36 protein-coding genes are annotated in these 40,433 nt (G+C 58.9%); 22 read left to right on the forward strand and 14 right to left on the reverse strand.

What is annotated here, in order from left to right; all coding sequences use genetic code 11:
* Nucleotides 1–39: 39 nt before the first annotated feature.
* Nucleotides 40–2,412, reverse strand: a complete 2,373-nt coding sequence (locus VHB22_RS08235) for a L,D-transpeptidase family protein (protein ID WP_325456476.1) — start codon at nt 2,410–2,412, stop codon at nt 40–42.
* A 280-nt stretch (nt 2,413–2,692) separates the two neighbouring features.
* Between VHB22_RS08235 and VHB22_RS08240 the strand changes: the two genes are divergently transcribed.
* From VHB22_RS08240 to VHB22_RS08260, 5 genes are all read left to right on the forward strand, one after another.
* Entirely contained in the window at nt 2,693–3,340 is a 648-nt protein-coding gene (locus VHB22_RS08240; protein WP_325456477.1) for a thiamine phosphate synthase, read from the forward strand.
* 206 nt (nt 3,341–3,546) lie between these two features.
* On the forward strand, nt 3,547–4,419 hold the full coding sequence (locus VHB22_RS08245) for an SEL1-like repeat protein (protein ID WP_325456478.1): 873 nt from the start codon (nt 3,547–3,549) through the stop codon (nt 4,417–4,419).
* A 105-nt stretch (nt 4,420–4,524) separates the two neighbouring features.
* Nucleotides 4,525–5,319, forward strand: a complete 795-nt coding sequence (locus tag VHB22_RS08250; RefSeq protein WP_325456479.1) for an inositol monophosphatase family protein — start codon at nt 4,525–4,527, stop codon at nt 5,317–5,319.
* Between the two features lie 114 nt (nt 5,320–5,433).
* A complete protein-coding gene (locus tag VHB22_RS08255) occupies nt 5,434–6,498 on the forward strand; it encodes a flagellar motor protein MotA (RefSeq protein WP_325456480.1) in 1,065 nt (354 codons plus the stop codon).
* 3 nt (nt 6,499–6,501) lie between these two features.
* The gene (locus VHB22_RS08260; protein ID WP_325456481.1) at nt 6,502–7,530 is read left to right on the forward strand and encodes a peptidoglycan -binding protein; all 1,029 of its coding nucleotides are present in this window, start codon (nt 6,502–6,504) and stop codon (nt 7,528–7,530) included.
* Between the two features lie 403 nt (nt 7,531–7,933).
* On the opposite strand, the gene VHB22_RS08265 is transcribed toward VHB22_RS08260, so the two are convergent.
* Nucleotides 7,934–9,751, reverse strand: coding sequence for an ABC transporter transmembrane domain-containing protein (locus VHB22_RS08265; RefSeq protein WP_325456482.1), 1,818 nt, complete (start codon nt 9,749–9,751; stop codon nt 7,934–7,936).
* 268 nt (nt 9,752–10,019) lie between these two features.
* On the opposite strand from VHB22_RS08265, the gene rpmE reads away from it, so the two are divergent.
* A complete protein-coding gene (gene rpmE / locus VHB22_RS08270; protein ID WP_013216411.1) occupies nt 10,020–10,244 on the forward strand; it encodes a 50S ribosomal protein L31 in 225 nt (74 codons plus the stop codon).
* A gap of 88 nt (nt 10,245–10,332) precedes the next feature.
* On the opposite strand, the gene VHB22_RS08275 is transcribed toward rpmE, so the two are convergent.
* Together VHB22_RS08275 and VHB22_RS08280 are read right to left on the reverse strand one after the other, a co-directional pair.
* Complete coding sequence (locus VHB22_RS08275; RefSeq protein WP_325456483.1) at nt 10,333–10,884, reverse strand: DUF1465 family protein; 552 nt, start codon at nt 10,882–10,884, stop codon at nt 10,333–10,335.
* A gap of 375 nt (nt 10,885–11,259) precedes the next feature.
* Nucleotides 11,260–11,610, reverse strand: coding sequence for a DUF1192 domain-containing protein (locus VHB22_RS08280; RefSeq protein ID WP_325456484.1), 351 nt, complete (start codon nt 11,608–11,610; stop codon nt 11,260–11,262).
* Here VHB22_RS08280 and VHB22_RS08285 point away from each other — a divergent pair.
* Nucleotides 11,609–12,604: an NAD(P)H-quinone oxidoreductase gene (locus VHB22_RS08285; protein ID WP_325456485.1), complete on the forward strand. Its 996-nt coding sequence runs from the start codon at nt 11,609–11,611 to the stop codon at nt 12,602–12,604. The two genes, VHB22_RS08280 and VHB22_RS08285, sit on opposite strands and share 2 nt — an antisense overlap.
* A 404-nt stretch (nt 12,605–13,008) precedes the next feature.
* On the opposite strand, the gene VHB22_RS08290 is transcribed toward VHB22_RS08285, so the two are convergent.
* Together VHB22_RS08290 and VHB22_RS08295 are read right to left on the reverse strand one after the other, a co-directional pair.
* On the reverse strand, nt 13,009–13,863 hold the full coding sequence (locus VHB22_RS08290) for a TIGR01459 family HAD-type hydrolase (RefSeq protein ID WP_325456486.1): 855 nt from the start codon (nt 13,861–13,863) through the stop codon (nt 13,009–13,011).
* Nucleotides 13,864–13,989: 126 nt separating this feature from the next.
* On the reverse strand, nt 13,990–16,014 hold the full coding sequence (locus VHB22_RS08295) for an EAL domain-containing protein (protein ID WP_325456487.1): 2,025 nt from the start codon (nt 16,012–16,014) through the stop codon (nt 13,990–13,992).
* A gap of 341 nt (nt 16,015–16,355) precedes the next feature.
* On the opposite strand from VHB22_RS08295, the gene VHB22_RS08300 reads away from it, so the two are divergent.
* From VHB22_RS08300 to VHB22_RS08330, 7 genes are all read left to right on the forward strand, one after another.
* Nucleotides 16,356–17,102, forward strand: a complete 747-nt coding sequence (locus tag VHB22_RS08300; RefSeq protein ID WP_325456488.1) for an SDR family oxidoreductase — start codon at nt 16,356–16,358, stop codon at nt 17,100–17,102.
* A gap of 71 nt (nt 17,103–17,173) precedes the next feature.
* Nucleotides 17,174–18,109, forward strand: a complete 936-nt coding sequence (locus VHB22_RS08305; protein WP_325456489.1) for a LysR family transcriptional regulator — start codon at nt 17,174–17,176, stop codon at nt 18,107–18,109.
* Between the two features lie 179 nt (nt 18,110–18,288).
* On the forward strand, nt 18,289–18,819 hold the full coding sequence (locus tag VHB22_RS08310) for a formate dehydrogenase subunit gamma (RefSeq protein WP_325456490.1): 531 nt from the start codon (nt 18,289–18,291) through the stop codon (nt 18,817–18,819).
* Entirely contained in the window at nt 18,816–20,381 is a 1,566-nt protein-coding gene (locus VHB22_RS08315) for an NADH-quinone oxidoreductase subunit NuoF (RefSeq protein WP_325456491.1), read from the forward strand. Before VHB22_RS08310 ends, VHB22_RS08315 begins: the two co-directional genes overlap by 4 nt.
* Nucleotides 20,382–20,437: 56 nt before the next feature.
* The gene (fdhF, locus tag VHB22_RS08320) at nt 20,438–23,335 is read left to right on the forward strand and encodes a formate dehydrogenase subunit alpha (protein ID WP_325456519.1); all 2,898 of its coding nucleotides are present in this window, start codon (nt 20,438–20,440) and stop codon (nt 23,333–23,335) included.
* Between the two features lie 30 nt (nt 23,336–23,365).
* Nucleotides 23,366–24,175, forward strand: coding sequence for a formate dehydrogenase accessory sulfurtransferase FdhD (gene fdhD, locus VHB22_RS08325; protein WP_325456492.1), 810 nt, complete (start codon nt 23,366–23,368; stop codon nt 24,173–24,175).
* 40 nt (nt 24,176–24,215) lie between these two features.
* Nucleotides 24,216–24,491 carry a formate dehydrogenase subunit delta gene (locus VHB22_RS08330; RefSeq protein WP_325456493.1) on the forward strand — a complete coding sequence of 92 codons (276 nt, stop codon included), beginning with the start codon at nt 24,216–24,218 and terminating at the stop codon, nt 24,489–24,491.
* A 90-nt stretch (nt 24,492–24,581) separates the two neighbouring features.
* Here the strand turns inward: VHB22_RS08330 and VHB22_RS08335 are convergent, their stop codons facing one another.
* Nucleotides 24,582–26,669 carry an elongation factor G gene (locus VHB22_RS08335; RefSeq protein ID WP_325456494.1) on the reverse strand — a complete coding sequence of 696 codons (2,088 nt, stop codon included), beginning with the start codon at nt 26,667–26,669 and terminating at the stop codon, nt 24,582–24,584.
* A gap of 362 nt (nt 26,670–27,031) precedes the next feature.
* Here VHB22_RS08335 and VHB22_RS08340 point away from each other — a divergent pair, with 362 nt between their 5' ends.
* Nucleotides 27,032–27,280: a hypothetical protein gene (locus VHB22_RS08340; protein WP_325456495.1), complete on the forward strand. Its 249-nt coding sequence runs from the start codon at nt 27,032–27,034 to the stop codon at nt 27,278–27,280.
* 73 nt (nt 27,281–27,353) lie between these two features.
* On the opposite strand, the gene VHB22_RS08345 is transcribed toward VHB22_RS08340, so the two are convergent.
* Nucleotides 27,354–28,556: a pyridoxal phosphate-dependent aminotransferase gene (locus VHB22_RS08345; RefSeq protein WP_325456496.1), complete on the reverse strand. Its 1,203-nt coding sequence runs from the start codon at nt 28,554–28,556 to the stop codon at nt 27,354–27,356.
* An 861-nt stretch (nt 28,557–29,417) separates the two neighbouring features.
* Here VHB22_RS08345 and VHB22_RS08350 point away from each other — a divergent pair.
* Nucleotides 29,418–29,903: a hypothetical protein gene (locus VHB22_RS08350; RefSeq protein ID WP_325456497.1), complete on the forward strand. Its 486-nt coding sequence runs from the start codon at nt 29,418–29,420 to the stop codon at nt 29,901–29,903.
* Between the two features lie 207 nt (nt 29,904–30,110).
* On the opposite strand, the gene VHB22_RS08355 is transcribed toward VHB22_RS08350, so the two are convergent.
* Together VHB22_RS08355 and VHB22_RS08360 are read right to left on the reverse strand one after the other, a co-directional pair.
* The gene (locus VHB22_RS08355) at nt 30,111–30,842 is read right to left on the reverse strand and encodes an SDR family NAD(P)-dependent oxidoreductase (protein ID WP_325456498.1); all 732 of its coding nucleotides are present in this window, start codon (nt 30,840–30,842) and stop codon (nt 30,111–30,113) included.
* 108 nt (nt 30,843–30,950) lie between these two features.
* Complete coding sequence (locus VHB22_RS08360; RefSeq protein ID WP_325456499.1) at nt 30,951–31,181, reverse strand: PsiF family protein; 231 nt, start codon at nt 31,179–31,181, stop codon at nt 30,951–30,953.
* Between the two features lie 289 nt (nt 31,182–31,470).
* On the opposite strand from VHB22_RS08360, the gene uvrB reads away from it, so the two are divergent.
* Together uvrB and VHB22_RS08370 are read left to right on the forward strand one after the other, a co-directional pair.
* Nucleotides 31,471–34,377 carry an excinuclease ABC subunit UvrB gene (gene uvrB / locus VHB22_RS08365; RefSeq protein ID WP_325456500.1) on the forward strand — a complete coding sequence of 969 codons (2,907 nt, stop codon included), beginning with the start codon at nt 31,471–31,473 and terminating at the stop codon, nt 34,375–34,377.
* Between the two features lie 142 nt (nt 34,378–34,519).
* Entirely contained in the window at nt 34,520–35,098 is a 579-nt protein-coding gene (locus VHB22_RS08370; RefSeq protein WP_325456501.1) for a type 1 glutamine amidotransferase domain-containing protein, read from the forward strand.
* 75 nt (nt 35,099–35,173) lie between these two features.
* On the opposite strand, the gene VHB22_RS08375 is transcribed toward VHB22_RS08370, so the two are convergent.
* Both VHB22_RS08375 and VHB22_RS08380 read right to left on the reverse strand, forming a co-directional pair.
* A complete protein-coding gene (locus VHB22_RS08375) occupies nt 35,174–35,587 on the reverse strand; it encodes a hypothetical protein (RefSeq protein ID WP_325456502.1) in 414 nt (137 codons plus the stop codon).
* 114 nt (nt 35,588–35,701) lie between these two features.
* Nucleotides 35,702–36,010 carry a hypothetical protein gene (locus VHB22_RS08380; RefSeq protein ID WP_325456503.1) on the reverse strand — a complete coding sequence of 103 codons (309 nt, stop codon included), beginning with the start codon at nt 36,008–36,010 and terminating at the stop codon, nt 35,702–35,704.
* A 235-nt stretch (nt 36,011–36,245) separates the two neighbouring features.
* Here VHB22_RS08380 and VHB22_RS08385 point away from each other — a divergent pair, with 235 nt between their 5' ends.
* Entirely contained in the window at nt 36,246–36,830 is a 585-nt protein-coding gene (locus VHB22_RS08385) for a histidine phosphatase family protein (RefSeq protein WP_325456504.1), read from the forward strand.
* Between the two features lie 21 nt (nt 36,831–36,851).
* Here VHB22_RS08385 and VHB22_RS08390 read toward each other — a convergent pair whose 3' ends face one another.
* On the reverse strand, nt 36,852–37,355 hold the full coding sequence (locus VHB22_RS08390; protein WP_325456505.1) for a hypothetical protein: 504 nt from the start codon (nt 37,353–37,355) through the stop codon (nt 36,852–36,854).
* A 506-nt stretch (nt 37,356–37,861) separates the two neighbouring features.
* Between VHB22_RS08390 and VHB22_RS08395 the strand changes: the two genes are divergently transcribed.
* Together VHB22_RS08395 and VHB22_RS08400 are read left to right on the forward strand one after the other, a co-directional pair.
* Entirely contained in the window at nt 37,862–38,365 is a 504-nt protein-coding gene (locus tag VHB22_RS08395) for a hypothetical protein (RefSeq protein ID WP_325456506.1), read from the forward strand.
* 46 nt (nt 38,366–38,411) lie between these two features.
* The gene (locus VHB22_RS08400) at nt 38,412–38,783 is read left to right on the forward strand and encodes a hypothetical protein (RefSeq protein ID WP_325456507.1); all 372 of its coding nucleotides are present in this window, start codon (nt 38,412–38,414) and stop codon (nt 38,781–38,783) included.
* A gap of 19 nt (nt 38,784–38,802) precedes the next feature.
* Here the strand turns inward: VHB22_RS08400 and VHB22_RS08405 are convergent, their stop codons facing one another.
* The gene (locus VHB22_RS08405) at nt 38,803–39,465 is read right to left on the reverse strand and encodes an MBL fold metallo-hydrolase (RefSeq protein WP_325456508.1); all 663 of its coding nucleotides are present in this window, start codon (nt 39,463–39,465) and stop codon (nt 38,803–38,805) included.
* A 208-nt stretch (nt 39,466–39,673) separates the two neighbouring features.
* Between VHB22_RS08405 and VHB22_RS08410 the strand changes: the two genes are divergently transcribed.
* Nucleotides 39,674–40,433 (forward strand): outer membrane protein (locus VHB22_RS08410; RefSeq protein ID WP_325456509.1); only part of this gene is annotated, 760 nt, incomplete at its 3' end.

The following is a 40,433-nucleotide window of genomic DNA, read 5'->3' on the forward strand; positions in this document are numbered from 1 at the left end:
TCCTCTCTTCTTCGGAACGAGAGCCTTTAACGAGAGCCTTTAATTCAGGAAGATGCTCGACAGGGCGTCCTGCAGCGTGCTCGGCGGGGACTTGTACTTGGCTCTGCTCGCTGTTGCCCGCGCGCTGCGGTTCCTGCGAATGGCCGGGCCATCGTCGTTCAAATCGTCCGATCCGGCATCGCTGACATAGTCGCCCGACGCGCCCGGTTGATCGGCTTCTGTCGGATCGATGGCTTCCGGCGCATTGTAGCGCACCGGGTGTCCCCGAAGCGCCGACATCACGCGATTGTCGTTGCCGTAAAGATCCGCAAATGTCGCGAGGTGCCCGTCGTCTTCCACTCGCGCAGTGAAGTAGACGAGATAGACCGGCACCTGCTTGCTCAAGGTGACGCTGGCCCCGCTATTCCAAAGCTCGCCGACTTTCTCCGGCGAATATCCTTTGTCTTCCTGCAGTATGACTTCCGCAGTTTTACGCGGCTCTTCAACACGCATGCATCCGTGACTCAAAGCGCGGTTCGTTCGTGAGAACGCGCCCTTCTCCGGTGTGTCATGCATGTAGACATCATGCTTGTTGGGAAAGCGGAATTTCACGAGGCCGAGCGGATTGTCGGCTCCGGGCGGCTGCGTGAAGCTGTACCGGCTGATGTCTGCCGTATTCCAGTTGACGGAATTCGGATCGATCTGATGACCGTTGTAGTAGACTTGAAGCTTATAGGCTTTGATGACGCGAGCGCCGCCGCTACCGCCGCTACCGCCGCCGAAGAGCTGGTCGAAGAAATCGAAACCGGAATTCGACGCTTGCCGCAGGCGGGGCGCGAGTTCTTTGGCTTTAATACCATCCGGCATCCCCCAGCTCGGGTGGAAGATGACATATTGCATGCTAGCCTTCAGAACGGGCGTCGGCCATGCCGGCATGCCAACGACGATTTTCTGGCGGAGGACACGATGGTTGTCCTTATAGATCTCGCTGACGAACTCGGGAATATTGTTCATCACGTAGAATGAACCGAGATTTTCAGGCAGCCAACGCCAGCGCTCCATATTCGCAATCAACCGGTCGATGTTGCGATTGTTGTCGATCTTTGGAGGTTTGCCCGCGCTATTAAGCGCGGCGCGCACGCGACTGCCGACGATGCCGTCGGGTCGTAAGCCATTGTTGCGCTGGTAATCGCGCACGGCGCTAACGAGCGTATCGTCGTAGACTTGCTCGTCGGCGGGATCGCTGGCAGGAACCTTCAATCGCTGGCGCAGCAGGGCGACCTGGGAGTTTTTAGCACCTGGGCGAATGAGCCTACCTGCGGGAATTTTCACAAGCTCCGCGGGGTCGATCTTTTCTTCTTCCTCGACCTTTGCTTCAGCTTTGCCGCGTGCCTTTAAAAGCGCCTGACGCAGCCGTTCGAAACCTTCATGATGCGGGTTCATCCCGCGCAGGAAAGCACCGGGATGCGCCGCCTCGGCAAGCTCGCGCATGACGACCTTCGGGTCTTTCACCGGCGGCTTCATGTCGAGAATATTGCTCAAGGCTACGGGATCGAGGCGGCCACCGCGCGCGAAGCGTGCATATTTGAGAGCCGAGAGCGTGAGTTGTGCTTCGGCAGCGCCTTCGGCTTCACTGCCTTGTCCGAGCTTCGGAATGATGAAGTCGGACGATTCGAGTCCCCAGTCGTCGGCGTTCTGTAGCTCGGAAATGACGGCCTTGGCCTTCTCATTGAAAGCCCCGTGCTGAATCCAAAGCGGTTCCTTGTGAGCATTATAGAAGTCGGCGGCGGCGGCAACGTCCGACGCAAGATTGTCTTTGCCGATAAGACCTTTGTCGGCAAGTTTCTTGCGCGCGCCCTCGACGATGGGGCTCACGGGGATCGGCGCGGATGCCTCAGCTGTTGCAGCGGGCGGGGGCGCCGGAGTTTCGGGCTTGGCGTCAGGTTGAGCGGCACTCTCAGTTGCGGCAGGTGGCGTTGCAGCTGGCGGCGCAATCGCGGCCGTCGAAGGCGTGGTAGCGGGAGGCGACTCTGCCGCTGGAGTTGCAGCCGCCGCTGACGCCGGCGAGTCGGAAGGTGAAGGTTCAGATGTCTTCTCTGTAGCTGCTTTTTCAGCCGTTGCCTTGTCGGTTGCGTCCTTGTCAGCCGTTGCCTTATCCGATGTTTGCTTGTCGCTCGCTGCCTTGTCTGCAGCCGCTTTATCCTGCGCTTCCTTATCGGCGTTGACGCTGTCGGTCGTTGCCTTGTCCGAATCAGCTGCGGAAGGGGTCGGAGCCGTCGCCGCCGAATCGTTTGAGGGCGGGAAATAGGTTGTCGTTGCGCCGCTGGAAGAGGTTTCAGCGCTGACTTCGGCGGCAAGAGCGATGCCTCCCCCGGCCGAGCAGGCAGTCAAAACGCCGATACTGAGAACGCGGAGAGCGGAGAGCTTTTTCATTCCCAAATGGCTCCGTAAGGCGAGAAGCGCGCCGACGTCAGTAATCCCTCTGACCGTTGGTGAGCCCTCATGGTGGCGGAAAAACGCCGAAAATCGTGGGCCGAAGCAAAACATGGCCCGTTCACTCAGCGTGGTAAACCGTTGCCGAGAAAAAATCCGGCGAAAAAACAGCGCTGTGTCCCGGAAAGCCCTATGTGAGTGTAACGTGAGGCCATCTGCAGCAAGAGCGTTCTTGTTTCTGCCGCAATCGGCTTCGAAGAGCGGTTAGCGAGACGGAGATATGCGCGTGCCAAGCGGGACCAATCTCTATTTGGAATTCGCGATTGCCGGGGGAACGCCGGACTCTTGGCGGATGGTTCTGGCGGCAGCACTCGAATCTGCGCCGGTCGCCAGCATGCTGATTCGCGAAGACAAAAATATGCGGAACGACGTTGCCGTGCGCGACCTGATCACATTAGCGCAGCAGAGAGGTATTGCTGCCCTTTTACTCGGCGATGCTGCGCGCGCCTGCGATCTCGGAGCCGACGGCGTTCACATTCCATGGAGCGACGAGGTCGTGAAGGAATTCAAGACCGCGCGAGGCAATGCGAGCCTGATCGTCGGCGCCGACGCTGGACGAACACGTCACGATGCAATGGAAATCGGCGAAGGGGGGGCCGATTACGTTGCATTCGGCATCCCTGCGCATGTCGGGGATCGCGCGCGTGCGATGGGGCGGCAACTCGACCTCGTTTCCTGGTGGAGCGAACTTTTCGAGGTTCCCTGCGTGGCGCTCGACGTTTCCGACGCCGATTACGCTCACCGTCTCGCGGTAGCGGGCGCCGATTTTATTGGTGTCACGGCCAAAGGCGACGAAAATCCGAGCGATGCCGCGCAACGGATTCGTATCTTTTCGGAAGCTCTATCGGTGCATGAGGGCGTGAAGTGAGGCGCGTTCCGCTTAAGTTGCTTGCGCTTCCTATCGTCCTCGCACTTTCGGTGGGGGCTTTCTCCTCGGCAGAGGCTGCGGAAAGCAGCTCGTGGTTTTCCCGAGAGACATCGGTACCCAAATCTACTCCCTCTCAATCAACTCCCGCCCCCGCTCCGCGACCGACGCCGCCAAACGCTACGTCATCGTCCGGGGTACAAAAGTCGATGCCGACCATGGTTCCGGCGACCGGCGACAATGCCGCCTATCTGGCGTTCGACCAGGGTGAATACCTGACGGCATTAAAGCTCGCAGGGGAAGCGGCCAAGAAAGGTGAGCCGCAGGCTTATACACTGATGGGCCGCATTTACGGCGAAGGGCTCGGCGTCCCGAAAGACGACAGCAAGGCCTATGCGAACTATGCCAAGGCTGCCGAGCTGGGCGACATACAGGGAACGTTCTCGGCCGGTTTGGCTTTGGCGGAAGGGCGCGGCGTTAAAAAAGACCGCAAGCTTGCGGCGGAATTGTTCGAAAAGGCCGCACTCACCGGACACGCGGAAGCCAATTACAACCTTGGCATTCTGTTCCTCAAAGGCGACGGCAAACCGCAAAACCCCATACGCGCGTTTCAGCATATCCAATATGCCGCGCAGAAAGGTTTGGCGCAGGCGCAATACGATCTTGCCGAACTCTATCAGACTGGAACGGGGACCAACCCTGACGCGCTCGAAGCGGCGAAATGGCTGTCGCGCGCCGCTGAACAGGGGCTTCCCACCGCCCAATATGATTACGCTGTGCGTTTGCTGCAGGGGTTTGGACTGACCAAGGACGAAGTGAAAATTCCGATGCTGATGCGGGAGGCGGCGGATAAGGGCATTCCCGGCGCGCAAAATCGGATGGCGTATCTTTATCTCGACGGGATCAAAGTCAAAAAAGACCCTGTCGAAGCCGCGAAATGGCGCCTGATCGCAAAAAAGCACGGTTTCAAGGACAAAACGCTCGATGACATGGTTGCCAAACTGCCGAAAGCCGAGCGTCTGAAAGCCGAAACAGAAGCTTCCGCGTGGGCGGATCGAATCCGGGTCGGAGAGGCGCCCTAGCGACCGCGTGGCGCCTTAAGTCGCCGTGCCATCCTTGCTAGTTGTCCCCAGAGCGGCTAGAGCCCGCTGCTCGGCACATCCCGTTTCGTCCGGACTCCCAACCTCATGGCCAACGTCTCACCCACCCTTAATGTCATGATCGCGGCCGCCCGCAAGGCCGGACGCAGTCTCGTTCGGGATTTCGGCGAGGTCGAACAGTTGCAGGTTTCGATCAAGGGGCCTGCAAACTTCGTCTCCGCAGCCGATCACAGGGCTGAAGAGATCATCTTTCGCGAACTTTCAAAAGCCCGTCCCGGTTACGGATTCTTGATGGAAGAGCGTGGGGAAGTTGCAGGTGCCGACAAGACACACCGCTGGATCGTCGACCCGCTCGACGGCACGACAAACTTTCTTCATTCCAATCCGCTGTTCGCCATTTCGATCGGATTGGAACGCGAAGGCCAATTGATTGCAGGCGTCATTTATAACCCGGCGAGCGACGAGCTTTTCACGGCGGAGAAGGGCAAGGGCGCATATATGAACGACCGCCGCCTGCGCGTCGCGGCGCGCAAGACGCTCGCAGACGCTCTGGTGACGACCGGAATTCCACACCGCGGACGTGCCAATCATCCTCGTTTCCTGAAGGAAATGGGAACCCTGATGCAGGAAGTTGCGGGCATCCGCCGCTCGGGGTCGGCCGCGCTCGATCTGGCATTCGTTGCTGCCGGCCGCTTCGACGCATACTGGGAGCACGGGCTGAAGCCATGGGATCTCGCGGCAGGCATCGTCCTCGTGCGAGAGGCGGGCGGCTCTGTCAGCGATCTCAAGGGCCAGGATAAATTCATGGAGAACGGCGATATTCTAGCCGCCAACACGACCCTTCACAGGGCCTTCGGGGCAATCCTCTTCGATAAGCCGTGACGAGTTCCGCTTCCCTTCGAAAGCGCGCTTCAGCATGATGTTGCCCGTTTTCGATGGGAGAGGCATGCGCTAAGGTCACGATCTTAGAGCGCGGGGACGTTCCGGAGACTATCAATGGCCAAGATTCGCCCGGGCGATGCCGCGGCACTCGCACCGGTTTCTCGCCGCCTGACACCACCGGGTGTCTTTTTGCTGCGTATGACCATATTTCTGACGCTCGTCGCCTTCTTGGCAGCGATCCTCTTCGATCAGCTGAAGCGCTCGTTTTTGAACAATCCTGGTCTTAATGGGCTGATCGTCGGCACGCTTCTGCTCGGCATTATCTATGCCTATCGCCAGGTCATGCGCCTCTATCCCGAAATCCGCTGGGTCAACGCCTTCCGCATTGCCGATCCCGGACTTTCCATCAGTGCGAAGCCGGTGCTGCTCGCGCCGATGGCGACGATGCTGCGGGACCGGACCGGAACGATTTCGCTCTCGACGGCGGCAATGCGTTCTTTCATGGATTCCATCGGCTCGCGTTTGGATGAAGCGCGCGACACCGGCCGCTATTTGGTCGGACTGCTCGTTTTTCTCGGCCTGCTCGGCACGTTTTGGGGCTTGCTTGAAACCATTCAGTCGGTCGGGCATGCCATCGATACGCTCGACACGAAAGCGTCGGACAACGTTCAGCTCTTCAGCGATTTGAAGGCTGGCCTCGCGGCTCCGCTGAAAGGTATGGGCACGGCGTTTTCGTCGTCGCTGCTCGGTCTTTCGGGGTCCCTTATTCTCGGCTTTCTTGAACTGCAGGCGAGCCACGCCCACAACCGCTTCTATAACGAGCTTGAGGAATGGCTATCCGGCATCACCGAACTGACACCGGGCGGGCTCTCAACGTCATCAAGCGATTACGTGAACCGCCAGCTTCTCGGCGCGGTCACGGACATGCAGCGCGCGCTTGAGGATTTCACCGCACGTCTCGGCGAACAACCGGTCGTGCCCCCTCGGATGCTGACGCAGCAGTCGGAAAAATCGCAGGAAGAGGTCCGCGATCTTGCCCGCGGCGTCAATCAGCTCGTTACGCAGATGCGCTCGGAACAGAAGGTCGTTCGCGAATGGGTGGACGAACAGGCGCAACAGCAGGCGGAAGTAGCCACGATGCTAAAGAGCCTTGCCGACGCAATGAAGCGCGGAGGCTGAGGGATGGCGCGCGGACGATCCCGTCGCGGTGGCGAATACGGCGAATTCTGGCCCGCTTATGTCGACGTGCTTTCGACCCTGCTGCTTGTCGTTACGCTGCTCATGTCGATTTTCATGATCGCGCAATACTTTTCCGCGGAGGAAGTGTCGGGAAAGGATTCCGCGCTCAAACGGCTGACACGGCAGATCAGCGAGCTGACGTCGATGCTATCTCTTGAGAAGAGCAAGTCGCAGTCTTCCCAGGACGAGTTGGCGGCGCTTCAGGCTTCTCTTGCGAGCCTTAAAGCGGAAAACGAAAAACTTTCCGGTGCGGGGCTCGGGGCGGACGAACGCGCGAAAACAGCGGAGGGGAAAGTTGCCAGTCTCAGCGCCGAGTTGGCGTCGCAAAAGAACATTTCCAGCGAGGCGCTGTCCAAGGTCGATCTTTTAAATCAGCAACTGATTGCTTTGCGCCGGCAGATCGCTGCGCTCAACGATGCGCTCGATGCCTCCGAAAAGAAGGGCGTCGAGAGCGAAAAGACGATCAAGGATCTCGGCGCCCGCCTTAACGCGGCGCTGGCACAACAAGTGCAAGAGCTGAAGCGATACCGTTCCGATTTCTTCGGCCGACTGCGCGAGCTTTTGAAGAACCGGAAAGACATTCGAGTCGTTGGCGACCGCTTCCTGTTCGAGTCGGAAGTTCTGTTTCCGTCGGGGTCTGCGACGTTGACGCCGGAGGGCATGGCGGCGATGGATCAGATCGCGGAAGCGATCCTCGAACTTCAAAAGGAAATTCCGAAAGACATCGACTGGGCGTTGCAGATCAACGGACACACGGACGCGCGTCCGATCTCGAATCCGCAATTTCCGTCAAACTGGGAGCTGTCGACGGCACGCGCCTCCGCGGTCGTGAAATATCTCGTGTCGAAAGGCGTGCCGCCCGACCGACTAGTAGCGGCCGGCTATGGAGAGTTCCAGCCGGTCGATCCTGGCCACACGGAAGAAGCCTACCAGAAGAACCGGCGCATCGAGTTGAAGCTCACCAATCGGTAGCGTGAGGTAGACTGCGATTTTGAGTGGAGGCCGGGGCTCGGAGCGGCTAACGCAGACCCAGGATCGATTCGATGCCGTACAACAGCGCTCCGCCATTGTACGAAACATCATACGCCATGACGGCGAAGACTATGACGATGGCAGTCAGGCCTTTCATGGCACGATAGATCAGCACACGGACATTAACGCCCGGTTAAGACGTTGGCTGACGCATCGGCTCCTGCCGTGGGAAGGCATAGTCTCCGAGCATTTGATTTAACCGTCATCCTGGCGAAGGCCGGGATCCTCCAGCCAAGTCTCGACAAGTCGTTGTTTAGCCGACAGGCCTGGACATCGACCTGCGTCGGGGCGACGAAAGTGGTGACGGAATCCGCGTGATGACGACAGGTGGACGACGTCGAACTTATTCCGCGGCTTCCCGGCCGAACTGAAGCTCGGCAAGACGCGCGTAGATGCCGCCACGGCGGACCAGCTCGGCGTGCGTGCCGGACTCGACGATCCGACCTTTTTCCATGACAAGGATCCGGTCGGCCTTTTGCACGGTCGCGAGGCGATGCGCGATGACGAGCGTCGTGCGACCCGAGACGAGACCATCGAGCGCGCGCTGAACGGCGCCCTCACTTTCGGCATCCAGCGCGCTTGTTGCCTCGTCGAGCAACAGGATCGGTGCGTTCTTGAGAATGGCGCGAGCGATCGCTATGCGCTGACGCTGACCACCCGATAAGGATGTCCCACGTTCTCCAAGCTTACAATTATACTGGTTCGGCAGAGCGCGGATGAACTCGTCGGCCTGGGCAGCAATCGCAGCTTCACGGATTTCCGACATCGTCGCTCCAGGCGTGCCGTAACGAATGTTCTCCGCAATCGTGTCGGCGAACAGCGCCACGTCCTGAGGCACAATCGCGAGGTGGCGGCGCAATTCCGAGAGGTCGGCATCGGCGACGTTGACGCCATCGACCCGAATGACGCCTGATTTCGGATCGTAGAAGCGCAGGAGCAAGTTGAAAATCGTCGTCTTGCCTGCTCCCGAGGGTCCGACAAGCGCGATCGTTTCTCCGGAGCTGACGCGAAACGATACATCGTGGAGCGACTGCTCGTCGGTGCGCGTGGGATAGGAAAAAGAGACGTTCTCAAAGGCGACTGTGCCGAGAGGCGGCTTTGGCAGCGGAACCGGATTTTCTGGCGAGCGGATATCGGGGATCGTTGCCATCATCTCTGTGAGGCGTTCAGCAGCGCCGGCGGCTTGCGTGATCTCGCCCCAGACTTCGGACAACTCCGCAAGTGCTCCGGCCGCAAACAGCGCATAGAGCACGAACTGGCCGAGGTGGCCGCCCGTCATTTTGCCCACGATGACAGCGGAGGCCCCGTACCAGAGAACCGCCGTGATGCTCGCAACCGTCAGGAAGATTGCAATGCCCGTCAATGCCGCGCGGGCGCGCATCCGTTGTCTGGCCGCATCGAAAGCTTTTTCGACGGCGCGGCCGAAGCGCTCCGAAACCGTTGCCTCATTAACGTAGGCTTGCATCGTGCGATGCGCCGCGAGGTTCTCGGCGGCGTAGGCTGAGGCGTCGCCAAGTGTATCCTGCGCGGTTCGCGACAAGCGACGGACGATGCGGCCGAAGCCGACAAGCGGCAGCACGATGACGGGAATTGCGATAAAGACGAGAAGCGACAACTTGGCGCTCGTGACAAACATCATGATCAGCGCGCCGATGAGCATGATGAAATTGCGGGCGGCCTGGCTCAACGAGGAGCCCGTAACGGCTTTGATCTGCGTCGTGTCGGCCGTCAACCGGCTCATCATCTCGCCGGAATGGTTGCGATCGAAATATGCGGGTCCAAGCTTTGCAAGCTGCGCGAAGACCTTCGTTCTAAGGTCGGCGACGACGCGCTCGCCGATCCAATTCACGAAGTAGTAGCGGGCAGGGCTGGCGATCGCGATCAACAAGCCGATGCCAATCAGCGTCAGAAAGTAATTGTTGATCAGGGCGGCGTCGTTCGCACCGAAGCCTTTGTCGATCATGCGGCGGACGGCCAACGGCACCGAAAGCATGGCCAGCGCAGAAACCACGAGGGCTATAATCGCCCCCCATAGCGCCCCTTTGTGCGCCATGATCAAAGGTTTCAACGCCAGCAAAGGTCTGAGGGAAACCCGCTGCCGCGCACCATCCTCCGTTGGCGTTTCCCGCCCGCGGCTTTCACGTCTGCTTCTTCTGCTCATCGGCTTTTCTGATCCAACGCTCGGGGAAACAAAGGTGTTTCGACCCTTAAAGCCGGTCGGGACCATGCCTGAGCCTAAGCCCTGGCTCAAGAGACAATGGGACGCTGCCGCGCGCCTCCGTGATCGTACGGAGTGCGACTTTCCGGCCTTGTGCCCCGCACTCTTTCCGGGTACACAACCGGCCAATTCAGTCCCTTTGCAACCTAAAGGGCCGGAGCTTCACATGAGCTTCGCCGCCAGCAACGTATTTTCCAGACGGACTTAAGCCATGAAGAAAGACGCCGATCTGCACCCCGATTATCATCAGATCAAAGTCGTGATGACCGATGGGTCGGAATTCACCACCTATTCGACGTACGGCAAGGAGGGTGACACGCTGACCCTCGACATCGATCCGAATACGCATCCGGCTTGGACCGGCGGCGATCAGAAGTTGATGGACCGCGGCGGACGCCTGTCTCGTTTCAAGAAGAAGTTCGAAGGCATGTTCTGATCACGGCAACGGGTCGACATTATATTTCAGAAATAAAGAAGGCCCGGTCGAAAACCGGGCCTTTTCATTTGATCCTTTGTTTGCGCCGTCAGCTCAGCTTACTCGCAAATGCGCGCTCAAGGAGGCCAACCTGCTGGGCGACCGGATTGGGTGCGGGGCCGGAAAGCGCATCCGCTTCCTGGAGCTTCGTCATGGCACGGTCGAGCTGTGAAATGCGATCGTGCAGCGCGAAGCTTTCTTCAATCAGGCCCCGGAGCCCGTTCGGCAAATCGGAATAGCCCTTCACATGCGAGGGACGTCCGAATGCTTGAAGCTTTACGCGGCGACGCTTTTTCTGCGCCTCCTCCTCGGTGATTTCCCCCTCCCGTAGCGCGCGGCGGATCAAGAGCCAGGACGCAAGATCGAGCAGCCGCGTCGTCAAACGCATGCTTTCGGTTGCATAGAGGACCCCAGCGGTACCGCTCAGAGTCTTGGCCTCCTTGCGGCCCGGACCATCCAGATAGCTCGCTGTGCGCTCAACGAGCGCCATACCTTCTCGGAAGATGTGGTCGAACTGTTCGGAGGACTGAAACCGCTCTCCGAAAGAGACCGTTGTGGCGCCGCCAGAATGCGCGCCGTCGACGCTGAATACGTTACTCATGACCCTCAACGATACAAACGCTTTACCCGTCCGCTGTTGCTATCACGAACCGACAGTATGGCACCATAGTTAATAAGAACGCCCAAAACGGGGCACTTTCTTTGCGTCTGTGGACAATGCAAAAAAAGAGCCGCCCACAAGAGAGCGGCTCGAAAGTCAACAGAGAGGCGTCAAACAAGCGGCAGAGGGGCCGCTTCAATCCAGATGGCCCGGATCAACTGCGACTTTGCCGCGATATGCTTAAAGTCGGGTTAAGCGCAGAGCCGCTGCGGCGACGTCGATCTTTACATATTGCGAACGCTGGTGATCCCGCCGCAACACGCCGCGTTATTTAATGCCATCGGTGGCATTTGATCGACTCGATTAGGTCATCGTTTACGATTTGAAGAGCGAGCGCGCGGCTTCTTCGTGCTTTCTTTTTTTGTCGAGTTCGACGCGCACCCGTTCGATTTCGGATTCGAGATCGTTGACGCGTTTTTCAAGTTCGGCGACGGAAAGCGTAGAGAGGTTTTCGCCGATCATCACACCGCTCGGCTTCTTTGCCGGCATCAAGTCATCGAGATCCACGGCGTCCTCCATGAAAAAAGACGTAGCTCGGGTTTTGTAATCAACCTTCGGCGCGCGGTCGAGGTCCGATGAGGTTTCGTGCCGCGTCAACACGGGTTGCCCGTTTCGCCACGAGTGTGCATTGCTCAAGAAATTCGATGATTTGAGAGACATCCGCATGAACCTTCCTGCCAGCATGAAAGCCATTGTGATCGAAGGAAAAGGCGGGCCGGACGTTTTGCGGCTTCGCCAGCTTCCCGTTCCGACTCCTGGCGCGGAGGACGTGCTGATCAAGGTTGCAGCAGCAGGCGTCAATCGTCCTGACGTATTGCAGCGCCAGGGCAATTATCCGCCGCCGAAAGGTCATTCCGAGCTTCCGGGTCTTGAGGTTGCAGGCGTGATCGCATCGGTTGGAGCGGACGTGCAGGGATTGTCAGCAGGTGACGAGGTCCTGGCTCTCGTCGCCGGCGGCGGGTACGCGGAATATTGTGTCGCTCCGGCAATTTGCTGCATCCGGAAACCTCAATCGCTTTCGTTTGTCGAAGCAGCGGCGATCCCCGAGACGTTCTTTACCGTTTGGCACAATGTCTTCGAGCGCGGCGCATTGAAGGCAGGCGAAAAATTTCTCGTGCACGGCGGGACGAGCGGTATCGGCGTGACTGCCATTCAACTTGCGAAAGAGTTCGGCGCCAAGGTCTTCACGACGGCGGGATCGGACGAGAAGTGCGCCGCCGCGCGCCAGCTCGGGGCTGACGTTGCGATCAATTACAAGACCACGGACTTCGCGGAAGTGGTGAAAAGAGAAACGGACGGGCGAGGCGTCGACGTCATTCTCGACATGGTCGGCGGCGATTATATCGAGAAGAATATCCGATCGCTTGGTGATGACGGACGGCTCGTGAATATCGCGTTCCAACAGGGATCGAAAGCGACCGTCGACTTCATGCGCGTGATGCTGAAGCGGCTGACGATCACGGGGTCGACGTTGCGCATTCGCTCGAACGACGTGAAGGGACATATAGCGCGCGCGATCGAAAGCCAGGTCATGCCGCTCGTCGTATCGGCAAAAATCAAAGTACCGATCGATGGCACGTATGCGCTCGCGGACGCTGCCGACGCCCATGCGCGCATGGAATCGAGCGCGCATGTCGGCAAAATCGTGCTGATGGTTTAATTCGGCGAGGGGATTCTTCCGGGCTTTCTTCACCCGTCACCCCGACGCAGGTCGGGGGTCCAGGCCTGTCGGCTAAACAACGACTGGTCGAGGCTTGGCTGGATCCCGGCCTTCGCCGGGATGACGGTTGTGTGGACAGCATGCGCCGGCACGAAAATAAAGATGTCATCCTCGGGCTCGTCCCGAGGATCCATTGCGCATCGACTTGGTGGCCCGATGGATCCTCGGCATGAAGCCGAGGATGACATTCGTGAGTTGCGAGGCGCGTTGTTTTCACGTCGTCATCCCCGCGAAGGGGGAATCCGTCCAGGCTCAGGCTCATCGCAAATTTCAAGCTTGGACCGATCCCGGCCACCGCCGGGGATGACGGGAAATTAGCAGATGAACGCGTTCATGACGTAGGACTACCAAACGAAAGCATTCATCACTGCGGTGGGCGGCGATGATGCTTTTGCGAAAAGGCGGGCAGCAGCGTTGCCGATAACCTCGCCGTCGCCAACATAGACGCCGCTGGCGATGAAAACAGAGCGAATGCCGAAATCGCCCGCACCAGCGATGTCGGTCGCGACGCCGTCGCCAATCGCCAGTATGCGCTCTTTCGCAACCGTCCCGCCGCGCAGTTTGCAGCCGCTATCAAGTGCGAGATCGTAAATCGGTCTGAACGGTTTCCCGGCATAGCTCACCTCGCCGCCCAGCGCTTCATAAGCGCGCGCGATGGCTCCGGCGCAATAGACGATGCGGCTGCCACGCTCGACCTTTTCATCGGGATTGACGCAAACCATCGGAACGTCGCGCGCTATCAGCTTTGCAAGCAGGCTCGCGTAATCGGCGGGCGTTTCGGTTTCGTCGTCATAAAGGCCAGTGCAGACAGCAACTGCCGCATCGTCGGCGGTTGCGCCGGGTACAGCGCGCAGCCCTTTGAAGACAGGAAGATCGCGCTCCGGACCGATGTGCAGAATAGGTTGTCCTGCCCAAGTCTCAATGAGGCTGCGCGAGACGTCTCCGGAGCTTACGATACCGTCATAAGCCGATTGCGCGACGCCAATGCCAGCAAGCTGACGATCGACGCTTTCGCAGGGACGTGGAGAATTGGTCACGAGGAGAACCGTGCCGCCCTGCTTTCGAAACGTTTCGCAAGCGGCGACCGACGACGCAAATGGCGTCACGCCGTTGTGCATCACGCCCCAGATGTCGACAAACCAGAGGTCCGCCGTCGCAGCGAGAGGCGCGATGGATTGCAGTACGGGGATTGCATTCATCGAATATTCGGAGCTCTGTTCGACACGCCGCAGTCGAGCCCGGTGCGGCGCCCGCCCTATAGCTCCCGAAGTTGGCTCTGTCACCAAAACCCGAGGTGACACGGTGTCGTGACACTCTCCGCGCGCCTATGCGGCTGCGGAGTGGTTCGCTGCCGTATCGAGCATGACCTGACGCGCCGCGCCAAACAGCGGCCCCTGCCCCAGATCGACACCGGCTTCAAGTAACCGCTTCTGGGTTTTTGCATCCGTTATGCCATTGCCAATGATCGCCAGGTTAGCAAGCCGCGCACGTTGATGGATTTCCTCGGCGGGCACGAACCGGTCCGGTACGGAGAAGCCGTCGAATAGCATTTGCGGCTCCAAACGCAGGAAACGGAAGCCCGCAACTGCAAGCGCTGCAAAGTCCGTCCGCATATGCTCGATCTTGTCGAGCGCAAAGCGGAAGCCGAACGCGTGCATGTCACGCAGGGCCTGCCACACACCGGGTGTGAAGTCGTCGATCGCACGCTGCGTCAGTGTTACGACGAGCTGCGACGCAATCTTCGGCCGCGCCTCATAGACCTGCGCGATCGCTTCGAGGAAGGGGCGGCTCGATAACGAACTTCCCAGGACGCCCGTCAACAACGTGCCGTCCTTGTCACGGGCCTCCATCCGCAACGAGAGAGCCGCCGCGCGATGAAGGCGCTCGATGTCGAAGCTTGCGCCATGCTCGCGGCCGACAAGCGTGAAGTCTTCTTCGCGCGCGTCGATGCGGCTGCCATCGGCGGACTTTAATGTGACGGTCATCTCGTAATGACCGACGGTGTGCTCGGCCAGCGTGACGATCGGCGCCAAGAAAACGTCCATCGCACGACTTTCTATTGCGCGGACAATCTCTTTACCGCGCGGAGGCAGTGTTCCCGGTGAAGCGGAACCGAGCGAAAGATCGAGAGTCGGTAATTCCGGGAACGGCAAGTCCAAGCGGGGCCCTGCATCCTGCGATTTTTGGACGTTTTGATCCGATCCAGCGATGCGTTCGGCGGTGGCCGGAATGACAAGCTCGCCGAGGTCCGGCAACTTCGGTTCCGACGCTTTAAGATCCGGCTTAAGATCCGGCGCTTTTTTCTCAGAGGCCATCGAGGTCGGCAGCTTCGGAATGAAATCGCCAAGATTGGGGCGCTCGCGCATGGTGCTGGCGGCCGCCTTCAAGGCGCCGATTGAATGCTCGATGGCATCGGTGGTGGGTGTCGAGCGCATGTCCGCACGAACCGGTTTCGCGGAGCGCGACGCCTCGACGAAATTCACTTCGTCCGCGAGTTCCCTGATCTTGCGCTGCACGAGTTCGAGATCGCCCTCGACCGTCGTCGCGGCGGGCCGTTCGGCAGCTGGCATGGTTGCGGCAAGTTGAGAGTCGGCACGCGGGCGGAACGACCATTGATCGCGGACCACCTCCGATCGTTGTTGAGGTCTTTCTTCGCGGGACCCAGCAGGAGCACCATGTGCTGTGCCAGCACCGTTCGGCGGCAAGCGCATGGCGCTAAGATCCATCGAAGCTGCGGCGCTGGAGTCCGCCTCATTGTATTTTTCGGCTTTCGGCGCCGCAGGGCGTGAGGGCGCGGCTGCGCCCCTGACGGGCGTGCCCATTAACGTATCTGCGTTGGCGGCCGCAGCTCGCGGTGCCGGTCCGATGGGATTTGCCGGCGCGCCGCGTGTGGCTGGCGCCTCGGTGGGCGCACCAGACTTGGTCCCGGAAAGCGTATCCGGCTGGCGTATCTCAGAACCTGCTTTCATGCCGCCGGTTGCAGGCGCCATCTGCATGCCACGCGACGGCGCCACTCGCGGTTTGGCGTTTTGAACGCGCGCGCGGGCAAGCTCCGCCTTCAACTCAGCGATCTGCGCCGATTTCTGCACTTGCTTGTGCATCAACATGAAAAGAATCCAGGCGCTCACGCCTGCAACCAGCGAAGCGACCATCGAGAGGCCAAATTGCGTGTAAAGCATCACGCCAATCGCCGCCGATACGATAGCGATGCTGGCAAGGACGAGGCCGTCGCGTGGCGCCCGCCGCCGCTTCGCTTGCTCCACGGGCTCCGGCTTTGCAGCAGCCTCGCCAGCCGGTGGTCCGGCCGTCGCGGGAGCGGTGGAGGATTTCGATTCGTCTCGTCTTCTCATGGTGTTCTAGGCCGCCCATCGATTCGTCTTGGATCAGCTTCGCAGGCCGCGGAAGCGAGAAGCAATGTCGTTGCCGTGACCTATCACCAAGTTTCAGAGACACTGGAGCCGATCCAGCGGGATTCATACGCCTCCGGGGCGCGTCAGTCACACATCAGGATCACGCAGCATGTTCCATTGGGCGGTGCAAAGCCGCAAAAGCGCCCTTGACCCGTCTCCGGTGTACCCGAATCGGCTGGCTGTTTAGGTCTCGTTAGGCGAATCGGCATGCTATCGTGTGACCGACGACGCCTCTCGCGTTCGCCGGTCATGCGTGTTGTTGATGAGGGGAATGAAGCGCCATGTACATGGATCGTGTTAGTACGAGTGCCGATGGTTACGTCGCGAGTGAATTTGCACAGGCGCGGATCCTCATAACGGGTTTAACGGCAACAGCCGGTGTCGACGTCGCAAGATCCTTCGCGGACGTGCAGGCGCGTGTGATCGTTCATACTGCGGACCTGTCACCCGAATTGATTGAGCTGGTCGCGGTTCTGACACAGAGCGCCGACGAGATTCGCCTGCATACGAACGACATTTCTACCGCCGATACGGCGGCAACCTTCGCGCAGACTTCGGCACAAACCTTCGGCGGGCTCGACGCCGCCATCAACATGGCATCCGTTTCCCGTTCGGAACTTGAAGGAATTGTACGCGATCAGGATCTCGATGCATTCGTATCGACAAAGCTTGGTCCGCTGGCTCAACTTACGCGCGTCATTGCCAACCGCATGGCGTTGGTGCTGAGCGAGGGACTTATTCTGAACGTGCTGGAAATGCCGCATCCGCGCAATCGCCGGGAGGCGGCTGTGGCGGGTTATATTCGGACGGCGCTCGCGACGATGACGACGAACGAAGCCCACGCGTGGGCAGCGCACGGCATCCGCATCAATGCCGTCGGACCCTGCGCAATCGAGGATGACGAACTCAACGCAGGCGCCGTCATAACGAATGAGCCGGACATTGGATCTCTAGCTCTCTATCTCGCGTCGCGAAAAGGACAAGCTTTGTCGGGGCATGTCTTCGATGCCGACGGTGTGGCGTGCTAACCGCCATCCCCGGTTTGCATTCTTTATGGGAAACTTGGATGATCGTTCCTGTCTCGGCATAAGAGCCCAGGATGGACATCCGGCAGCTTCAGTATCTGGTTGCGCTGGCGCGGGAAAAGCATTTCACGCGGGCGGCTAATGCTTGTCATGTGACGCAGCCGACGCTTTCAGGGCGCATCCGGCAGCTTGAGCTTGAACTTGGAGTGCCAATCGTTGAGAGGGGACAGAGGTATCAGGGCCTGACGCAGGAAGGAGAGCGCGTCCTCAAGTGGGCACAGCTCATCCTCAACAACTGGGCCTCGATGCACCAGGAGCTGGCCCATCTGGCGACCAGCGATTTCGGTCTGACGGGACGCCTAGCGCTTGGGGCCATTCCATCTGCCTTGCCGATGATCCCTTACCTCACCCGCAGCGTGCGAAAGCTGCATCCGCATATCGATTTTACCGTTATGTCTTTGAGTTCCGAGGAGATTTTGCGCGGACTCGAGGATTATTCGCTCGATGCTGGTATCAGCTATCTCGATAACGAGCCGATCAACGGATTAATGGCGACGCCGCTCTATACTGAGCGCTATTGCCTGTTCGTACCCATTGTCCATCCGCTGGCCGGCCAAGAGTCGGTGACGTGGCACGAGGCGTCGAAACTGCCCCTGGGCCTGCCGACATCCAACATGCAAAACCGGAGAATCATCGATCACGCTTTTAGGATGGCTAACAGGCGTCCCGAACCCGCCTTGGAGACGAATTCGGTCGTCAATCTCTATGCTAACGTCAAATTGATGGGACTGCCGAGCATTATGCCAGAGTATATCGTCGACATTTTCGGGGCGGACCCGGATTTGCTTGCCCTGCCACTCCGGGAGCCCGATGTCGGCCACAGCGTAGGCTTAATAACGCCGGATCGCGACCCTGTAGCCCCCCTTGTGAGGGCGTTTCGCGAGGCCGCCGCGACATTTTCAACGAAGGGATCAGGCTCGGAATTCGTCAAAAGGTCGACAACTGCTTAAACTATGGGCAGTTCATTAGTTTCCGCAATGCAGCATAGATGGCGTCGATGGTCGGATCGGAGATACCGATTTGATAAGGCGGGCGAAATAAAACACTAGAAAATACGCGGCAAAGTGCGCATCTAAATAAAGAAATTGGCCAAGAATTGCCGCGAGCAATCCTAGGGAAAACGCCACCAATGGCGAAGAAAGTTGGTAAAGGACGACGGGCAGCCCAAGCGGACGAAGTGCGGCCATCAACGCCCGCTCAAGTCGCGGCTCTCGCCGTCTGTGCGCGTCATGGAAATCGGCCGGACGAACTCCTGGAAATTTTCCATGAGCTGCAGCACGAGCTTGGCTACGTGCCGGAGGACACACTCCCCGTCATAGCCCGTGCGCTCAATCGTTCGCGCGCCGAGGTTTATGGCGTGATTTCGTTCTATCACGATTTCAAGCGCCACCCGGTCGGCAAACATATCGTCAAGATTTGCCGGGCCGAAGCTTGCCAATCTATGGGAACCGACGCGCTTTGCCAGCACGCGGAAAAATCCTTGAAGACGCCGCTTGGCGGCACCACGGCCGACGGTGCCGTCACCATCGAGCAGGTTTTCTGTCTTGGCAATTGTGCTCTGTCTCCGGCAGTCATGGTGGGCGAAAAGCTCTACGGAAAAGTCGACGCCAAGCGCTTTGATGAGATCATTGCGGGTCTCGAAAAGGAGGCCGCGGAATGATTCGAGTTTTCGTCCCAAGAGATGCTGCAGCCCTTTCCGTCGGCGCCGACGAAGTCGCTGCCGCGATCGCCAATGAAGCAAAGGCCCGCAATCTCGATATTCAGATCGTGCGCAATGGTTCGCGCGGCATGCTTTATCTGGAGCCCCTCGTCGAAGTTGAAATGCCAAAGGGCCGTATTGCCTATGGTCCCGTCTCGCCCAGCGATGTTGCCGGCCTCTTCAGTGCCGGATTTCTCGAAGGCAAGCCGCACGAACTCGGTCATGGGCTTACGGAGGAGATCCCGTATTTCAAGAACCAGGAACGCCTGACGTTTGCTCGCTGCGGCATCACCGATCCGCTTTCAATCGACGACTATCGCAAGTACGGCGGCTTCGAAGGCCTGAAAAAGGCCCTCGCGATGAAGCCTATCGATATCGTAACCGAGGTCACGACGTCCGGTCTTCGCGGCCGAGGCGGAGCGGGCTTTCCGACCGGGATAAAGTGGAAAACCGTTCACGATCTGAAAGACGAGCAGAAGTACGTCGCTTGCAACGCAGACGAAGGCGACAGCGGCACGTTTGCGGATCGCATGCTGATGGAAGGCGATCCTTATTGCCTGATCGAGGGCATGACGATTGCAGCCCTCGCGGGTGGCGCAACGAAGGGTTACATCTACGTTCGCTCGGAATACCCGCACTCGGTGCACGTGCTACGAGAAGCAATCGAGATCGCACGCAAGGCCAATTGGCTCGGCGATAATATCCAAGGCTCGGGTCATTCTTTCGATCTCTTCGTACGCATGGGTGCGGGCGCCTACATCTGCGGCGAAGAAACTTCGATGCTCGAAAGCATCGAAGGTAAACGCGGCCTTGTGCGTTATAAGCCGCCAATCCCCGCGATTGAAGGCTTGTTCGGCAAACCGACGATCATCAACAACGTGATGAGCTTCGCCGCTGTGCCGATCATCATCGCCAAGGGCGGCGAGTTCTACCGCGACTACGGTGTTGGCCGGTCGCGCGGCACGCTCGCGTTTCAGCTTGCCGGAAACATCAAGCGCGGCGGCCTCGTCGAAAAAGCGTTCGGCGTCACGACACGGCAGCTGCTCGAAGATTGGGGCGGCGGCACGGCTACGGGCCGGCCGGCGCGCGCGATCCAGATCGGCGGTCCTCTCGGCGCCTATATTCCGGAATCCAAGTTCGACGTGCCGATGGACTACGAAGAGTTTGCGAAAGTCGAGGCGATGGTGGGGCACGGCGGCCTTGTCGTTTTCGACGACACGGTCGACATGGCTAAACAAGCGCGCTTTGCGATGGAATTCTGCGCGATCGAAAGTTGCGGCAAGTGCACGCCATGCCGCATCGGTGCCGTTCGCGGCGTCGAAGTGATCGATAAGATCATCGCGGACGTCGATCGTGACGAGAACATCGCGCTTTTGGAAGACCTGTGCGTAACGATGGCCGACGGCTCGCTGTGCGCAATGGGCGGGTTGACGCCCTTTCCTGTCATGAGCGCGCTTAAAGGCTTCTCCGATGATTTTCACAAACCAGCGCCGAACAAATACCTAGCTGACGCAGCGGAATAGATTTCAGGATCAGACGACCTCAACGAGGACGGATTATGAACCAGCATGTTAAGCCGATGACACTCATCAAAGAGACGGACTACGGCACCAAGACCCCGGAGATTCACGAAGCGACCCAGATGGTCACGCTGGAGATCGATGGCCGCGAGGTCACCGTTCCCGAGGGAACGTCGATCATGAATGCGGCGATGCAGCTCGGCATTCAAATCCCCAAGCTTTGCGCAACAGACAGTCTCGATCCTTTCGGCTCTTGCCGCCTGTGCCTTTGTGAAATCGAAGGCCGCAGGGGTACGCCCGCGTCGTGCACGACGCCCGTCGCTCCAAACATCAAAGTCACGACTCAGAACGAGCGCCTCGCGAAGCTCCGCCGCGGCGTGATGGAGCTTTACATCTCCGACCATCCGCTCGACTGCCTTACTTGTTCTGCAAACGGCGATTGCGAACTTCAGGACATGGCCGGTGCCGTCGGCCTGCGCGAGGTGCGTTACGGCTACGATGGTGAAAACCATGTTTTCGCGAAAAGTGCGGACGGCACGCCGAACGACCGTTTCAAGCCGAAAGACGTTTCAAATCCGTATTTCCAGTTTGAACCATCGAAGTGCATTGTGTGTTCGCGGTGTGTCCGGGCCTGTGAAGAGGTTCAGGGAACCTTTGCCCTGACGATCGACGGCCGTGGCTTTGCCTCGCATGTTTCGGCAGGTATGGACGAGTCGTTCCTCGCCTCCGAGTGCGTATCCTGCGGCGCTTGCGTCCAAGCCTGCCCGACGGCGACACTGATTGAAAAATCGGTCGTCGATTTGGGTCAGCCGGAACACTCGATTATTACCACCTGCGCTTACTGCGGCGTCGGCTGCTCGTTTAAGGCAGATATGCGCGGCGAAGAAATCGTCCGGATGGTGCCGTATAAGGACGGCGGTGCAAACGAAGGCCATTCTTGCGTAAAGGGCCGTTTCGCATTCAGCTACGCGACCCATAAGGATCGCATGCTGTCACCGATGATCCGCGAGAAGATCACCGATCCCTGGCAAGTCGTCACGTTCGATGAAGCCATCAACTTCGCGGCCAAGCGCTTCAAGGAAACGCAACAGAAATACGGCCGCCGGTCGATCGGCGCGGTTACATCCTCGCGCACGACTCTGGAAGAGATCTACTCAGTTCAGAAGCTTGTACGCGCCGCTTTTAACAACAACAATGTCGATACCTGCGCACGCGTTTGCCATTCTCCGACTGGCTTCGGCCTCAAAGTGACGTTTGGTGAAGCGGCCGGCACGCAGGATTTCAAGAGCGTCGATAAGACCGACGTTATACTGGTTATCGGTGCCAATCCTACGGATGCGCATCCCGTATTCGGCTCGCGCATGAAGAAGCGGATTCGCGAGGGGGCGAAGCTGATCGTCATCGATCCTCGCCGCATCGATCTCGTCGACTCGCCTCATGTGAAGTCGGATTACCATTTGCAGCTGATGCCTTCGACAAACGTTGCTGTTGTCAACGCTCTCTGCCATGTGATCGCGACCGAGAACCTCATCGACAGGAAGTTCGTCAAGCGCCGCTGTGAGCCGGCCGACTTCTACCGGTGGGAAGAGTTCATCAAGCAACCTGAACATTCTCCGGAGGCTGTCGAGCCTATCACGGGCGTTCCGGCGCAGATGGTGCGCGAAGCCGCTCGCCTGTACGCGACGGGCGGCAATGCCGCGATCTATTACGGCCTCGGCGTCACCGAGCATACACAGGGCTCGACAACGGTCATGGCGTTGGCCAACCTCGCAATGGCGACCGGCAACATCGGGCGCGAAGGCGTCGGCGTGAATCCGCTGCGCGGCCAGAACAACGTGCAGGGCTCCTCCGATATGGGCTCGGCGCCGCATGAGTATCCCGGCTATCGCCATGTCTCCAATAAGGAGGCGCGCGAGCTTTATGAAAAGGAATGGAACGTCAAGCTCGACGATGAACCGGGGCTGCGCATTCCGAATATGTTCGATGCTGCGGTCGACGGAACGTATCGCGGGATGTTCATTCATGGCGAGGACATCGCTCAGTCAGATCCCGACACGCATCATGTCGAAGCGGCCCTGAGAGCGATGGACGTTGTCGTCGTGCAGGACCTCTTTCTGAACGAGACGGCTGCTTTCGCGCACGTCTTCCTGCCGGGAACGTCGTTCCTCGAAAAGGACGGCACCTTCGTGAACGCCGAGCGCAGGGTCAATCGCGTGCGCAAGGTGATCCGCGAGAAGCAGGGCATGCCGGAATGGGAAATTGTCAGCCGGTTGGCCACGGCAATGGGCTTCCCGATGCACTATGGCTCGGCGTCGGAAGTCATGGACGAGATCGCCAGAACCACGCCGCCGTTCGAAGGCATCTCATATGAGCGTCTCGACGAACTCGGCTCGATACAATGGCCGTGCAATGAAAAGCATCCGACAGGCACGCCCATCATGCACACCGAGGAATTCGTGCGTGGCAAAGGCCGGTTCATGTTGACAGCGTTCATGGCGACGGACGAGCGCGCGAGCAACAACTTCCCGCTCATCCTCACAACGGGCCGCATCCTGTCGCAGTATAACGTCGGCGCGCAAACACGGCGCACCGACAACAATGCTTGGCATGACGAGGACATTCTCGAGATACATCCTTACGACGCGGAAGTGCGCGGCCTCAAGGACGGTCAGATTGTGTCTCTCACGAGCCGTGCGGGCGCAACGACAATCCGGTTGAGGATTTCCGATCGCATGCCGCAGGGCGTCGTCTACACCACGTTCCATCATCCTGGGACAGGCGCCAACCTCATCACGACCAGCAATTCGGATTGGGCGACGAACTGCCCGGAATACAAGGTAACGGCGGTCCAAGTGACCCCGTCGAACCAACCGTCCGATTGGCAAGCCGAGTGGAATACGCGCAATATCGAGAACAAGCGTATTGCCACGGACAAGAAGCTGGAGCCGGCAGAATAATCTGCCGGACTCGGCCCGGAGTAGCTTTCAGTGGATACCGTGACGATGGCGCCTGAGGGTGGGAAGGAATTCTGCTCCCAGGCAGCGGTCGGCGAGATGCGTGATGCCGGCGTTGCTGAACAGGTTACGTGGCAGCTTCCCGAGGAAACGCCGATCGCTCTCCAAATCAATTCCGAGCCTTATACTGTGATGATGGCGACGCCGGCGGATCTCCGGGACTTCGCATTCGGCTTTCTTATCGGCGAAGGCATTGTCAAGAATCCCAAAGAGATCCGTGGCGTGCTCGTAATGCCGAGCGAGGAAGGCACTACGGTCGATGTCGCGGTGCCCGAAACTGCGCTTGAAACATCGCGGTTGGCACGGCGCTCCATCGAAGGACGTACGGGATGCGGGCTGTGCGGAATAGAGGACATCTCGTCAGCAGTCCGCCCGCTGCCGAAGCTCAAGCGCACATGGTCTCCAACGCCGGAGGCAATCGAACGCGCGGTTGCGAATCTCAACAGACATCAGCCGATGAACCGTTTCAACCGATCGGTGCACGGCGCGGCGTGGGTTTCGAAGTTGGGCGAAATTCAACTCGTCCGTGAGGACGTCGGGCGCCATAACGCACTCGACAAATTGATCGGCGCGTTGATGCGCGACGATCTCGATGTCCGCGACGGCTTCGTTTTAATGACGAGCCGCTGTAGCTTCGAACTCGTGCAGAAAACGGTGACTGCGGGGATTGGCGGCCTCGTTACCGTTTCGGCTCCTACTGCTCTTGCGCTCGAACTGGCCAGGAAATCGAATCTATTTCTGGCGGCGCTGGCAAAGGGCAAACCCGTTATCTTCAACCCCTGACGCAGATTTGTGCTGCATGCTAACCCGGTCCGATAGGTAGATGGAAAAATCAGTTCTCATTCAGATGGCCAACCAGATCACGGCGTTCTGGTCTCCGTATCCCAAAGGGGAGGCCCTCGAAAGCATAGCCAAGCACATCCACAATTCGTGGGAGCCGAGGATGCGCGATCAGATGAAAGCGATCATCGACGATGGCGGACAAGGTCTCTCACCGCTCTTCCTGGAAGCCATGGCGGACTACTTCAAAGGGCCGAAGACGCCTCAGAAAGCGGCGCCCATAATCAAGAGCGCGGCCAAAGCGCCATCTTCGGGCTGAGGTGCCCGGGGACCAATGTCCTGCGATTATCGTTCAGACAGATAAGGCGGTGTTTTGCACCGCCTTTCTTTATTGCCGCACGCGGACGATTTAGGCTGCGGCGGCTTTATTCGAAGCGAGCACCTGATCCTTTAACCGGCCAGAGACTTCGGCCAGGTGATCGAAGCTAAACGTGAACGAGGCCACGCCCGCCGTCGCGGACCTTAGATCGACGATCAGGTTGTCCATCTCGGCTTCAGGGATGTGCGCTTCGATGACATCCCATCCCGGCCAATCGGGCCGTGCATCGAATCCCAGGATCTGACCGCGACGCTGTGAGATAATGCCATTGATGCGCGCGTTGGCCTCCGACGGCACGGCGATCGATACAGCCATGATCGGCTCCAGAAGAACCGGATTGCATTTCGGCATGCCCTCCGTCATCGCGAGCCGCCCCGCCTGGCGGAATGCCATGTCGGAGGAATCGACCGTATGATAGGAGCCATCGGTCAACGTGACGGCGACATCGACGACAGGAAAGCCGAGCGGCCCCTCGGACAAGTAGTCACGGACGCCGATCTCGACCGACGGGATGAAATTGCGCGGAATAGCGCCGCCCGTAATGGTCTCGTTGAAAATGATGCCGCCGCTGCGTGGCAGCGGCTTGATGTCAAGCTTGACGTCTCCAAACTGCCCGTGGCCGCCGGATTGCTTCTTGTGCCGCGCGTGAACGGATGTGCCCGAGCGGATTGTCTCCTTGTAGCCGACTCGACGCTTCTCACGCAGAACCTCAATACCGTATTTCCGCATCAGCCGTTCGAGTGCGACACGCAGGTGCATCTCGCCCTGACCGTGCAGGAGGATCTGATGCATATCCGCGTTATGTTCGAGCGTGAGAGAGGGATCTTCATCGACAAGCTTCGCGGCTGCCGATGACAGCTTCACCTCGTCTTTACGATCCTTGAGACCGAGACCGATTGCGAGAACCGACTGCGGCGGCTTCGGCACAGCGATCTGCGTGACGGCGGCCTTGCCGACTGCAATCGTTTCGCCTGAATGAATGGCATCCAGACGGCCCAGCGCGACGGTATCGCCCGCCTTTGCACCTCCGCATTTGGTGGTTTCTTCGCCGCGGAGCGAAAATATCCCTGCAATGCGGGATTCCTGTCCTTGTCCTCCCGTGATCGTCGCATTGTCCGGAATTTCTCCAGCGAGCACACGCGCATAGGAGAGCTTGCCGCCGGACTTGGTGTGAACACTTTTGAAAACGTATGCTGCGGACTTCACATTCTCTAGCTTGTGGCGGCGCGCGGTGTCCTCGACGAATGGGCATTCATGCCGGAGCGCCTTCAGCAGACGCATGATCCCGTGCCCCTGTTCGGCCGAACCGAGCAACACCGGACAGATCAAGCCGTCCTTCAATTCTTTTGCGAGGTCGTCGAAGACGCGATCGTTCGGCGGCGGGATATCTGCGAGCAATTGCTCCATCAGTTCGTCGTCATAGTCCGCGAGCTTTTCGAGCATCTGGAAGCGCGCGTCCTTCTCGCGGGCCGCAATGGCGGACGGCAACTCCACGATCTTGCTTTCAGCATGCTCGCGATAAACGTAGGCGCGCTCGGAGGCGAGATCAACGAAACCCGTCGCAATTCCGTTTTCCCAGATTGGAATCTGTCGCAGGACGAGCGGCTTCGTGCTCGCGGGCTGCAGGCTCGGAATGATATCCCTGACTGGCGTTTGCGATGCGTCGATCTTGTTCAGGAACAGGAGATGCGGGACGCTGGCGTCTTCGAGCTGCTTAAGAATCACTTGCAAAGCTGCCACGCGCTTGGGGTCGGCTTCGCATACGACGACCGCCATATCGCAGGCCGGAAGCGCGAGCGTGCCTTCGTAGGCGAATTCGACGGAGCCGGGGCAATCGATGAATGTAAATTTATCGTCGAGGAAGGTCGCGTCCGCAACGTTCACGCCAACGCTCATTGCGTGCTCACGCGCTTCCGGCGTGTTGTCGCCCACGGTCGATTTGGATGCAATGGAACCGGCGCGCGATATCGTGGCTGTCCGGGCGAGGATGGCTTCTAGAAGTGTGGTCTTGCCGCTTGCGAAGGGTCCGATCAGCGCAACGCAACGTGCGCTGCGGACCCCACCTCTGCCTCCTTGAGCGCCATTTCTGCCCTTTTTCGGGCCATCTGAGCTTGTCATGACTGCCTCCGGTTTTGCGAGGCGCGCACCCACGCTCGGGCCGCACCCCGCACCTCGGAAAGGCGCGGCACGACGATGCTCGCTCCAAAAATGATGCGGAACAACGAATTTCGCCGCACAGTTTCGTGAAAGTTTTATATTGCGATGCAGAATATCGCGGCGACGATCGAGGTCGGGTTACCGCGACGCCGAAACGATTTCAGCCAGAAACGGCTTTCGATTGTCTCGGAATGTAAAAATCGCTTGAATAACTTTAAACTTGCCGCATCATGAACCAGTCCGTGTTTGGCGCGTATTAAGGGGCACAAGCGCAAGATCCGGAGCGAGCCGGAGGGATTTGGCTCAGAATGCGAGGCTGGGTTATGAGTATCGAGTCACTAATGTCCGCGGCGAACGCTGCCGGGTATGTGATGGCGGTGGAAGATCAGCTCCCCGACACGTTCGGCGCCGAGCCAATGATCTTCGAATTCAAGTCGCAGCCAACAACGGCGATTGCGATTTGGCGGCCGGTCGTACCCGATATCGACGGTAAGCCCCTGACCGGACATATTGCGCATGCCTGGGAATGGTTCACCGGCTACTTCGCAAGTAGCGGTAGCGCGACGGCCTAGCGCTGTACGTCCAAGACTGCCGAACGCAAAGCGCGCGAGACGTTTCGCGCGCTTTTTGATTTGATAATTCGCCTTACGACAAATTTCCGCAGAAGCGCTGAATTCGCGTGCATGCGTCCTTGAGCGCTTCGGTGGAGGCCGCATAAGAAACGCGAAACGAAGGCGATCCTTCGAAAGCTGCGCCGTGTACAACAGCCACGCCTTCCTCTTCAAGCAGCGACGTCACAAAGGCTTCGTCATTGACAATCTTTGCTCCGGTCTTGCTCGTCTTCCCGATCAAGGCCCTTATGCTGGGATAGACGTAAAATGCGCCCTGAGGCTTCGGACATTGCAGCCCTTTCGCCTGATTGAGCATGCTGACAACGAGGTCGCGACGCTCGACGAAGATCTTGTTGTGTTTCGCAATAAAATCCTGGGGGCCGGTCAGGGCTTCGACTCCCGCCCACTGGACGATCGAGGACGGATTTGAGGTCGATTGCGATTGCAATTTCCGCATCGCGTTGATCAGCTTCTCCGGCCCGGCCGCATATCCGAGCCGCCAGCCGGTCATGCAATAGGCTTTCGAAAGCCCGTTCATCGTGAGCGTGCGATCGTAAAGGCGCGGCTCGACAGCGGCGGGCGTTGCGAACTGCAATCCGTCATAGAGCAAATGCTCGTACATATCGTCCGTCAGAATCCAGACATGCTCGTGCTTGAGTAGAACGTCTGTCAACGCCTTGATATCAGCGGCCGAATAGGCCGTGCCCGTCGGGTTCGACGGCGAATTGAAGATGAACCACTTGGTCTTCGGCGTTATCGCCTTTTCGAGCGCCTCTGGATTTAGCTTGTAGCCATCTTCGAGCGTCGTCGGCGCGAAAACCGGCTTACCACCACCAAGAAGCACAATGTCGGCATACGACACCCAGCACGGCGCGGGCATCACGACTTCGTCACCCGGATTGAGCGTTGCAAGCAGGGCGTTGTAGAGCACCTGCTTTCCGCCCGTGCCGACCGAGATCTGGCTCAGCTTGTAATCGAGGGCGTTGTCGCGCTTGAATTTTGCGGCGATTGCGGCCTTTAATTCCGGGATGCCGTCGACGTCGGTATATTTCGTCTTTCCCGCATCGATGGCGCGTTTTGCAGCATCCTTGATGTTCTGCGGGGTATCGAAGTCCGGCTCTCCGGCCGACAGCGAGACGATATCCCGCCCTTGCGCCCTGAGTTGCCGCGCTTTCGTTGAAACAGCGATGGTGGCTGATGGCTGGATACGATTCAGACTGTCGGCAATAAAGCCCATGTCGCGCCCGTCTTACCTGGGGAAACCGCTGGATTATTTCGCGCTTGCGAAGGAAACGGCGCGGACCCTAATTCCAATGTTTACCGACCGCAAGCCGACGTTTTGCCAATGCCGGGGCTCTTCAAAAGCATAGGTGGCTATTGTGATGCTGCCGCGCAACTAAACCCCAAGAAGTGATCTTCTCAACGCAATTGTACAGCCTACGCCACATTCCGGACCCAAGCGCGCCCAGAACCAACGGTCAACTTTCCCTTAACGCGTCATTATTAGCAATCGGTTGCGAGCGGGAGAATGAAACACATGCTTGGCCGCGGACCAGCCAGACGACCGTCAAGGGCCAGACGCCATGCAGCATAAACGCCGATATCTCCTTCTTCGCCCGCTGATCGATGCTGTTGGCGGGGGACTCGTCTTTATTGTTTTGACTGCGGTCATGACGAGCGCTCCCGTCCGCGCCTGTCCGTTTTCGGCTGCACTTGCCAGCCTGGACCGAACGGCTAGCCCATCTGCATTGAAGGCCGTCGCCCAGTCCGGACCGCCGCCGATCATAGAAATCGCAACGACCAGCTCTGTTTGGGACCCAAACGCCGTTTTCCGGCGCACCAGCGATACTGCGGCGTGGAGCCTACTCGGCCTCTCGTTTTCGTTACTCGCCGCGCTGAATCTGGGTGTTTTCAGGCACTTACGAAGGACCTATGCTGTTCCTCGAGTGCGTAGCCAACCACGAAAATAGTGGTATCCTGGGTTTGCGGCGGCCTGAGCTATTGAATTGCCGCAATCTCAACTGTACGTCTGTCGGCGACTGAACCGTTTTCTCTCATACCGACTTATAACGATAGACGATATTTGGAGGTGCGGAGCATGGCGAGGCAACAGATGCGGTCATTCTGGCTCGGCCTCTCTGCGGGCGCGACGATGGTCGCGGTGGCGGCTGCTTCGTTCTTTGCCAGCAGTGAAACGGTCCTAAGATCGAGCTTTGCGACAGCTCTAACGCGCGCGGCTTCGCCTACGAAGCAAATTGCCTCGGCCGCTCCGATTTCTGGTTCCGAGGAATTCTGGCTGACGGCCATGCGCCGCGACGACAGCACCCCTGTTACGCGACCGATATCGGTCGGCGATCAAATCTCGCTGACGCTTAGCGGGCACCACCGCACATTCGAGGTTGCCAGCGTTTCGGACTTCGCTCCAAAGATCACCGAGATCGACACGTCGTCGGCTCCGGCACACTTCGTTCTCGTGACGGCGCGGGATACCAAGGATCCGTCTGCCCGTCCCGTGCGCTTCGTCATGGAGATCGACCGGGGCAATGCGCCGATTGTCGGCGGACGCGCCGGACGGACGCTCTGATCGGGACGAATGCTGTCAGTTTAAACGTGGAAGCGGGCTGGTTTCGCTACGCTCCTGGTACGCGAGCGGCTGGTGGCGATCGCCCCCCCGTGCCGATGCTGTGGCAAGGCGGTGCTGAGGCTCAAAAAGGCTCTACGCGATGGCCGCGCCGTTTTCTAATGTTCTGGAAAAGAAGCGCGCGCCTGTGACGAAAGCGCTATTCGCCGCTTACCAGGACAGGACCTTCTTGTCTTCGAAGAAGCCGCCGTTCGGGCCGCTCGATGGAAGCGTGGCGAGCCACACGGCCGTCTCGGCACCTTGTTCCGGCGAACGCGGCGCGTCAGGACCTCCCATATCGGTCCTAACCCAGCCCGGCGAGCAGGCGTTGATCTTCACGTCCTTTTTTGCCGCGTCGGCTTCGGCCGCCGCGATCGCGGTCAAGGCATTCAATGCCGATTTCGATACGCGATAAGCGGGGAAACCCGCGCTCATGCCGCTCAGTTGCCCGGCGCGTGAAGACACATTGACGATGCGGCCGTAGCCGCGATCGATCATCCCAGGCAGCAGGGTGCGAATGATCGCCATTGGCGCGAAGACATTCGTTTCCCACGTCCGCCGGAAGGTATCGTCGGTCAGTTCGCGAATGGTCGAAGAGAAGCCGCCAGGACCATCGATCATGATCGCGGCATTGTTGACCGCGATGTCTATCGGCCCGTGCCGACCTTCGATATCGCGTAATACGTTGGGAATGGATTTAGCGTCAGCAACGTCGAGGACGACCGGTTCTATGTCCAGGCCAAGTTTCCCGAATGCCGCTTTCGCAGCGTGTGCTTTTGCTTCCGAACGGACGCCCGCGAGTAAGAAAATACCTCGCGCAGCGAGCTGACGGGCGATCTCGAATCCGATTCCACGGTTGGCGCCGGTCACCAGCGCCGTCTTTCGGTCCAGAGCTCGGGCCATGCGCGACATCCTTCGGACAACATCGAATTCTGATTAATCACGCATCGCCCCGCAAAAGAAAGAACCCCGCCACGAGTGGCGGGGTTCCAAACTCGAAGCCAGAGCGTCTTACGACTTCTTGTGCTTCATCAGCTCTTTCTTGCAATGGGCGCGGAATTTCTTGCGCTCTTTGCCGTGCAGACCTTTGGCGTCGGCTTCCTTCGAGCACTGGATCGATTCCGGGGAATGGACAGCCATCTTGTTGGTCTTCGCTGGGTGAGCCGTATCCGCAAGCGCCATACCGCTGCCGACGACCATCATCGCAGCCGCCGCTGCCGCGACCGTTTTCAGTGAAATCATTGTCTGTGCTCCGTATATTTTGTTGCAACGTCAGTGGACCAACTTGGTTGCCCCGGCCCCGCTGGGCCGATACGGATGACGTGCACTGAGTTCGTATCGGCGAACGCTTGGCTATCATTAGGCTGAGTAGGGACGGAACTTACTCTTCCGTAAGGAGCTTGGTAAAATGCCCGTAAAAGGCCGCCGACCGCCACGAACGCCGAGCGCTTCTCAAGTCGATCGCGAGAGCGTGACACTGTGGCCCGGAAACAGCATTTATGGTCCCTGGATCCGTATCTATATTTAGCCCGTGTCGCCCCCGTCCAAATCATCGTCCGGTAGACCGCCGCGCCCGCGTCCTTCGCGGGGTAAGTCAGGCAAACCCGTCGCCCCGCCCGCCGAGACGGCAGCCGGGACACCGGGCTTTGCGGATTCGAGCGGCTACTTCGCGCCGGCGGATTTCGCTCCCAAGACGACGACGGCCGGGCTTCCGAGCCTCCCCGCACTGCGCCAATCCGGTCCTCGGCCGCCGATGGGCGGAGAAAGCCTGACGGATAGTCTGACGGCTCTTCTGACAAAACCGGGAGAGCGATCAGATCGCGCGAATGAAATTCTTTCTCGCCAGCCGTTGATGGCGTCGCATCCGATTGTTTCTGGCAGCATGCCGATGTTCATGCCGCATCGCCCCGAGCGGCCGGAGAAGAGCGAAGGCGGCATTCCGTTCAAGATCTCGTCGGACTACGAGCCGAAAGGCGATCAGCCTCAAGCCATCTCCGAACTCGTCGAGGGCGTGTCGAAGCATGAGCACAATCAGGTTCTGCTTGGCGTCACCGGCTCGGGCAAGACCTTTACAATGGCGCACGTCATCCAGCAGACCCAGCGCCCTGCCCTGATCCTGGCGCCGAACAAAACGCTTGCCGCGCAGCTCTACGGCGAGTTCAAGAGCTTCTTTCCGGACAATGCGGTCGAATATTTCGTTTCGTATTACGACTACTATCAGCCGGAAGCCTACGTGCCGCGCACGGACACGTACATCGAGAAAGAAGCGTCGATCAACGAACAGATCGACCGCATGCGGCACGCGGCAACGCGGGCTCTGCTTGAACGCGACGATGTCATCATCGTCGCTTCGGTATCGTGCATCTACGGCATTGGGTCGGTCGAAACGTATACGGCAATGACGTTCACCGTTCGCGCGGGCGAACAGCTCTCGCGCGACCAGTTGTTGGCCGATCTCGTGGCGCTTCACTATCGGCGGAACGACCAGAATTTCGTTCGCGGCACCTTTCGCGTGCGCGGCGATACCGTCGAAGTTTTTCCGGCCCACTTAGAGGATCGCGCGTGGCGCTTCTCGATGTTCGGCGACGAGATCGAATCGATCGTCGAGTTCGATCCGCTGACCGGCGCGAAGACCGACGAGCTAGCCCTGGTCAAGCTCTACGCCAACTCGCACTACGTAACGCCAAAACCGACGCTGCAGCAGGCGATCAAGTCGATCAAGATCGAACTGAAGCAGCGGCTCGACGAGTTGTACAGCGCCGGTAAGTTGCTCGAAGCCCAGCGCCTCGAACAGCGGACGACGTTCGACATGGAGATGATGGAAGCGACGGGGTCGTGCGCCGGCATCGAAAACTACTCACGCTATCTTACGGGACGGAATCCCGGCGATCCGCCACCGACGCTTTTCGAATATTTGCCGGATAATGCGCTGGTTTTCGCAGACGAAAGTCACGTCACCGTACCGCAAATCGGCGGCATGTTCCGAGGCGATTTCCGGCGCAAGGCCACGCTTGCCGAATACGGATTTCGTCTTCCTTCCTGCATGGACAATCGCCCGCTTCGTTTCGAGGAATGGGATGCAATGCGGCCGCAATCCGTCTTCGTCTCAGCGACTCCGGCGGGATGGGAACTCGAACAGACAGGTGGTGTCTTCGCCGAGCAGGTCATTCGGCCGACCGGGCTTGTCGATCCATTAGTCGAAGTCCGGCCCGCGAAAACGCAGGTCGACGATTTGCTCGATGAGGTCCGGCAAGTCACGCAGAAAGGCTACCGTACGTTGGTCACGGTGCTGACGAAGCGCATGGCCGAAGACCTTACGGAATACATGCACGAAAACGGCGTGCGCGTGCGCTACATGCATTCCGATATCGAGACGCTGGAGCGCATCGAGATAATTCGCGACCTGCGGCTTGGTGCATTCGACGTTCTGATTGGCATCAACCTGCTGCGCGAAGGACTCGATATTCCCGAGTGCGCGTTCGTCGCCATTCTCGATGCCGACAAGGAAGGTTTTCTCCGCTCGGAGACATCTCTGGTGCAGACGATCGGGCGCGCAGCGCGGAATGTCGACGGCAAGGTCATTCTTTATGCCGATCAAATGACCGGATCGATGGAACGCGCCATTGCCGAGACGAACCGGCGCCGCGAAAAGCAGCTTGCCTGGAACGAAGCCAACGGCATTACGCCGGAGAGCATCAAGCGGAACATCCACGACGTGCTCCAGTCGGTCTACGAACAGGACCACGTGACCGTCGATGCGGGTCTCGCCGATGGCGATGCGGTGCAATCGCTAGGGCACAATCTCCAGGCTGTCATCGCCGACATGGAACGCCGGATGAAGGAAGCTGCGGCGGATCTCGAATTCGAAACCGCCGCTCGCCTTCGCGATGAGATCAAGCGCTTAAGAGACACTGAGCTTGCGATTTCCGATGATCCGCTCGCGCGCCAGAGCGAAGTCGAAGACCGCGCCGGAAGCTTCAAGGGCGAGCGCAAATACGGCGCGACGGCAAACACGCCCCCTAAGGACAAGGGATCTTCGCGCGTTAAGACGGAATACGAGCCGGTTCAGCCGACGTACGCTCAGTCGACTTCTCGCTATGCGCCAAGTGACCCTCCTTCGTTGAGGCCGCCGCCGGGTGCCGGATCGAGGATCAAGAAGCCGTCGCTCGATGATATGGGGCCGGGCACAGACCGCCCCGTCCCGGCCCGCGCGCCGACGGTCGATAGCCGGGCCAAAGCAGGCGCCTACGGCGAAAAAATCGCTGGACCACACAAGCCGACGCTCGATGAAATGGGACCCCATGCGTTCCGTCCGGTGAAAAACAACGACGTGTCCTCGCGGATCACAATGCCGACACGCACGCGCGAGTTCGACGATCCGGCACAGAAGAAAGGGCGTCGCGGGCGCCCCAAAAAAACTGGCCGTCCGGGACAATAATTATTGCGTCAACGCACGTGTGCTTTGACGTTCAGGCCCGATCCGGTGTTTTACAAAGGTTGGCAATTTGAAGCGCGCTTGTCGCGGAACTCTCTCGAAATACGTCGGTTTCCGGTAGCGAACGCATTCGAGGAGAATGATGATGCCGAAAATAAAGAACGCGAAAATTCTCATTCTTGCGACCGACGGCTTCGAACAGTCCGAGCTCGAAGTGCCTCGCGAAAAGTTGAAAGCCGTCGCACAGCTCGTTCATGTTGCTGCACCGAAGGACCGGAAGCAGAAAGATTCGATTACCGGCTGGGAAAAACACGATTGGGGCAAGCCGGTTAAAGTCGATGTAGAATTGTCCGAGGTTTCGACGTCGCTTTACGATGCGCTCGTTCTTCCGGGCGGACAGATGAATCCGGATCTGCTCCGGGTCAATCCCGATGCCTTAAAGCTGATCAAATCTTTCCTGAGCGAAGGCAAGGTCGTCGCCGCCATCTGCCACGCGCCTTGGCTGCTGATCGAGACGAATGCCATCCGAGGGCGCCGAGCAACGTCGTATCATTCGATCAAGACCGATGTGATGAATGCCGGCGCGAACTGGGTCGACGAGCCCGTAGTTACCGATCAAGGTATTATCACCAGCCGAAATCCGGGCGATCTTGACGCGTTCGTTGCAAAGATCATCGAAGAGATCGAAGAAGGTCGACACGAACGGGCGGTGCTGGCTGCCTAGGATTTTATGATCGTTTCCGCGCGAGACGCCCACGGTCTTGCGGGACCGTGGGCGTCTCAAAATTTTTTTGATTTGTCAGTCGATCGGAGTTGAGGAGTTTGTGTGGTAGGTGATCATCAGCATCGCCATTAGGATTGCTGAAAATAGTCCTGCGAGCGCTCCCATAAACACCGTCGCCGTGTCGCCCTCGAAACTGAGATTGATGTCGTGCGCAGCTAAGCTCCCTGCAATCGATGCGATGGCAGCGTATATAACGACCAGCGAGGGAATCTTAGAATCGTCCGGTCCCCGGCCGGCGCCCAGGAAGACGACCCGATAACGCGCTATGCTCGCGGCGATCGTCGCGACAAAGCCTGAGATGATGGCGATGAGCCGAGGTTCAAGACCGGTGTTTTGAAGTATGATCGTGACGATGGCACCGATCGCTGCTGCCACCAGAATTAAAACAATAAGTCCAGCGGAGACCGTGCCGCCCGATTTGACTGCCATGCCTTCCTCCAACATCGATAAATGCAATATCCTTGGTATCCCGCGAGGCGCCTCGTGGGATCGCGCCGTCATTTAATGATTTCGGTGGAGTTAAGGCTAGTGGTCAAACGCAGATCAACCTGCGCGGGCTTGTTTCGGCGCGCTGTCGGATTTGTTTTCGAGGTTTCGCAGAATGAGTAATAGCGTGTAACGGACGGCTTCTTCGACGGTTGCCACCGTGCGGCCCGGTTCGTTCAGGTCTGCAAACGTCCAAATCAGCTCGCCATTCGGCGCGGCGCGCCAGCTACCGAAATAGCTCCGGCCCTTGTGCATGGTTACGCCCCGGCCCGACAAGCCTTCGCGAACACTAAAGCCGCACAAATCGATCTCGGGAATACCCGAGAGTTGCTGCAACAGCTCGCTGTCCGTTGTGGCGCAATTCATTGGGCCGTCGTGATCCGCGTAGAAAATTGACGTACAGCTGGTTCGGCTGCTTACCTGGGGAAATGGTATGTCGGGTTGGATTATAAAAGGCGCAGGAGGAACGCCAAACATGACAATCGGGGTCCTTTTATATCCGCACCGTTAAAGCCTCTTTAATATTCTTTTCGTCCAGGAAAAATTCCGGCCCGGCGCGCTTTCGAGATCGCCGCGATAGCCGTGGTGGGAGAGTTGCGCAGTGAGCTTCCTGTCGAAAACGTGCCGGAGTCTTGCGGGATGTGTGAGCGTGCTATCGAGCTGGTTGGGCAGCGCGCAGCCCGCCTCGGCCGTTGATCATCCCGATGGCGGTCCGAGCCGTATTTTGCTGATGCGTCACGCTGAAAAGACCGGCGATCCGGACGATATCAATCTGTCCGGTGCAGGAGAGAAGCGCGCCGAGCGGCTTGCGTCTTTCATCCCGGAGACATTTGGAAAGCCGGATTTCATTTTTGCGGCGGAACGTTCAAAACGTTCTATCCGCTCTATCGAAACGGTTGAGCCGCTTGCCGCCGCGACGGGGCTTAAGGTTCAACACGATGTCGAGGATAGAGATTTCGAAGATCTCATCAGCGAAATCTTTTCCAATCCCGACTATCGCGGAAAAACGATCGTTATTTGCTGGCACCACAAAAAGCTGCCGGATATCGCATCGCTTCTCGGTGCGCCTTCGGGCAGCTATCCAGATCCTTGGCCGGAAGACCTTTTCAATCTCATTCTCGATTTCAAGTACGACGCGCATTCGGATCGCCCGCCGGACGTCGCGAAAGTCATCGAGCCGTTTTGACGATGGTTCACGTTGCCGGAATCAACATTTTCTAAGGGTCGCTGCGAGTTCCCGGAATACCTCAGGGTTCTGCGGCATCACCTTCACCGACTGATTACACCCCTGACCTGCGACCGCCATATGGGCCGCAAAGAACTGGCCCGAGAGCTGCACGTCAAATCCCGTCGGCGTGACGATGCCTGCGACGGTCCCACCGATGTCGTTGATCTTGTCCTGCCAGGCGCCGGTCAATCGTTCTCCTTCGAGCGTCAGATCGGTCGCGGCATGAAGCTTGAAATTTGTTGCTCCATCTTCGCAGCGCAATGTCTGGCGCATGCCCGGTGCACCTCGCCGCGGGATGTAGGTCACAATGCATTTGAAATTCGATACCGGGCCGGAGTTCGGCGTCATCGTCGCCACGCCGACCCAGCGCCCCGCGAGGCCGGCGAGCGGATCAATCGGAGCGGCGGCCTCATTTTGGCTCGCGGCAAAGCAGCAAATAATCGCGACTACGAAATACGTGGCAACCCGACAAGGCCGGCGCATGACGATGAACTCCCTCACCAAGCTTCGCGGCGGCCGGCGGCCCCCCGTGCGCCTGCCCCCGTCTGTTCGATTTGAAAAATTCCGTGCCGAAGACCGCGCCCCGCCCCGTTCCGCGGCACAACCAGCACTGGCATGAAGTTGGTGTTTGATCGCGACTGTTTATAGGCCGCAGTGGGGAAACTCTTGGACCTTTGCCGTTCCTTAAAGCCGGAAATCCTGGCGAGAGAGGCACGCCCTAAGCACAGCCGCGAGCTAAAGCTTAAAGGTACAATCGTCACTATGGGCTAAGCGGTCTTCTCTTGCGGTCGTCGCCATCTCTCCCCATAAGCTCAGGCCGGGACAGCCCGGTTGCCGGCTGGCTGCAACGGTCGAAGGGGCGTTTTACTGTCGTTGAACGGCAACACTTTTTAGCCGCCGCGTCGCGTTCGTCCATATGGCTCGCAAAATCGCGAGCGACAGACAATAATGCGCTGCAATCTCTATTGCGCAGGGGGAGGAACGGTTTGGTGTTTCGCCATCAGCGGTTTTTTTTAGGTTTTCGGGCGCTCGCCGTCATTGCGGCGGGAGCAGCTTTTTCATCCATCGCTACGCCGGCCGCGAAGGCCGCCGACGGGCCGTTCCCCGGACTTATCGGAACATGGAGCGGCTCCGGCGTCGCGAAATTCGATGGCGGCAAGAAGGAGAGCCTTCGCTGCAAAGGCTACTACACCAACACAGGCGGACCGCACAGCCTCGGAATCTCGATCCGCTGCGCCAATGCTTCGGCCAAGGTCGAGCTTCGCGCTTCGCTGGTCGACGCCGGTGGCGCCGTCAGCGGCAGCTGGGAAGAGCGAACATATAATCAATCCGGCTCGGTAACGGGCCGAGCCACGGCAAACAGGCTGAAACTTTCCATCAGCGGCGGCATCACCGGATCGATGCTAGTCACCGTCAGCCATAACTCACATTCGGTTGCGGTGCTGACGAGCGGCCCGTCGCTGAAAGGCATCAATATTTCAATGACGCGCTAAGCCGAATTTCGTCGGCAGGAACGAGCTAAACAGAGGACCATACACGATGCGCTCGCGAGCACTTGCTACCGTTCCTGTCGTTGCGGCGGTCTTTGCCGCGACAGCCATGACCTCTGCCGATGCTTCGGGCATCCGCCGGCTTCGCTCGCATTACAAGCCCGGCGAAGTTGTCGTCGCGTACAGCCATTATGGAAACGGAAGCGTCACGGGCGTGGTGCGGCCGGGTCGATACGGCTGGCAAGTCCAATTGCCCGGCGGCGCATGGGTTGGTTGCCGACGCAGCTGCGAAGAGACGCTACGCGTTCAGACCGTCGATATCTTCGGCGATGGCGACAACACGCTTTCAAGTGGCGGCTACGGCACAATGACGCGCGAATGCGGCGTGCTCGGGTGTCTGCACTGGGAATACCCGTTCTAAGTATTTCGCCGCCGCGAACTCAAACCAGAAACGGATTTGTCTGGCGTTCCGGGCCGAACTGCCCCGGCGGGCCGTGTCCGCAAATGAAGGCGATGTCATCGCCCAGCGGGAGCAGCTTGGTTTTGATCGACGAAATGAGTGCTTCGTGATCGCCGTACGGAAAATCCGTCCGGCCGATCGAGCCACGAAACAGCACGTCGCCTACAAGGGCAAAGCGCTGAGTTGGATCGTAATACACGACCGATCCCGGTGAATGCCCGGGACAATGAAAGATCTGAAACTTATGACCGGCGACGGTTACACTGTCGCCTTCCTCCAACCATCGATCGGGTGTCACGTTGCGGACACCCGGCAGGCCGTACTGCTCACCCTGCTTTTCGAGGTTGTCGAGCAGAATGGCGTCGTTCTTATGGGGTCCTTCGATCTTGACCCCGAGCTGATCGCGCAGATCGGCGGCTCCTCCTGCGTGGTCGATGTGCCCATGGGTCAGCAGAATTTTCTCGATTGAAATTCCGGTTTCCTCGATCGCGCCGGTGATGCGATCAAGGTCGCCGCCAGGATCGACGACCGCGCCGATCTTCGTCGCCTCGTTCCAGATCAGCGTACAATTCTGCTCAAAAGGCGTCACGCGTATGATGGCGGCCTTGAGCGGCGCTTTCGGCGGCGCGCTCTCATTGCTCATGCTTCATTCCTTACTCAATCCGGCGGTCTTAGTTCATCTCGCGGCATACCGAAAGTGTTCCGAAAGCCGGCGGATTATTTCGCGCGCCCGCGGTTGCCCACAGCATTGTCTCGGAATGTGCAGTACCACCCGGCCCATTCGAGATCGAATCGGCATAACAACCGGTTAGCGGAAATATTTATCCCGCGATCCGAGGGCTATATCCACAATGACACGACGAGCGATGAAGCTGGCGCTGACGGCAGGCGCTGCAGTTTGGGCGGTCTCCATTCCGGCGCTCGCCAACGACTGGGAAGGACTTTCGCTCGGCGTTGGCGGCGGCTACGGCATGGCAGATAGCCGCGTGCACGATTCTGTATCGGCATTTGGAACGACGTTGAGCGAGACGAGCGACGGCGTACCCGCATCGGGGGGATTTTTCACGCTCAGTGCGGGCTATGACCATGCGCTCCTCGGCACGCTCGTCGTGGGTGGCTTCGTCGATTACGATTTCGCCGATCTTGGGTCAAAGTCCGCGTACGAGCTCGGCAATCAGCTCTCGGTTGGCGGACGCCTCGGATATCTGGTCGCGCCAACGACGCTCTTCTTTTCAACGTTCGGCTATGCGCATGCCGAATCAGCCGACATCAGCTCGTTCGGGTTTAGCGATCTGCATAGCAGTACCGGAAGTTTCGACGGATATTTCGTCGGGGGCGGCGTCGAAACGCTGATCGGCGGCGGCTTTAGTGTCAAAGCAGAGTACCGCTACACGTCTTTGCAATCGGAGGGTGTCACAACCGGGTTCGACCCTATCGGCTCGCTGACGACGACACTTAGGCCGCAAATACAGACGGCGCGCCTGTCGCTGAACTACCGCTTCGGCAACGGCAAGCATGAGCCGGTCGATAATTCCATTCCGCCGGTTACCAGTAGCTGGACAGCTCCGTACATGGGCGTCGGCGCTGGCGCCGGTACTGCCGACACGAAAG

The organism is Hyphomicrobium sp. (genome assembly GCF_035548195.1).
In the GTDB taxonomy this organism is placed as follows: Bacteria; Pseudomonadota; Alphaproteobacteria; order Rhizobiales; family Hyphomicrobiaceae; genus Hyphomicrobium_B.

What these genes read in the sequence shown, in the direction of transcription:
- VHB22_RS08340 (WP_325456495.1), top strand. Translation starts at nt 27,032, where the DNA reads ATGAGTATCGAGTCACTAATGTCCGCGGCGAACGCTGCCGGGTATGTG.
- VHB22_RS08380 (WP_325456503.1), bottom strand. Translation starts at nt 36,010, where the DNA reads ATGAATTGCGCCACAACGGACAGCGAGCTGTTGCAGCAACTCTCGGGT.
- VHB22_RS08360 (WP_325456499.1), bottom strand. Translation starts at nt 31,181, where the DNA reads ATGATTTCACTGAAAACGGTCGCGGCAGCGGCGGCTGCGATGATGGTC.
- VHB22_RS08280 (WP_325456484.1), bottom strand. Translation starts at nt 11,610, where the DNA reads ATGCGGATGTCTCTCAAATCATCGAATTTCTTGAGCAATGCACACTCG.
- VHB22_RS08245 (WP_325456478.1), top strand. Translation starts at nt 3,547, where the DNA reads ATGCCGACCATGGTTCCGGCGACCGGCGACAATGCCGCCTATCTGGCG.
- VHB22_RS08265 (WP_325456482.1), bottom strand. Translation starts at nt 9,751, where the DNA reads ATGAGCAGAAGAAGCAGACGTGAAAGCCGCGGGCGGGAAACGCCAACG.
- rpmE (WP_013216411.1), top strand. Translation starts at nt 10,020, where the DNA reads ATGAAGAAAGACGCCGATCTGCACCCCGATTATCATCAGATCAAAGTC.
- VHB22_RS08345 (WP_325456496.1), bottom strand. Translation starts at nt 28,556, where the DNA reads ATGGGCTTTATTGCCGACAGTCTGAATCGTATCCAGCCATCAGCCACC.
- VHB22_RS08285 (WP_325456485.1), top strand. Translation starts at nt 11,609, where the DNA reads ATGAACCTTCCTGCCAGCATGAAAGCCATTGTGATCGAAGGAAAAGGC.
- VHB22_RS08390 (WP_325456505.1), bottom strand. Translation starts at nt 37,355, where the DNA reads ATGCGCCGGCCTTGTCGGGTTGCCACGTATTTCGTAGTCGCGATTATT.
- VHB22_RS08240 (WP_325456477.1), top strand. Translation starts at nt 2,693, where the DNA reads ATGCGCGTGCCAAGCGGGACCAATCTCTATTTGGAATTCGCGATTGCC.
- VHB22_RS08310 (WP_325456490.1), top strand. Translation starts at nt 18,289, where the DNA reads ATGGCGAAGAAAGTTGGTAAAGGACGACGGGCAGCCCAAGCGGACGAA.
- VHB22_RS08235 (WP_325456476.1), bottom strand. Translation starts at nt 2,412, where the DNA reads ATGAAAAAGCTCTCCGCTCTCCGCGTTCTCAGTATCGGCGTTTTGACT.
- VHB22_RS08405 (WP_325456508.1), bottom strand. Translation starts at nt 39,465, where the DNA reads ATGAGCAATGAGAGCGCGCCGCCGAAAGCGCCGCTCAAGGCCGCCATC.
- VHB22_RS08335 (WP_325456494.1), bottom strand. Translation starts at nt 26,669, where the DNA reads ATGACAAGCTCAGATGGCCCGAAAAAGGGCAGAAATGGCGCTCAAGGA.
- VHB22_RS08400 (WP_325456507.1), top strand. Translation starts at nt 38,412, where the DNA reads ATGCGCTCGCGAGCACTTGCTACCGTTCCTGTCGTTGCGGCGGTCTTT.
- VHB22_RS08290 (WP_325456486.1), bottom strand. Translation starts at nt 13,863, where the DNA reads ATGAATGCAATCCCCGTACTGCAATCCATCGCGCCTCTCGCTGCGACG.
- VHB22_RS08295 (WP_325456487.1), bottom strand. Translation starts at nt 16,014, where the DNA reads ATGAGAAGACGAGACGAATCGAAATCCTCCACCGCTCCCGCGACGGCC.
- VHB22_RS08315 (WP_325456491.1), top strand. Translation starts at nt 18,816, where the DNA reads ATGATTCGAGTTTTCGTCCCAAGAGATGCTGCAGCCCTTTCCGTCGGC.
- VHB22_RS08305 (WP_325456489.1), top strand. Translation starts at nt 17,174, where the DNA reads ATGGACATCCGGCAGCTTCAGTATCTGGTTGCGCTGGCGCGGGAAAAG.
- VHB22_RS08350 (WP_325456497.1), top strand. Translation starts at nt 29,418, where the DNA reads ATGGCGAGGCAACAGATGCGGTCATTCTGGCTCGGCCTCTCTGCGGGC.
- VHB22_RS08300 (WP_325456488.1), top strand. Translation starts at nt 16,356, where the DNA reads ATGTACATGGATCGTGTTAGTACGAGTGCCGATGGTTACGTCGCGAGT.
- VHB22_RS08250 (WP_325456479.1), top strand. Translation starts at nt 4,525, where the DNA reads ATGGCCAACGTCTCACCCACCCTTAATGTCATGATCGCGGCCGCCCGC.
- VHB22_RS08375 (WP_325456502.1), bottom strand. Translation starts at nt 35,587, where the DNA reads ATGGCAGTCAAATCGGGCGGCACGGTCTCCGCTGGACTTATTGTTTTA.
- VHB22_RS08255 (WP_325456480.1), top strand. Translation starts at nt 5,434, where the DNA reads ATGGCCAAGATTCGCCCGGGCGATGCCGCGGCACTCGCACCGGTTTCT.
- fdhF (WP_325456519.1), top strand. Translation starts at nt 20,438, where the DNA reads ATGACACTCATCAAAGAGACGGACTACGGCACCAAGACCCCGGAGATT.
- VHB22_RS08260 (WP_325456481.1), top strand. Translation starts at nt 6,502, where the DNA reads ATGGCGCGCGGACGATCCCGTCGCGGTGGCGAATACGGCGAATTCTGG.
- VHB22_RS08330 (WP_325456493.1), top strand. Translation starts at nt 24,216, where the DNA reads ATGGAAAAATCAGTTCTCATTCAGATGGCCAACCAGATCACGGCGTTC.
- VHB22_RS08275 (WP_325456483.1), bottom strand. Translation starts at nt 10,884, where the DNA reads ATGAGTAACGTATTCAGCGTCGACGGCGCGCATTCTGGCGGCGCCACA.
- VHB22_RS08355 (WP_325456498.1), bottom strand. Translation starts at nt 30,842, where the DNA reads ATGGCCCGAGCTCTGGACCGAAAGACGGCGCTGGTGACCGGCGCCAAC.
- VHB22_RS08370 (WP_325456501.1), top strand. Translation starts at nt 34,520, where the DNA reads ATGCCGAAAATAAAGAACGCGAAAATTCTCATTCTTGCGACCGACGGC.